Here is a 54770-nt window from a genome sequence, read left to right as displayed (position 1 = left end):
GCGCTTGTTGATGACCTCTTGTGCCTTTTCCTCCACGTCGGCAAGAACGATACTGTTTCCCGCCATCTGTGCCGTAGACGGTCCCATGAACTCGCTGATAGGCAGGCGCTTTGAACCGTCGCGCTCGAACATACCTGTATGTCCGCTTTGCATTCGTGCAATGAACGCGTCTTGAAACGGCGTGCGCCCGTTTCCGGCAAGCACCGCCGCCGACACGGTAGCCCGTTGGATAGGAATTGTCGGCGATACGTTGAAGCGGTATAGCGGTATCTTGTGGCCCGCAAACAGGACAGTTCCAACAATTCCGCCGTCGCTGGACTGTGTGCGGACCTTGATTGTCGTTTCCGCCCGGACGTTCTGCCGCGTGATTGCATAAACGGTCGTGATGCCCTTTAGGGTTTCAGAACGAACGGTATTGTTCGCCCGGCGGATAGTGCTTGACAGCGCCTTTTCTATTCCGCCGGGAACACCTGACAAAATCAGGTTGACCCGCTCGATCTGTTCGGCTGTAATAGTAATCATTCGGTCAGCATCTCCAAATAAAGAACGATTTCCCCGGCTTCCGGGTGAACCTTTGTGATTTGGTAAATGTGGTCGCCGATTTCCATGTTCAGGCCCTTTTGCGGAATGGTCTTCAACAGGGATAGCGGGACATATACAACAAGGTCAACAAGAACCAAGCCGTCTACATGGTCCGTAGACGGCTTTTTCCTGTCCTGTGCGCCGCCGTCATCAATGATGACAGGGCCTTTGTAGCGCACCCCGTCAATCCAGAATTCCATAACGTCGGCGTGTTCGCGGGCGTTATGGAATATTGCTGTAAGGTCCCGTTCAACCTGCGCTTTGAAGTTCATTACAGGACCTTTGCAACGTACCAGCTATTGACCTCATGGGGAACGGTCAGCGGCTTACTGTTGACTTGCAGGAAGCGGCGGTCCGGGCGGCGCTCAACCCACGTCTGCGGCACGCGGTCGCCCTCCACGGTAACAAACGTCTTGCCCTCTTCGGGAATCATGGTGATTGCGCCGTAGTAGATGGAATACTCCGCTTCGGTAGACAGCAGGGCAAGCGTGCCGTCAGGAACAAGCGGCTTCTGCGTCGGGGCGTTGGGGTTGGTCCAGTTGTCCAGATACCACTCGTTGTACTGGTAGAGGTCAAGGCCCAGCTTGTGAATAGTGCCGATGTAGGTAAGGCCGTTCGGCAGTTCGCGGGGCTTGATAACTGCCAAATCGTAGGCGCGAACGTCCAAAACGGACTTGACCTTTGCATTGTTTACAAAGGCGTTCGCAACGTCCTTTGCCATGATGCAGATATTGCAGTTCACAAAGCCCTCTTTCTGGACGGCTTCGCGCCAGCGCTCCAAATCGCCCAGCGGGTCGGAAGTATCGGCGTTCCACTTCTTTTCGGTGCTGACGATGGTTTCCTTGTTGGTGAAGTCAAAGTCGATAACTTCGTTCAGGCCCTCGCCGATAATGGGAATCTGCCCGGTGAAAATGGCGGTAGCCGCCATCCACTCTTCGCGGCGCACGATCATTTCGTTCAGTTCGCGCAGGTCGTCCGCCAGCTTCTCAACGGCACGCTCCGCGGGTGTTCTGCCGCTGTACGGGTTTTCACCCGCAGAACGGTTCAGCAGGTCGTCAACGGTGGTGATTTTGTCAGGGGCCAGCAGAACAGGGGTGTAAGTCTTCGTCTGGTAGCCGCTGTTCGGAACCACCTTGCCGCCGACTTTCGGGTGAACGAACGGTGCGAGGGCGCGGCTTCCTTTCTTGAAGTCAACGTCAACGCTCTTCGTGGGGAAAGTGCGGCGGTTCTTGAACAGGGTATCGCGGAAAAAGGTATGCACAGGGGGCATTCTGGTAATCAGCTTACCCAGCGTGCGCGGGGTGTAAATAGTTGTTTCGATAGCCATTTTCTCTTCGCTCCTTTACTTCAAAAAGATTCCGATATTGCGGAACGCCTTTGCCAGCGTATCGGCGGTCACGCCCTCCGGCAAGGTGATAGCGTCCGCGAAAAATTCGCCCGTCAGATAGACGACGATTTCTTCCGTGGCTTCTGCGGCGGTCGCGGCGATGCCGTAAATGCCCGCCGTGGTGTTCTCATACTCGGACTTTGCCGGGGTGCTTGTGCCGCTCACGGCTTCGCTTGCGGCGACTTTTACAACGGGTTCAATGCCGTTGTCTGTCAGCTTGACGGGTTCGTACTGCTTGACGCTCTTCCCGGCGGCAACAGCCTTGACCGCCGTAACAACGGGGTATTCTCCGGCGAAAAACTTCACGGGTACGCTCTGGTCTTTCTGGATTTCGTACATATGGTGCTTCCTCCTTTACTTCGTCGCGGGGAACAGCTTGTCAATGGCCTTGTCAACGTCATTGTCTCCGCCGCCATCGCCCGCGCCCTCATGTGCGCCCGCTCCAACGTCGCCCGCACCGCTCTTCTGCGCGTCGTCGTCGCGGTTCTTGATGTAAGTTCCGCCCTGCTTCTTCTGCGCGGCAACGATAGCTTTTGCCACGTCGCCCGCCGCAATGGGGTTGTTGAACTTCGCGTCGTTTACGATGCTCTCATAGCCCGCAAGCGCCACGTCTTCAATGTCCTGAATGCGCTTGCGCTCCGCGGTGGTCGCCGCGTCCTCGATCTGACGCGTCAGGTCGGGGAAAGCCGCTTTCAGGCCGTCAACCGTAGTGATTTTTTCGATTCCGTCCATTGTGTTTCGCTCCTTTTCGGTATTTTTATGGTTGGTTTTATTTGAAAAACCGCCGGGCGTGCGGGCCGTCATGCGGTTTAACAACGATACAGGCATATTCGGAAAGCGCGTCAGGTCGAGGGAAACGCTGTTCACAACGACTTTCGCCGCATTTTCCACGGTCGTTTCCGCGTCCTCAAACATAAGTTTGTCGCAGAAACCCGCGTCAACGGCCTGTTTGCCGTCGTACCACGTTTCAGCCGCCATGATTGCGGCAACGTCCGCCGCGTCCTTTCCCGTTTTCAGGGTATAGGCGTTCACGATAGACTGCTTGATAACCTTTAGTTCATCGGTCATTTTCGCAAGTTCCGTTTCGTTGAAGTAGCCCAACAGCCCCAACGCCGGGTCATGCACCATGAAAACGCCGTTTCCGGGAATTTCGATGCTGTCGCCCGCCATTGCAATAATCGTCGCCGCAGATGCGGCCCAACCGTCGATTTTCACGGTGATTTTCGCCGCGTTGTCTTTCAGGCGGGTGTAAATGGCATTTGCGGCGAACACGTCACCGCCGCCGCTGTTGATTCGTACCACGATTTCAGGTACAGCGCCCAGCGCGTCCAGTTCCTCCGTGAACTGCCGCGGGGTCACTTCATCGCCCCACCATGTTTCGGAAGCAATATCGCCGTAAAGAATGAGTTCCGGGGGATTGTCCCCGCTTGCTGGTTGGAAGTTCCAAAAGTGTTTATTCTTCGGTTTTGCCTGCGGCGTTGCCGTTTTCTCCATTTTCTTTTACCTCCCTTAACATTTTTTCTTCGCGCTTCAACTGCGCGGCGTTTCGGTAGAAGTCTGAACCGTTCATTTCCATAGCTTCGCGGTCGCGGGTGGAGAAACCATTCTGCACGCGCTTTTCCGCCGCGGTGACTTCCTGTACCGGGTTCAAAAGGCCCTGTGCCGGTCCGTTCCACTCTGCGCCCGTGTACGCCTTGCGTATCAGCGGGTCAGAGAAAAAGCCGGGCGCTGGAATGCGGCCCTTTGCCACAGCTTCGGCGAACCATTCTTCATAGACTGGTTGGCAAAAATCATTTGCAAGCCACGTCCGATACATACGGAACATTTTCCATGCTTCCAGAAGCGCCCCGCGGGACGCGCTGTAAGACGCGTTGAAGTTCTTTACCAACAGTTCATAGGGGATTTCAAGGGCCGCGCCGATCTGACGGCAGATAGCCACAACGAACCCGTCAAAAGCCGTGTTCGGTCTGCCGGGGTTCATGTCGTGTGCTTTTTCGCCCTCGTTCAAATCCACGATTGCGCCGGGGGCAAGTTCAATCGTGCTGTCGTCGCCTGCGTCTACTTGTGCGTCCTCTGGAATGATTTCACCGAACCCGCCGTCGCTGGACGCGGATTCTTTTTCGATAAACACCGTGAACATACCAGAAACCACGGCGGCGACAAGTTCCGCGTCTGTATATCGCCCAAGCTGTTTCAGCGCTTCAATGACCGGGGCAAGAAACGGCACGCCGCGGCGCTGTCCGATGCGCTCCCGGTTCATAATGTGAAGCACATTTCGCCGCCCGGTCTTTGCGCCCCACGCTTCAACGCGTGTCCACCCGGTTTCCGTCATGTCATACGAAAGCGGATGGTGCTTGCTGATATGGTAGGCCACGACTTCGCCCGCGTCGTTGGTTTCAACGCCGCCGATGATATGCGGGTCAACAATCCCGTTCGGATTGCTCAACCTGTCCGCTTCGATCAGACAAATTCGCAGGTCGTAAGGCATATTCGCCCGCTTTGTCACGGGTAATGTTGCGATAACGTCACCGCTCATAAGCCAGTTCAGAAACGCGAGTTGTTGCAGTTCGTAGAAATTGTCAAGCCGTTCAAGGTCGCAGGCGGTTGAATCAGCCCACAGTGAAAATTCCCGCTCGATTTTGCGTTCAAGGTCGCGGGCGGCTTCTTCGTCCATTCCCAACGCTTCATAGTCGATTTGACTTTTCAGCCGCAGGCCGGACCCGATGACGTTTGTTCGGCAGGTTTTCAGCGCACCCGTCGCCAACGGAACACCCATGTAGAGGTCGCGGCAACGTTGCCGCAGGGTCGATAAATTGTCCTGAATATCTTCCTTTGCGGACCCGCCGCCATACAGCCAGCCCGCAAGCGATTTCTTCGTGTGTGATGCGCCGTAGTTTCCATACCCGCTATCCAGAATATCCAGCTTCCGGCGGGCGGCGGCGCGTTTTACCGCCGTTTGCGGGGACACGGCGGCAATCACCCGGTCTAATGCGTTCAAACCGCTTCACCGTCCTTTCTCACAGGTCCCGCGGCACTACCCGGAACACGCGGTTTCTTCCGCCGCGGGCTTCGATGTTTTCCAGCCGGGAAACCTCATTCGTCCAATACTTGATGCGTTCGCCGATTTCGGAAAGGTCGGCTTTCGTCAGGCTCCGCGAACCGATGGTATAGCTTTGATGCGTTGTTACCTCCAATTCGGCGGCAAGCCATGCTTCAAGGTGTTTTCGCGCGATTTCAAGCCGCGCTTTCTGTGATGTAGCCATTTATAGAATTCCTCCGTTCGTCCGTGAACGCCTGCCGCGCCGCCGCGGGGCGGGTGCGGTGGTGTCATGCTCCGGCGGCTTCAAAATCGGGTTTGCGATTTCCAGCGCGACGGTCGCATAGTTCCGAATGTCCAACGGCTCGTTTCGCTTGTAGCCGCCGTCTTTCAGGGTCCAGACGTATTGTGCTTTGCCCCGCTTGTAGCTGATAACCATTTTTTCGGCGGTTAGGCCCTTGAAGTATTCCTGCGTATATCCCCGGTCTTTCTCCCGCGGGAAGTGGCAGTAATTCGGCCCCTCTTCCTGCACCGCCAAACGCTGATATAAAAGCGCCTTGCCTGTATCAACGCCCACGGTGAAAAGCGGGGTTTTGATGTTGTTTGCCGTGGATGGTCGGTTGAAGTACGGGACTTCCGCGCCGCCCTTGCCCTTGATTGCAAACACGCGACGGGCTGTCCGCTCCTTGCAGAAGCGGTAAACCTGCGTCGTGAAGTGTCCGCCGGAATCGACGCAGGCGCAAATGATTTTCAGGTGTCTTCCGTCTGCCGTCGTGAACGTCTGTGAAAGAAAGCGGTCCAGTTCGTCCCATACGGGCTTTAGCTTCAAATCTCCGTAAATGACTTGATACTTGATGCCCCAACTTTCCTTGTCCACGCCCCAGCCGACGACTTCCGCTTCAAAGCGGTCGTCCTGAACGTCAACGCCCGCCGTCAGTACAAGAACTTCTTCCGGCACTTCGCAATTATACTTTTCGCGGCGCTTGTAGAGGTCGTCCGTTTCGATCTGTTCTCCGTCCTCTTCCCACGTTTCGCCCATTTCGGTATTTGTCCAGACTTTCAGAAGTTCGATGTTGCCTTTTTTCTTCTCTTCGTTCGCAGTCAGGAATTTTTCAACGATTTCCCGCCAATCCACGAACAGGGAAGCAAGGGCGTTTAGGTGGAAGCCCCGGACCTTTCGTTCCGGGTGGGCCGCAACGAATTTTCCGTTGATGTACTGTTCTTTCCACTCCGTTTCGCTGGAAACCACGCCGCAGGCCGGGCAGGTACAGCCGATTTCGTCCAGCTTGTCCCGGTCAAATACGATGTTCGCCCACAGTAGGGGCGTGAATGCTCCGCAGGCCGGACAAGGTACGTTCCATTCTTCTTGCGTGCTGTGTTCAAATTCAACAGCGATGCGGGACGTTTCCTTGTTGGTAGGGGTCGAAACGCAGACTTCTTTTTTATTCCAAAACGTCGCAAGACGTTTTCCGGCAAGTAACAGGGGGTCGCCCTCGTTGCCCGCCGTCGCCGGGTATCGGTCGATTTCGTCCGCAAGCAGAATGCGGATAGGGCGTGACGCAAGGGACGACGGCGAATTTGCGCCTACCATCGTTACATGACCGCCCGGAAAGATTTTTTGCAAAATGGTGTTGCCGCTGTTCCGGCTTTTGTCGTTCACCTTGTCGCGCAGAACCGGGGTATCGCGCAACATAGGTGAAAGACGGTCTTTGCTGAATGTTTCCGCCATCTGAATAGTTGGTTGCATAACCATAATCGGTGACGGGTCGTAGTGCATATAGTAGCCGATAGGATTTAATATAAGCGCGTCTGTTTTACCAATCTGCGCCGCGGACATGATAACGACTTTCTGAACCCTCATGTCGCATACTGCGTCCATGATTTCGCGTTGATACGGGGCCTTTGACGTGCGCCATCGCCCCGGCTCTGCCGATGATTCGGAGGACAAGCGGCGGTATTTGTCCGCCCATTGTGAAACGGTCATGTTGGGGGGCGGGGCCAGAACGGAGAAGATGCGGGTGAACAGGTCAACCGTCGCTTTTTTCATCTTCTTTCACCCTTTCCCCGAATGTCGTTTTGAAGTCCGAAAGTTCCATCAACGCTTCGTCGATGTGGTCTTTCAGCAGGGCGAAAATTTCCGCCTTGTCCGTCTTTTTACAAAGGACCGGGGCCAGCTTCGAGGGAATCGCCATAAGCCGGGATTTGAAGTTTACCAGCATATCAGTCATAACGGCTTCGATGTCCTCCGCCGCGTGAAGCTGATTTTCTTTCAACTGCAATTCGTACTCTTCGTTTTTGCGCTTCGCCCGAACCAGCTTTGCCCGCTCCGTGTTGTAATCTATGGTTTCGTCGCCCTCCGGGTTTCGCTTTCGGAGGTAGTTAATATAGCGGTGGTTCGTGTCGATCAGGTCATACAGGCCGGGGCGAACCTCCGCTATCACTTTTTCGTCGCGCAACTGCCGGACGCGCCGTTCTGACACGTCCAGAAACCGGGCAACCGCCCGCACGTCGTAAAGTTTCACGGTTTTTCACCCCTCCCAAGCCCTTATTTCTCGAAAAAACACCCCCATACTGAAAAAATCGGCACGGCCCGGAAGCGTTCAAAAAAAATTCGTGGCTAAAAAAACGCCGGGCGTCGCGGACCCGCAGGCCGTAGGCTCCGCCGAAAGAACCTATTTCAAATTTCCGGGTCGCCGCACGGGTCGTCCACTTCGTCGATGATTTCGCCCGTTTCAGGGTCAACGTCGAACGCTCCTGATAGTTTTTGCTTCGCAAGATTATATTTGCGCTCTTCAAGGCGCAGGCGGCGGCTTTCCATCTCATAACCCTTGATAGAATCAAGTAGCTTGATGATACGCCCGTGTATCTTGTTCAGTTCGGCTTCCAGTTTCATAGCGCGATCAAACGCGCTTGCCTTGATGACTGTTTGCATATTGACTTTGTAACTGGATTTCTCCAACTCCATTTGACGGTCTGCCGTGGTATCTTCCAGCGCGGCTATTTCGCGTTGTAATGCGTCCAGTTGCTTTTGCTTTGCCTTTGACGGCGGCTTACCATCCGGGCCGCTGTCAATCTCCCACGTCAGGTCATCACGCTTACGGCGCAGGGTTTCCAATTTCTCTTGCTGTTGCTCCAACCGCTCCGTACTCTTTGGCGCACGCATTTCAACAACGCGGTCAATATACAGCGCGTCCGGGTCGCCGTTCTCTATCTTTGCAATCTTGCTTTGCAGGTCGGCTTCCTTTGCAATCAGAAGTTGCAATTCAGAAAGCATATTCGTTCCCGTGTCAAGCGTGATACTTTCGATGTATTCGCGCTGTTCGTCCGGGAGGTCCGCAAGGCGAACCGTTGAATATGCGCCGTGGGTTTCCGCGTTTCGGTTCCCGTGTGGAGCGCCCGCACCTGCGGCGTTCTTATTGCCGGGTTGTCCGCCGCGCTTCCGCGGTGGTTTCTGCGCTTCAAGTTCCGCCGCCCAGCTATCAAGGCTTTTCCATTTGCGGACCTGTTCAGGCTTTACGCCGACTTGCTCCGCAACCTGTCGGGCCGTCAGCGTTCCGCCAGAATCAAGCCATATCCGCCGGGCTTTGTCACGTTCCGGGTTTCGCTCTCTTGCCATGCGTCCGCCGCGCCCCCTTTCGTTTGTTTTTCATTTTTCGTTCCGGGCGTTGCCGCGGAAGTGCGTAAAAAACGGGCCATGTTCAAAACATGGTCCGTTTTCAGGCTCCCGGCGGCGTGGAGGAATGCGCCGCCCGTATCGTTGTGTTCACTTTTCACAATGTCAATTATAGCAGGAAAAACGGGCAATAGGTGGCAATCTTATTTTTCCGGGAAAACGTAGTGGGAAATCCGCTTGTTCTGCTCAAAGCGCTTTGCCAATCTTTCCAACGCAATGTTTCGGATATTCCGGCATTGCCGCGGGCTGTAATTTACGCGTTGCGAAAGACGTTCCCATTGAAGCCCGTCTATGTAGAAGCCGTAAATCACCGCTTTTTCGCGGTAGTTCAGGGCGTTCAACTCCGAAAGAATTTCACCCTTTATTGCGGTCAGCTTTTCGTTTTCCCGGCGCATATTTGCGATAGTGTCGGAAACGGATTGCGGGATATTCAGCACGACGCGTTCGACAGGGTTTGAAACCCCGCCTTTCCCGTGTGGCATACCGTCGGAATTCACCGCGCCCAACGTGGAATAGTATTGATCTTCAAGGTTCCGAATAACCCGCTCGTTCATGGTGACTGTTTTATCTATATCCCGGTAAAAATCCAGAATAGCAATAACTCTTTCTTGCTTCATTGCTCCGTTTCCTCCTGTTCCTGCTCTATCAAGGCGGCTTATATACCCTGCGGAAAGGGTGCGCCCGCTCGTAATGCCTGATTTGTACCATGTACCGCCGTTCAATCAGCGCGGCCCGCTCTCTCTGCCGTTTTCTGCGGCGGTGCTTCGGCTCTGCCTGCGCTACGGCTTCTTCAACTTGCGTGATGAATTTTTCAACCGCGCTTGTCAGCGCGTCCGCAATGGACGTGATTTCGTCCCGTATGACCTGCACAGCTTTTTGAATGCGGTATATGGCTTCTTCCGCTGATATGCCCGCCCGCTCCGCAAGTATCATCGCGGCTTCACGGAAACGCTCTGCTTCCTCCGCCGCGGCTTCCAGATAATCGGTCTTGTATTCGTCCATCTGCGCCCCTCACTCTTCCGCCGGGGAACAGAAATAAGAAACCGAACAAAAGATTTTCACCCGCTGTCCGCAATGTTGGCAGGTGTGCGGCTTTCCCTCCGCCGCGCCGCGAATGCTGTATTCGATAACTTTTGCCGCGTCAAACTTCGCCCCGCAATACGGGCAAATCCCGCATTCGCTACTTCTGGTAGCCTGCGGGCGGCGTGGTGCGCTCTGCTGGGTGCTTTCGGTCGGCTTCGTGTCCTGCGTCCCGTCTGCGGTGTCCCGCTCCATAGCGGCGCTATACGGCGCCGTGTCCTGCGTGTCCGGCACTTTGTCCCGCTCGACTACGGGTTCCCGCTCTTTCTGCGGGCGTTCTGCCTGCGTAGGTGTGGCGGTGTTCTCTGCGGGCGGTGCAGGCGGTGCAGGCGGGGCAGGACGTTTCCATTCCCGCGCGGCCTTGATGGAAATTGCCCCGGTCAGGTGATATTCCTTAAAGGCGGCGTTCTGGTTCTCCACAGGCAGGCCCGCCAATTCGTAGGCGGTCGAAAGGTTGATGCGGTCCGCTTTCAGTTCCTCCGTGAATTCCGGGGACAAATGGCGAATGATGGTGTCATATCGTCCGATTTGCGTTGTGCTGGTATGAAGCACCTTTGCGATAAAATCGCGGGTCCCGTCCGTCTGTAACTCTCCGTCTTCAAACGTCTTTTCGACGATGCGGCGCAACAGTTCGACGAACCGGGGCTTTGTCTTCGCTTTCTCCAAAACCTCCCGCAGATAGCGGACCTCTTCGATTTTGTCCCATGCGGTCTTTTCTCTCTGCGAGTTGGTAACGATCAGGTCCAGCCCGTCGCGTATTTCCTGTTCGTCCGCCGCTTCCTCTGTCGGTTCGATGACGCAGGGTACGAATTCGTATTCCGGCTTCCCATCGTTCACAAGTTCGATAGAAGCAAGGCGGCGGCGATGCCCGGCAATGACCTTGTACTTGCCGTCGCCCAGCGGAACGACGACAAGGTTTTGAAGAACTTTCCCTGCAATTTCGATTGCCGCTTTCAGTTCCCCGATTTCCCGCATGGAATAGAAATTGTCTTCCGACGGCACAAGGTCAAAGACGCTCAATTTCTCATAGCGGCTTTCAGAGGGGCGGGGCTTTGCGCTCCCGCCGCCCGCCGCCGCCTTTGACGTGTCACTCAAAATCTGGTTCAAATTAAATCTTCCCATAGATAGCCCCTTTCCCGTCCGATTCGGACAAACTTTCATTTTCGCATTCCCGGCAAGGGTAAATCATTTCGTGATACCCCCGTTCGGTCGATCTGTGAAAAACCCGTTTCCCGTACTTCAAGCAAATATGCGGCTTGACTGTTCCGGCTTTGTGTTGCTGTTCCTCTGTCAAGTTCAGGTGTTCACAGTAATTGCAGTTTTTCACTTTTTGCCCCTCCGCAAATACTCCCGTACAAACGCGATATAGTCCATCGCGGTTCCGCTCCGTCGGCTATACTCCACGATAGGGATTTCCGAAAAGGTGCTTTCGGTGACTTTATCCGAATAGCGAATGCGAGTGTCAAAGACGGGGTATTCCGGGCGGGACCGCAACCACGCTTCGCCCTGCTTCTCTGCGTCGGCGCGGATAAAGCAGGTAATCAAGCACCCGGCAAGGCGCAAGCGCGGGTTCAGGTCGTCCCGTGTGTCCTCAATCTGTTCTTTCAGTTCTTCCAGCCCGTCAAAGGCGTACTTGTCAATCTTTATGGGAATAATCACGTCGTCGGACGCGACAAGGGCATTTATCGTTGAAATGTTGATGTCCGGGGCGTTGTCGATGATGCAGAAATCATAGAAGTTCTCTGCCGCAATCGTGTTCAGGGCGGACCGCAGGCGCGTTTGTTGGGGGCGGGTGCTGTCCATCAGGACTTCCATGTTCGCCCGAATCAAGGTCATATTTGCGGGCATTACGTCGATATTCTCGAACCGGGTCTTCTTGATGACTTCCCGCGGGTCCAGTCGCCGGGCGGTCAGCACGTCCGAAATGCTCTTGTCATCGTAGGAATGGACCCCGAATGCCTTTGACGTGTTGCCTTGCTTGTCATTGTCTACAAGCAAAACCCGCTTGTTGTGGAGCGTTGCGAGAACGTGGGCCATGCTGTCAGCGGTCAGCGTCTTTGCAACGCCGCCTTTTAGGTTGATAATTGATATGGTTTTCACCGTCTAAACCTCCTTTTGTGGTTCTCCCGCTCGAAAGCGGGTCAACGAACGATTTCTACCAAACGCCCGTCGTTGTCCAGTTCGTACAGGAACTTCACCGTTCCGGCTTTGACGGAGTGCATACACACAATGTCGGTGATAGTCCGTTCAACGATAACGTCAAGCGTTCTGCCGCCCACCGCGCAGGCGTTCTTCCTCATGCCGATTTTGTCGCCGATCTCAAAGGGGCAAACGGCGTTGAATGCCGCAAGTTTCATTTTCTTTTACCTCCGTTTCGTTTGTCAGCGGCTCCCGGTCTTACTTCCGCCGCCGCTTATGCTTTTTCCGCTTTGGAGCGGGAGGGGCGGGCGGTTCCGGCTCCGTCGCTTCCTCGCAGAGAACTTCCAGTTCCTCCACGTCCGCCGGGGCGAACGTCAGGGACGCGCCGCCGGGGTCGTATGCCTGCGCCGCCCAATCCGCCTTGAATTTCGCAAGGTCGTTTTTGTAGCGTGGGAACGGGTGTACCTGTTCGGCGTAGTAAATCGCCATCATCATTCTTTCGTCGTCCGCCGGGTCCCAATTATGCAGGTGATAGCTTGCGTGGTTGTCGTAGGCCCACAGGGAAAGCAGAACAACCAGCCCGTCGAACTCTTCGTTCGATCTCTGGATATTCTCAAAGTCCCGGTAGGTCAAGCCTTGCCCTCTGCATTCCTCCCGGATTTGTGGAATGCTCTTTCCGCCCGTTTTCAAGCGGCAACGAACAACTTTCGGTCGATAGTTCATGTATTTTCACCTTTCTTTCTCAACGGACAGTAGCGTGGGGCCGTCTTCCCGTAGAACAGTAGTGGACCCGGCGGCGGGCATTTCGGGTGATTGCAGTAAGACGCTTCCTGCCCGAAATGCCCGACGTGGGCGCTGTTGCTGTTTCCATTGCGCGGGTATGTGTGGACCGATGCAAATTCGCATTCGCGGCACTTCATGTCGGTTCCTCCCAATTCCACCACCCTTGTTTCCCGTGGGCGGGAATGGGCGTTTTGAACATGACCGGGTTTTGAAGCACCCACGCGAACCGCCCCGGCGAATAATCACCTAACAGGCGTTCCCGGTTATCCAAACTGTCCACAAGTTCTTCCACAGGCACGCAATCGACGATTTCAACGGTTCCGATGACTGCGCCCCGCGGCAGGTTTCCGCCGCCTGCGGCTTCCAGTACGGCCCAAAACTCACCGTTCGTCAGATGCTTTGTCGCTTGCACTTCGTCCAGCCGCCCGGCGTGGACAGCGACGCGGCCCCGAATATGCGTCCGCCGTGGTCGGGTTTCATAATGCTTGACCCCCGCTACGATTGCGTGTGCGTATGGCTGATACACGGTAAAGGCTTTCATTCCTGAACCTCCTTGTTTCCATTGTAGATGACCACCATAGACGGGAACGGGGCCGCGGCGTATGCTTTGCCCTCTTCATCGGTGAAGCGTAACCGCCCGCGCACAAAGCGGATTTCCGCCCGCCCATATATGTAGTCGTGAAAGTATGTCGTGTCAGTCCGGGCCGGAATCAGAAGAACGACGGTTGCGCCGCGCTGGGCTTCCTCGTAGGCTTTGCGAACCCATTTCCCAACCTCGCGCCCGTATGGAGGGTTGCAGAATACAGCCCCCCCCCCGCAAGATTCCACGGGCTTTTCAGTCCGTCGGTTTCCGGGGTGTAGTACGCCGGGCATTTTGTGCTTTTGTCGGTCGCCGCCGCGTCAAGCGTAAAATGAAACTCTTCGTTCAGGCGGTCGAAAAAGTCTTGCGGGGTGCAATAGTCCATCTTTTTACTGCTCAAAAGCGCCGCGTTCATTCTTGAACCTCCGCCGTTTCCGCGTCAAATGCGGTCGTCTGGTTTTCGTCCGGATCTTCTTCGTCCTCCGCCGCCGGGGTGGTGAATGCGCTCCGGGTGTTCAGGAAGTGGCGGCATTGATAGGACAGTTCTTCCAGTTCGTCGGCGAATTTCTTACTAATGACATAAGGCATGATGACCGCCGCCGTCAGGAACCCGGCCTTTGCGACGATGTACGAACCGCCCTGCGGCGTGGTCCGCTCGTAGAATTGCACCATGTCGATAACGTCTTCCAGCGGCGAAAGGTACAGGCTCCGAATGAACATAACGCCGTTGTTCGTTTTCAGCGGCTTCAAGCGCAACCCGCCATTGATAAAGGTCGTTTCGTACTCCCGAACCAGTTTGTCGCCCGCCGCCACGTCCTCGACGTTCAGGTGTTCCGGCAAGCGCTCATGCCGGAAAAGAATTTTTTCGCGTTGCTTCCCGGTAATATCGAACACGGCGCAGAAACTTTCTTCGTCCAGAATAGGCAGGCCGTCCAGAGGATAGAGGGCGTAGCCGTCGCCCAGCCATTGTGTGATTTCTCCCGATCTGTCGATGCGGTCATACAGGTAATAAAGCCCGTTCGTCTTGCAGATAGAAAGAACCTTTTTCAGCTTCATTCGTCTACCTCCGCCGCCTGCTCGTTCAACGCCTTTACCGCCGCCGGAATGTCGGCGCGGCCCGCGTTCTCCACTTCAACCCGCGTCACGTCGCCGACGTGGTACACGGAAACTTTGCGCTTCTGACGGAAACCCGCCGCCGCGGTCGCCACAGCTTCACCCGCCGCGACAATCAGGACCACACAGCCCAGCCAAACCCAAAAACTTGAAAACACGAATTGCAGAAGTTCCATTTTATTTCCCTCTTTCCAGCCTTTCGGCGATATTCAAAATTCCGACGATTGCTTCACGAATGTTCGCGTCCGTGTCCGCCGTGATGGACAGGACCCGCGCAATGTCCCGCAGTTCCTCTGCCGCGGCGATTTGGTCCGCCGCCGCGCCCGTTGCTCTCATGCAGTCAGGGCAAAGGGGCAGGCCCTCCGCCGTCGGTCCGCCGCATTGCTCACACTTCGTCAGTTTCATAGATAACGCTCCTTTATACCGGGTAGCCAAATACAATGACGGTTCCTGTCAGAACTGCGCCCAGCAGGAAAGCAACCCACAGGATAACCACGCCCAACAGGACGTTTTCAGCCCAGCCGCAGACACGCAAGGCCCACTTTGCCACGGTCCAACATTGCAGGCGGCGGGTGTGTTCCAGCTTTTCAAGGCCCGATGCCCGCTTCATGTCATAGGTCGCCGCTTTGACCTCCGCCGCGACTTTCGGTTGCAAACCCGCTCGAATGGTAAACAGCGCCCAATAAAGAACGATCAGCAGAATTCCGGCACGCATTGTCAGTCCTCCGTTTCTCGTTCATGCGCCCACACACATTCGGCGCAGTTTTCCAGTTCGCCCGTGTCGAGCGGGCAAGGCTCATTGTCGGCCCATTCAGGCTTCATGCAGTCATACTTCATTTCGTTTCCTCCGTTTCGATGTTTCGGCCCCGCAGGGCAAGCATTTTTTCACGAACCAGTTTATCGACGACGCGGCCCGGCGTTTTCTGCCCGCTCATAAGCATAAGACGTTCGAGGTTGTAGGCCGTCTGTGCCGTGACGCGGACCGTCATTTTCTGTGTGTGCTGTTTTTTCATGGTGTCCCGCTCCTTTCGTGGTGGACGTAATCGAGGAATAGCACCGCCCCATTGAAGCGAACCCGCCATTGTTCGAGGTCCGCCGCGGTAACGTACTTCCTGCCGAAATGCTCTTTCATGTCCCGCCATACCGCCCACGGGACAAAGAAGAAGTCGTTTCCAATCCCGCCGCAGACTGCGGCAAGCGCACCCCGCCGGGCGTGGCGTTCCAGCGTGTCCCGCTGTTCCTGTGTCAGAACGTCCCACTTCAAACGATCTGTCGTTGTGTACTTCGCTTCAAAGACTATGGAGCGCCCGCCGTCGAGCGTTCCTTGAAAGTCCGGCTGTGCGCGGGCGGTAAAGCGGCCCTTGAACTTTCCGTCGCGGCTCTTTTCCAGAACGCGGAACGGTTCAGGGGTTTTGTCTACGTCGGCCCGCTCCCGGTCAGAATAGAGGGCGCAGGCGGCTTTTATGGCACTCTCGAAAAAGTGGCCCTGTGCGTTGTTGACCTTGTTTTGATACCGCAGGGCGGCGCGTTGGTTGTCTATCACGGTTCCACCCCGCTTCCCAACACAGGGCGGCGCGTGTGGTCGCCCATGCCCGCCATAAGCGCTTGAAGTTTAAGTGCTTCGCTTCGGCTGATTTCCGCCGCCGGGATTTCTTCGGCCTTTTTGGAAGCAGGCGGGAAGATGTCGTTCTTCATCAGGAACGCCGAATAGAACCGTTCCATTTCCTCTTCCAGCGCGGCTTTATAAAACTCATAGCTGAATTCGATTTCCAGCCGTTCCGCCGCGGTGCAGTCAATTCCGACTTGCTTTCGTGCGCGGCCTGAATAGGACCCGACGCACTTAAAGGGAATTTTCCCGGTCACGGTATAAATCACCTGAACCAGCAGTTTTCTTTCATACGGGGTCTTGTAACGGAAGAAGCACTTTTCCAAACGCTCTTCCGCTATTTCGGCTTCGTCGATGCCGTATTGCTTCATCAGCTTGTCAAGCAGGGCGGCGGCTGACTGCTTTTCACCGTCTGCGCCGCGGTTTGCAAGGGCTTGAACCTTGCGTATCTTCTCTAACAGGCGTTCCCGCTCCGTCATTGTCATACCTCCCATGTGTAAGGTTCCGTGCGGCACATATCGTAGAACGGGCAGAACGAACAAGCGTCGTCCGCCGTCCTGCGGTCGCAAATTTTCTTGATGACCCGCGCGGCCTGCTTCATTTCTTCGACTTCCTGTTCTTCCGGGGTCGGCTCATTTCTTCTCATATCTCGCAGATACCCCCGATATTGTCCAAATCGGCCCGGCTCACCGTTCGGCGTTTCAGGATACCCGCCATGACTTCGCCGTAACGGTCCCAACGTGCCGTCGTGGTCGTGAAGTAGCGCAATTCCGGGTTGAACTGCGCCCGCATTTTCAGGCCCGTAAGGATTTCACTTGTAATTTCGAGGTCAAGCGGGTAAACGCTGACGCGCCCGCTTTCCTTGTCTACCTCCCGGCAGACGGCAAGCAGTTTCAACCGCTCCCGCGGCTTCGGCGGCTCCCGCTCGATTGCGTCCTTGCAGTCGCAGGGTTCGGAAGCGTCGAGGTGTGCGCCGCAGTCCGGGCAGATTTTGAACGGCCTTGCCATATTGAACAACCCCTTTCTTTATTCTTTCTTTCGCAATTTCAGATAGACCGCCCAACCCGTGAAGTCGTTGTATTCGTACTGAACGCCGTAGTCATCGTCTGTCAGGGTCCAACCGGGATATTTCTTTTCCCAAAACTCACGGGGCGGGTGTTCTTTCGCCCACTTCTCAATCTGACGGCGATTGTACTTGCCGTCGTTCGTCCGGCTGTACGGCCTTTCGAGGTTATGCGAGGAATTCCACCGCTTTTTCCCGCACCCCTGCTTCACAAGGTAGGTGCAAAGGGCGGCTATGCCGTTTTCATCGGCTTGCAGGCGGTCAGCATTACAAAAACCGATTTTGTCGCCCTTTTTCTGTCCTTTGCGCCTGCGTTTTCTCCACAGGTCTTCCACAACGTCACGGTCAAGCCCGCCGTTCATAATGATGTGGTGATGAATACGAACGGGGGTTTCGCTGTTTCGCTTCGTGGTGTAGGCGGTAACGATCATGTACTTTAGCGGCGGCAAGCCCTCTTTCTTCCGGCGGTACTGGACCCGGCGTAGGAAGTTTGTTGCTTCCTGTTCGGCCTGTTCCACCGTGTCAGGCAGATATTTTCCGCTGTATGTAGCTGTAACGTGCAGGGCTTCCGGGTCAGAACCGAAATTCAGGTTCGCCGTCTGCGTGAAGTAGCGGCGGGCGTTCTTGTCATTCAGGTTCTTTTGCTTCGGCTCCGTTTCCTTGATTTTCTTTGACCTCTTCCCGCGCGTAGATGCTGTCAGTTGCGCGGCGGTATAGGGGTATATATCTACCTCCCGATAATGCTTTCCGCAGTAGATTTTCTTTTCTCTCATAAAACTTCGCACTTGCTTCACTCCTTTTGCGGGTAGAGGAAGCGGGCGGGGCTTTACTTCCGGCGTGTGTAGTTGTCTATGCAGGCAGGAAGAACACCAGATAGGACGTGTCTTTCTTCCCGGTCCTGTTGTCATGCGTGACAAGGCTAATCGCAGGAACGTTAATACCCATTACAAGCCCGCCACGCCGCGCAAAAACGGCGTTATTTGTTGACTTTTTCCGCCGTTTTTGATATACTAACGGTAGGTTGATAGCTGATATATTTTCATCGGCGGAACCCGCTTCGCGTCTGCTCTCCCAAGCAAACGCGGGGCGGTTTTTCTTTATCCAGTTTTCACGACGGCGGGGGTTCAGACCTCCGCCGCTTTGTCTTTGTCTTCCTGCGCGATCTGCGCCGCGTCCTGCTTCGACGTGAACAGAGAAGCCACAGTCGCGCCCAGCGCTTCGCCCCAAACTTCCACGGGGTATTCATTCAGGGCATTCAAAATTCTGTCGCTTGCGATAAGAACAAGCTGTGCGCGGTCCTCTTCGGCGACTTCAACGTTTTTCTCTTCGTCGTCCTCTCCGGGGACAGATACCAAGATTTCGGATTTCAGATAGCAAAGCGGGCGAACGCCGTTGTTGCCGTAGTAAGCGTGGTTCCAGAGCATCGCGCCAGAGGAATAGACGGCGCGGACGTCGTAAGAGTAGGGCGCTTCACAGGTCCACGGGGTCAGGTTCCAGCACCACGCGTCCACGCGCGGGATAATGCCGCGGAACATTCGATACAGCTTGTCCGACAGCAAAGCGATTTTGTCGGTGGCGGTCCCGTAGTCGGTCATGCCGTCATCGGCGGTCAGGTCGCTTTCCCAATCGAGGAACGCCGCCCGGTCCGCGCCCTCTGCAACCAGCGCGTCGAGGAACGCGCCGTTCAGTTCGCGGCGCAGGGAAGAAGAACGCCAATCGTTCTTGTTGTCTTCGTCGAAAGCGCGTTCAAAGACGGGTTCGGCGGAAATCGCAACGGTCCCGTCGCCTGCGTACAGTTTGACCCACTCAACACCGCCGTACAGGAAGCGCCCGCCCGTTTCGATCTGCGAAATTTTCTTCATGGTTTAGTCCTCCTCATATTCCGGCTTGAAGCCGTTCTTAATGTCCGTGATAAGGTCCCGGACCGTCCGGGAAAGGCAGTAATAGAAAATCGGGAGCAAGAGGGTGAAAACCTCTCCGCCGACGGCGAAATAGCCACGGTAGGCCAGCGCACGGGCCGCGCCCTCACGGAACAGCATAATTCCGGCAATCGTCAGGGCCGCATACTTCACGATAGCCCACACGGGGACCGGGCGGCGCTGGGCGATTTTCCGGGACTTCCGCCGGGCGGTCATTTGCCCGGCTTCAACGGTGATTGTGATAATCTCTTGTGTCATTTCGGTTCCTCCACTTCGATTCGCTCCGCCGCCGCGATCATAACGGCACGTCCGTTCTTGTCCAGCAGTTCACCTTGTACCAGCAACCCGGTTTTGTCCGGGGTCTTGCGGTAAATCACCGCCGTTACTCGCTGGTAGGTGATGCCGTTGTATCGTACCGGGCATTCGTCTATGAACGCCCGCTTCAAATCAGCCGTTGTCACGGGGCGCACCGCCTTTCCGGGAAATCTCATATTCGGCCCCGAAACGGCGGCGCTTGCACCGCCAACAGGTGATTTTCATATTCACGCCGCCGCGAACGCGTTCAATATCGTGTTTCCCAGCTTTCTTGATTTCGAGGAAGCAGGGCAAGCAGAATTGACGTTTCATGCTGTCACCGCCTTTATGACCCGCAAATAGAACGCTTCCGGTGTTTCATCGGGCGGAACCGTCAGGCTGATTTTATGGAACTGCTTTCGGCACTTCGTACACTCCCTGCGTTCAATCGCGCCAACCGTCCAAATGTTCACGCTTCCGCCGCTTCCAAAATGGTTGTTCATTTCGCCGCAGAACGGGCAAATCTCCAACAGCCCATTGTGTACGATCTGTCCGGCGCTGTCGTAAATAATGCCGTTTGTTGCTTCTTTTGCGATGCGCTTCCCGTTTCTCTCCACGTTTTCAACCTCCTTGTTTCCAAATCGCTTCAACCTGCTTCCGGCAGTATTCCGGGCCGTTCAGGTTGACCCAATCACTGATAATGGCGCGGTCTTCGTCTTCACGGTGTTTGTCGATAGCCTTGAAGTTCTCTTGCAGGGTGTCCGGGTCAAAGTATTTCACGCTGGAACCCGTACCGTGGGCCAGAACCACGCGAACAGCAATACAAGCCGCGTCCGCGCAAATTTCGATACGCAGGTTTCCAAACTCCATGAAGTACGCGCCGACGAATGACGTACTTTTCGTCAGACCGCGGGCGGTCCCGAACTCCTGCATTGCGAGGGTGCGGGCCGTCTTCGCCGTCAGCTTGACCCCGCCGGGGTGCTGTTCCTTTTTCGTCATGTTGTTTCCTCCCGCTCGAACCTGATTTTCATTTGTGCGGGGCAAAGGTCCACTTCCGGGCGGCGGGTCCCTGTCCAGCGCAGGCCCCCGGCTTGTCCAACGCATTTCCACCCAGCGGCCCGCAGGCTTGCGCCGTTTTCTGTGTCCAGAATATAGGTGACTACCCGTTTATAGCCCATCGCCCGCGCCGCTCTCCATGCCGCGGCGTAAAGCATTGAACAGGCGTTGCGGGTTCCGTCTGTGCAAAGTCGGTTGACCTCCAATGTCCAACCGTCGTCAAGGTGGCGCGATACAGGGCGGCCCACAATGGCAACCCCTACGATTTTTTCACCGTCAGATAGCCCAATGGAAAACTTATGCCCCACGGTTGCCCCGTGGTGTCGGTGGTTTTGCTCGACAAACGCGTTTGCTTCTCTAAGCGTCATCGGTACGATTTCAAGCACGTTGCGTTCCCTCGCTCTCCTGCGACAGCCACCAAAGCGGATTGTTCCGCTTGTCCTCATACGGACAAGGGCTACCATCGTCACAACTGACTTTCCCACACCCGGCGCAATACTTCCGCTGGAATGCTTCGTCCCACGGCGCTTCAATGACGGGCAGGCCCCGCAAGAAAGCGCCCAGCGTTTCCGGGTTCTTCGTGATTTCTTCAAAATTGTTCACCGTGGAACCTCCTTTACGAATTGACCGCGGTTTTGCCGCGGCGTTTGAAGTTCTCTTGCACGCGCTGTTGTGCAAGAACGGGGTTGTATGCTCTCCGCTGGTTGCGGTCAAGCCCGCCCGTTTCGCCGCGTTTCAACTCCCGGTAGACGGTAGCCGTTGCCATACCCAGCCCATCGGCGATGTCTGCCACCCGGTCGCCGTTCAGGTATCGTGTGGAAATCTCCTTGCGGTCCTGAAAATCTATGTATCTGTACTGCCGCACCATTTCACCCCGTTTCTATTGTGTTTTAGCTCTGTTGATGGTAAAAAAATAAATGCGATAGAACGCGTACCCGTCATTCGACGTGGTATTTGTTCTTTCGCATTTAATATTACAAGCCGCCGACAGAAAAATTAACCAATCCACAAAAAAGAGGGAGACTACACGTCTCCCTCTTTTTAATTCCATATATTTTACTGCTCCCGGAAGTGCACCTTACCGGTCTCAGCGTCCATGCCGTCCACGATAGCGAGCGACTCGAGCTGATAGCCCAGATTGCGGATAATACGGCCGCCCTGCTGGAAACCCTTCTCCACGGCAATGCCGATGCCCTCGACCGTACCGCCGGCCTGTGCCACGATGGAGATCAGGCCCTGCAGCGCACAGCCGTTTGCCAGAAAATCATCGATAACAAGCACATGGTCGTCCGGACCGAGGAACTTCTTAGAAACGATAACCTGATTCTTACACTTATGTGTAAAGGATTCAACCTCGGCAACATAAACCTCGCCGTCGATGTTGACACTCTGGGTCTTCTTCGCAAACACGACCGGAACGCCGAAATGACGAGCCACGATGCAGGCAATGCCAATGCCGGATGCCTCAATGGTAACGATCTTGTTGATCGGCTTGTCCGCGAAACGGCGCTTGAACTCCTCACCCATCTGATCAAACAGGTTAATATCCATCTGATGGTTCAGAAAGCTGTCTACCTTCAGAATGTTGCCTTCCTTAACAACGCCATCCTTGACAATTCGTTCCTCTAAAAAGTTCATGCTGCCACTCCCTGTTTTTTGCTTTATTTTCATCAGCTCTGCAATAGCTGCACTTGGTATTTTACCATTGTACTATACTTCGACAGGTTTTTCAATCATTCGTGCGGAAATTATTCCTCAATTTTCTCCGCATACTGCTGAATGATTTCCGCAACCTGCTCATGCGTGCCAACGGCGTTGATAAACTCCAGCAGCGCATTTGCCGTCATGTGCGCAGGCAAATCCAGCGCGTGCAGAACGGCAGCGCGGCGCGCCGTGCTGTCCGATCTGCCGGACAGTCCCCACTCGTAAAAATCCGCCTTGGTGATGACCGGATGCACAGGTGTTTCGATTTCGTCCTGCTGTGCAAAGGTTGCACCCGCTCGGCGGAGCGCGTCCAGAATCACCTGCGGACGCATGCCCTCCACGCCCAGCTTGCCCTCCTTGGAGCCATGCCGCTTGCGGCGTTCCTTGCCCGCGATATCGGGCACATACGCCTGCTTGACACAGCCCTTCGGCAGCGCACCCTTGAGGTAATTGCGGATGACAAAGCCCGCACCGTCACTGTCGGTCAGCACGATGAGACCGCGCGTTTCCGCGATACGGCGCAGCAGCTTGAGCTGGTCTTTATTGTTAAAAATGCGGAATCCGCCGCTTTCGAGCACCACGGTGTCCACCACCTGCCGGACGGTGTTCACATCATACCGGCCCTCTACCAGAATCGCTTCCCTGATACGCGTCATTTCTTTTCCCCCTTCAGCTCTGCCGCCATGGTGAGCAGCGTCAGCTCGATCTGCTTCTGCCGGTCTGCTGCGCCACCCTTGAGTGCGGCATCGGTCTCCGCGCACAGCGACGCCGCCTTTCGCAGCCAGCTGAGCGGCACACGCCGTGCTGCATTCTGAATCTGCCTTGCGTAGTACGGCGATTTCGAGCCAATCATCTCCATCAGCTGTTTTTCGCCGCCGCGATTCTCTGCGCACAGCTTGGCGGCATACAGACGCTGAATATGACGCGTGATGGCAGTGAAGATCATGACCTCGTTGTTCTTCTGCGCGAGCAGCTCCCCGACGAGTGCGACCGCCCGATCAAACCTGCCTGCGGTTACCGCGTCGGTCAGGTCGAACACGACGGCATCCAGCACCGGCGAGCATACCGCGTCGATGTTATAGCGCTTGATAACGCCGGTCGTGGTGTGCGCGGCTGCCTTTTCCATCTCACCGGCGAGGTTGGTCATGGAATTGCCGCACAGGAAGATCATGTACGACGCATCTCCCGGTTCGATCATGCAGCCGAGCGCCTTGGCACGCCGCTCGAGCCACGCCACCAGTTCCTGCTCCTCCGCGTGTGCGAACTCGGCAAAGCAGGCGCGCTTCTCGAGTGTCTTGTACAGCTTGGTTCGCTTGTCCGGCTTGCCGTCCAGCACGTCGTAGTAGAACACGAGGCAGACGTACTCCGGCAGGTCACCGAGCACGCCCGGCAGCACGTCTGCGAAGCCGGCAGGCGGCTTGAACAGGTCGAAGTCCTTGACGATGATCAGCTTTTTATCCGCCATCGCGGGATAGCTGTCAATGGCTTCGGTCAGCATTTCCGGTGTCAGGCCCTTACCTTCGAACTCAATAAGATTGAAATCCGCAAAGGTCTCGTCCACCACCTTCTGCCGCAGCTGCCGCAGATAGTATTCCTTCATGTAGCTTTCCTCGCCCGAAATGATGTACAGCGTGGCAAATTCGCCGTTTTTCAGGTCGCGGATCAGCTGTGATTTTCCGTTTGGTTTGGTTTCTCTTGCCGCCATGTGTTACTCCTTTTTGAACTGCCGTGCAATCTCACCTTCCTTATAGGTGCTCTGCACGTCCAGTCCCTTGTGCGACCGCAGTCCCTTCTCCGAACTCGCCGCAATGATGATATGCTGTGCGCCTGCCGCTTCGGCGTACTGTGCCATGCTTTCGCCGCTGCTCAGATGGTTCGCGCTGAGCACCAGCTCCGCTGCGGCAGGCAGCGTGTTTTTCTCTAAATAGGCCGATAGCTGTTTCTCGGTCGGACTGTGCAGGATGAGCACCTCGTTTGCTATGCTTACGGCCAGTTTTCCCTCGGTGACCGGGAAAATCTCCACCGGTGCGATCGGGTTCGCAAGCGTCACCGGCTCGCTTATCTCCCGCGCCTCACGCTCGTGCACGAAGGAAAGCAAATCGGCGTTGGTCTTGCGCTCCTGACAGCCTGCGGGCATGAGCAGTTCCCCAACCTCGACCGTTTCCATCAGCTCCGGCAGGTTGCGCGCATGTCCCTGATCGACCGCGGTCAGCACGACCGTATCCAGCCGCTTCAGACCATTCCAGCGCAGCCACTCGCGCACCTGACGCGCAGCATTCCGGTAGCTGCCGCAGTCGATGAGCATCGCATGTTCGGTGTCGCTCAGCAGAACGGCCTGACCGCTGCCGCATGGCAGATACGTCACCATATACCGGCCGTTCTGGTACTGCACCTCGGCGATACACAGGCCGGTCAGCACCACAGCGAGACACGGCAGCACGGCTTTCCATTTGACGTGCTTTCCGGCAGTCAGCCACACGAGCAGCACCGCGAACACGATGCCGAGCGCCGCCAGACCGAAGGTGTTGTTCGGGTGCAGCGTGCCGAAGCCGAGGTCCGCGATGGTATTCGCTGACCAGAGCAGATAGCTTATGAGCGGACGAACCAGTCCGGCGAGCATCGGCACAAGCGTCGGACAGACGGCTGCTGCAACACACAGCACGAACCCGCCCACAAAGCAGAGTGAGGTCACGCCGACCGTCATCAGGTTGCTGATGGGCGACAGCACGGACACCGCGCCGAACGAGGTCAGCAGAATCGGTACTGTAAATATCGTAGCGCAAACCGTGCAGCTGAGTGCGCTCATGATGACCGCAAGCACCCTGCGCACGAGTTTCGGCGCACCGGCAAACGGCTTTTCGAGTGCATGCTGCAGCTTCCCTGCGAATAGGATAAGACCGAGCGTAGACGCGAATGAAAGCTGCAGTCCCACACTTGCAATCGAGTACGGATTGACAAGCAGCAGAACAGCCAATGCCATCAGCAGCGCGTTCAATCCGCCCGACCGGCGCCGGAGCAGAAATCCGCCTGCAGCCGTCAGGTACATCAGCGCCGCACGCAGCACGGACGGCGTGGCTCCCGCGACCGGCACAAACAGCAGCACCAGTGGGATGGACACAACCGTTCCCCACCGTTTGCCGAACAACAGCGTGCAGAACCCGACGAGAAAGCCGATGTGCAGTCCGGAAACGGCCACCAGATGGCTGAGACCCGCAATGCGGAACGCGGTCTGGTCGGTGTCGCTCAGATTTTTGCTTCCGCCGACCAGCAGTCCGGTCAGCAGTCCGGCTTCGCGTTTCGGAAGGGCACGCTGCACCGCATTTCGGCAGAACCGTGCGATCCTCTGCGGCGCAAAGCGCAGACTGTCCCGCTTGGAATCTAAGACCTCAAATTTTACCGGATTGTGCTCCTCATCGGTCGCATACGCGCCTGCGATGTAGCAGCCCTCGGACGCCTGATATGCCGCACGGTCAAAGCCGCCGAGCGTGTCCGGCACATAAAGCGCGACCGCGGCACGCACCCTGTCTCCTGCCAGCAATGGCGGTTCGGTTTCCGGTAAGTAGCACCGCAGGCGAAACCGCCTGCCGTCCGTAGTCTCCGCCGAGAGCAGCACGCGCTGGTCGGTGTCGTACACCTCGGCATCCCGCAAGGCGGTTGCGGTGATCTCCTGCGTTTCGCCGGCTAAAGCACGAATGGGCGCGACCCGCAAATCCCGGAACACGGCAAAGCCGGTCAGCGCAAGAGCGGCAGCCGCCAGCACAGCAAACACATTCAGCAGACACTTGCGGCGGCGCAGGAACACAGCCGCAAGCACCAGCAGAAGCGCAATCGGCGCAATGATATGCAGCTGCACCGGCAGCTCCAGACAGACTGCCGCGTACAGCGCGGCAGCCATCGGCGGCACCAGATAAACCAGAGGGCGTTCTCGCATACGGGTCACTCCCTTGCCTTTTCTACTATTATAGCAAAGACCGGAACGCGCCGCAACCGCAGACCGCCTTACAGCGTACTTCTGCGGAACTGGGTCGGTGTTGCGCCGGTTTTCTCGGTGAAGGCTGTAATAAAGTTGACCTCACTGCGGTAGCCGACGTGGAACGCAATTTCCTTGACCGAAAGCGACGTGGACTGCAGCAGGGCCTTGGCCTCGTCGATCCGGTGCAGCATGATGTACTCGTGCGGGGAAAATCCGGTCGTGCTGCGGAACAGCCGCGAGAAATGCGACGGACTCAGGCTGACCGCGTCCGCCACCTTCTCCACGGACAACGATTCAAACAGGTGTTCTCCGATATACTTGACCGCCTGCGCAATGGCATCGTTTTTCCGGTCGGGTCCCGCCTGCGCCGGAAACAGCAGCGCGCACAGGATTCGGTAGATACGCTGCGAGCGGTCAAGCTCGGTCATGTCGCCGGTGCGCAGGCCGGAAATGATCTGTGCCAGCTCCTGCTCGATGCGTAAATCCGCCGGCGGCGTAAGCACCTGCCTGCCGCCGCGGAACGCGAGTATCTGCTCGAAAAATGCCGCCGCGTTTGCGCCGTCAAAGTGAATCCAGAGCGCTTCTGCGTCGCCCTTGGTATAAAAATGATGCGGTCTGCGGCAGTCCACCAGTCCGATCTGTCCGCGCTCGACGCAGTAGAGCTGGTCGGTCTCAAAGTACATCGTACCCGAGCGAACGTAGGTCAGAAAGAGATTCTTGTGGCTCTCCAGATGGGCGATGTCGCAGCTGTCGAGAAAATTATACCGCGCATCGTAGTAATAATGTCCCACGCGGGTAACGTAGTAAAACAGCCGCCGAGCGGTCGCGGACGGCGTTGAGAAAAATCGTTCCGAGCGCGACAGCACACCCGGCTCACTGAAAACCTTCACGGCATTTCCTCCTCCGCCTTCTATGATAGCACAAAATATGAATAGATTGCAGTATTTTGTTATTGCCAAATCAAAGAAAATTCGGTATGCTGTTAGCAGAAGTAAAAAAGCTGAACCGGAACGATAGATATTGCGGTTCGTTCCGTCCGATCAGCTTTAAAGGCAGGGGGTTGTTGTAATGATAAAGGAAAAGACGTTTTATAAATCCTTTATGGTGCTGGCACTGTCGCTGGCGCTGCAGAACCTGCTCACCTACGGCGTAAACCTGATGGACACCATGATGCTCGGCCGGTACAGTCAGGATGCCATGGGCGGCGTAAGCCTGTGCAATCAGGTGCAGTTTCTGCTGCAGATGCTGGTCGTCGGTGCAGGCGAGGGCGCGGTCGTTATGGGCTCGCAGTACTGGGGCAAAAACAAACTGGAGCCGATCCCGCACATCATCGGTGTGGCTTTGCGCTTCGGCGGTTCTCTGGCGGTGCTGATGTTCGGCATTGTGCTGTTCTTCCCGCACCAGCTGCTGTCGCTGCTGTCCAACTCGCCAACGGTCATCGCGGAAGGTGAAAAGTATTTCCAGATCATCTGCTTTACCTATATTATCTTTACAATAACCAATATTCTGGTCGCATCCCTCCGCTCGATCGGTGTAGTAAAGATTGGTTACATGATCTCGGGTTCGACGCTCATCATCAACGTGTGCCTGAACTACTGCCTGATCTACGGCCACTTCGGCTGTCCGGAGCTGGGCGTGCGCGGTGCGGCTATCGCAACGCTGGTTTCCCGCTGTGTGGAGCTGCTCATCGTTATCTACTACCTGAAGTTTAAGGAGCACAAGCTGAACCTGAGCCTGCGCAAGCTGGTTCACATCGACACCAGCTATGTGCAGGATTACATGCACGTTTCCCTGCCGGTGCTCATCAATCAGGCGCTCTGGGGCATCGCGCAGATGGTACAGACCGGTATCCTCGGTCATCTCGGCGGCGATGCCACGGCTGCCAACGCGATCGCGGTGCAGGTATATCAGGTTCTGTCGGTTGTCTGCTATGGCGCCGCGTCCGCATCCGGCATTGTGGTCGGCCGCACCATCGGCGAGGGCAACCAGCAGCGGCTGCGTCCGCTTGTACATACGCTGCAGGTCCTGTTCGTCTCCATCGGACTGTGCTCGGGTCTTTTGATCTTCCTTCTGCGCGTACCGATCCTTGCGCTGCTCGGCGGTACGCTCACCGAAACGGCGTACAAGTATTCCCTGCAGTTCATGCTGGTGCTCGCCATCACGACGGTCGGCACCTCGTACCAGATGGCGTGCGATAACGGCATCATCCGCGGCGGCGGCGACACCAAGTTCAGCGCCAAGATGAATATCATCAGCATGTGGCTTATCGTTGTGCCGTTCTCGGCAATGGCGGCTTTCTGGTGGAAGTTCCCGCCGGTTGTCGTGTTCTTCCTGCTCAAGTGGGATCAGCTGTATAAGATCATTCCCGTGGCTATCCGCCTGCACAGCTGGAAGTGGGTCAAGAAGGTTACGCGTCCGGATACCGCAGAAGGTTAAAATCGAATTTATCCTACCTCTCTCTTTGGAGCTCGCTGTAAGGCGGGCTCCTTTTTTCTGCACCGGGTTTCCAGGGGATACGAACCGCACAGGCGGTTCGCCCTATCCGGGCGGGGGATTTTCGCTTGCGAAGCGAACGGAACTGCGCTGACGCCGCGCGGGCGCACAAGAGGGTAGACACCTGCGGTTTCCACCCTCTTGTGAAACTCCCCTTTCCCTATTAGCATGGCGAAAATCGGAGAGCGGCGACCGCTGCGAAATAAGGGAACGGCAGTCGGGTTACCGCAGCGTGTCTTTCGCAACCTATTCGCAGTTCACAGATAGCGTACTGCTACACAGACGGTTTACTTCCAGCAGAGCGCGGCATACCCGTGCCGCGCAACTCGTTAGCGCGTTGTTATAGACAGAGCCTACGAGGATAAATTGCACCGAACGCCTAATCCGTAGGTGCTGTCCGTAACCTCCAGACTAACGAATTGCGCAACACGGGTATGTTGCGCCTGCGGAGACAAAACCGCCTGTGTAGCAGTACGCTATCTGACACTGCGAACAGGTTGCTCAAGAGGACGGACAACGAAGGCAGTCCGTCCGTAGTAGAGGAAAAATCCTCTGCCGTTCCCTATTTTCGGAGCGGTTGCCGGTCTCTGGTCTGCGCCAGACTATCTAACAAGGGAAAGGCAGGAGTTCAAAGAGGAAGGGAAAACGCAGGTGTCCCTTCCTTTTTGCCCCTGCCGTGGGTACGGCGTTCCCCCGCCGCGGGTACGGCGTTACCCCGCAGAGCGCAACTTTCCGCGATTTCAGTTGACAACTGCCCGCAAAAGTGGCATAATAGATACGCAATACAGAAAATGCGATGAGGGAACGAGTTTTCCATCCGCCGTTCTTCAGAGAGAGGACATTCGCTGTAAGTCCTTGTCCGGTGCGGAAAACAGCCACTTCCGAGCAGTCTGCAACTGAAACAGACCGTCCGATCCCCGATACCGGATTACCGAGATGGATATGGCATACCCATATTCAAATCAAGGTGGTACCGTGGAAGCATGCTTTCGCCCTTGAAGTCCGGGCGGAGGCTTTTTTTCATTTTCTGTTTTATTTCCGTAAATTCTTTTTTGGAGGAATCAATTTATATGCAGTACAGAGGACTCAACGAGCTGCGCGAGATGTACCTCAGTTTCTTTGAAACCAAGGGTCATCTCCGCCTGCCGAGCTTTTCGCTCATTCCGCAGAACGACCCGTCGCTTCTGCTCATCAACTCCGGCATGGCGCCGATGAAGCCGTTCTTCACCGGCGAGCAGGAGCCGCCGCGCCACCGCGTTACCACCTGCCAGAAGTGCATCCGCACCGGCGATATCGAGAACGTTGGCAAGACCGCCCGTCACGGCACCTTCTTCGAGATGCTGGGCAACTTCTCCTTCGGCGACTACTTCAAGCGCGAGGCCATTCACTGGAGCTGGGAATTCCTGACCAGTCCGGAGTGGGTCGGCATTGACCCGGATCGCCTGTATCCGTCCATCTACGTTGACGATGACGAGGCATTCGAGATCTGGAACAAGGAGATCGGCATTGCACCGGAGCGTATCTTCCGCTTCGGCAAGGAGGACAACTTCTGGGAGCATGGCTCCGGTCCGTGCGGCCCGTGCTCTGAGATCTACTACGACCGCGGCCCCGAGTACGGCTGCGGCAAGCCCGGCTGCACCGTCGGCTGCGACTGTGACCGCTACATGGAGGTATGGAACAACGTATTCTCCCAGTTCGACAACGACGGCCACGGCAACTACTCTGAGCTGAAGCAGAAGAACATCGACACCGGCATGGGTCTGGAGCGTCTGGCGTGCGTGGTACAGGGCGTTGGCTCCCTGTTCGACGTTGACACCGTGCGCAACATCACCAACAAGGTTTCCGAGATCGCCGGCAAGCACTACGGCGACAGCGACAAGACCGATGTTTCCCTGCGCGTTATCACCGACCACATCCGCTCCACCGTTATGATGATCTGCGACGGCGTTATCCCGTCCAACGAGGGCCGCGGCTACGTTCTGCGCCGTCTGCTGCGCCGCGCTGTTCGTCACGGCAAGCTGCTCGGCATTGACAAGCCGTTTATGTCCGACGTTGCTTCCACCGTTATCAACGAGTCCGGCGGCGCATATCCGGAGCTGGTTGAGAAGCAGAAATATATCCACAAGGTTATCGAGAACGAGGAAGCCAGCTTCAACAAGACCATCGACAGCGGTCTGGCTATCCTGAATGACAAGATCGCGGCTTCCGACGGCAAGGAGCTGTCCGCTGCGGACGCATTCCAGCTGTATGACACCTACGGCTTCCCGATCGACCTGACCCTTGAGGTACTCGAGGAGCAGGGCATGACCACCAGCCGTGAGGAGTTCGACCGCCTGATGAACGAGCAGCGCAAGCGTGCCCGTGAGGATCGCAAGAAGATGGGCGACCTCGGCTGGCAGAGCGAGGATCTGGGTCTGGACAAGTCCATCAAGACCGCATTTGATGGCTACACCACCCTCGAGGAGTCTGCAAAGATCCTTGCTATCGTAAACGAGGGCGAGGTTTCCGGCGCAGCTGCCAAGGGTGAGAAGATCACCGTTGTACTCGACCGCACCCCGTTTTACGCGGAGATGGGCGGTCAGATCGGTGACCACGGCGTTATCACCGGCAAGAACGGCGCAATGACCGTTTCCGATGTTCAGAAGACCAAGGACGGCAAGTATATGCACATCGGCGTTGTCACCGAGGGCGAGCTGTCGGTTGAAGATGAGGTCACCGCTTCCGTTGATGCGGCTTACCGCCAGGCCATCTGCCGTGCACACACCTCCACCCACCTGCTCCAGAAGGCGCTCCGCGCCGTACTGGGCGACCACGTTGAGCAGGCAGGCTCCTACACCGCAAACGATCATATCCGCTTCGACTTCACCCACTTTGCAGCGCTGACCGCCGAGGAACTGGCCAAGGTCGAGGATATGGTAAATGATGCGATTCTGGCTGGCAGCCCGGTTATCACCGAGGAAATGAGCATTGATGATGCCAAGAAGAAGGGCGCTATGGCGCTGTTCGGCGAGAAGTACGGCCAGACCGTCCGCGTGGTACAGGCCGGTGACTCCATCGAGCTTTGCGGCGGTACTCACCTCGACAACACTGCCAAGGCAGGTTCGCTCAAGATCATCGGCGAGGCTTCTGTTGCAGCAGGCGTGCGCCGTATCGAGGCCGTTACCGGCAAGGCTGTTCTCAAGCTGATGAACGACCGTCAGGCGGTTCTCAACGAGGCTGCTGCCGTACTCAAGACCAACCCGAACGAGCTGTCTGCCAAGATTGAGCAGCAGGTAAACGATATGCGTGCCCTCAACAAGAAGCTCGAGAAGATGGGCGCAAAGGTCGCTGCAATGCAGATGGTTGACCTGTTCAACGTATCCCGCAACATCAAGGGCGTGGACGTTGTTGCCACCAAGCTGGATGACGCATCTGCCGACATGCTCCGCACCATGGGCGATGACATCAAGAGCAAGAAGGATAACATGGTTGCTGTTCTCTCCGCAGTCAACGGCGACAAGGTAAGCCTGCTTTGTGTCTGCGGCGCTGAAGCTGTTAAGAAGGGCGCACACGCCGGCAAGATCATCAAGGAAGTTGCCAAGATCGTTGGCGGCGGCGGCGGCGGCCGTCCGGACAGCGCAACCGCAGGCGGCAAGAATCCGGCAAAGCTGGAGGAAGCACTCGAGGCTGTCAACAACATCGTTGAAGCAATGCTGTAATAAACTTTAGGGGAAAGCCGCGGGAACACTCTCGCGGCACTCCCCTTTCAGAAAGGAGCGATCATTCCATGGAAGATTGTCTGTTCTGTAAAATCATCGCGGGCGATATCCCGTCAAGCAAGGTGTACGAGGATGACCTCTGCTACGCCTTCAACGACATTGACCCGCAGGCTCCCACGCATTTTCTCGTGATCCCGAAGCAGCACATCAAGTCTGTGGCCGCCGTTGATGCGTCCAACAGCGCGGTTGTGGCGCACTGCTTTGAGGTTATCGCGAAGATTGCCAAGGAGCGCGGCATGGACAGCTTCCGCGTGGTCTCCAACATCGGAGAGCAGGCGGGTCAGAGCGTGTTCCATCTGCATTTCCACGTTCTTTCCGGACGGGATATGACCTGGCCGCCGGGCTGATGCCCTTGCGGACTCTAAGGGGGACTCCGTCCCCCTTAGATACCCCGGAAGTTCTGGAGAAACTTCCGGGGATATCCCCCTCTCGTCTGCACGGCAGACGAGACCGTGCAACGGAGCACGGGCAGTGGAGAAAAAGTCCGGCAGAGCCGGACTTTTTCAGGGAATTTGATCGGCGTACTGCGGTACGCCGCTGCCTGCGCGTTGCGGACGGCAGAAAGGCACACCCATCGGGTGTGCCTTTCTGTATGTAATGGGTGGCTTGGGTGAGTTCCTCTTTTGCCTATTCCCTTTTCCTTAGATGATAATGCCCTCGCAATGGTCGATCTCATGCTGAATAATCTGTGCGGTCCAGCCGGTGAAGGTTTTCAGTCTCGTCTGGAACTTTTCGTTCTGGTACTGCACCTTGATGGATTGCCAGCGGCGCGTTTTGCGCGTGCCGGTCAGCGACAGACAGCCCTCCTCGGCCTCATAGCCGCCGGACTGCTTGACGATTTGCGGGTTGAACATCACCATGTACGTTCCCTCGTTATCGAACGCGATGATGCGCTTGTTCACGCCGATCATGTTCGCCGCCATGCCGACACAGCCGTCCTTATGCGCTTCGAGCGTTTCCAGCAGGTCGGTTGCGGTTTGGATATCGTCCGGCGTGGCCTGCTCGGCCTTCTGCGCTAAAAATTTCTCGTCTTTGCAGATTTCCTGAATCATACTGTGCTCCTTATTTATGTTTGCGTTCCCAGTCGGCCATGACGGCCAGCTGCTCCGGTGTGTGGAACCAGTGCTCGCCTTGCGGCACGATGATCAGCTCCGCACCGGATTTTGCCGTGTAAGTGCGGATAGTCGCCAAGTCGGTCATGCTGTCATTTTCGCCGTAGAGAATGTACTGCGGGCAGTGCCAGTCCTTTGCCGGATGCGCACGCACCCAGCAAAGGCAGTCCCACGAGAGCATATCCCCTTCCCTTGCGGGATACATGCCGCGCTCGCGCAGGATTTGCTCGGTAATGCCTGCCGCGCATATTCTGTCGCAGATCAAGCGCTCCATATCCACGATGGGCGACACGAACAGCGCTTTTTCCGGTGCGGCAAACGCCAGCCGCGCAAAATACGCCCCGATGCTGGTCGCGCGCACGTTTGTCGCGCGCCAGTGTGCTCTTGCGTAAGCCATCACGCGGGTGAGTTCGGGTGCGGCTGTCCATGGTGCAAATTCCTCATTCCGGTTTTGGCGTGTGCCGTGATTCGGCAGGTCGATGGACAAAACCTGTGCGTCCGGAGCCACGATTTCGGCAAACGGCAGGGCTTCTTCCTTGCAGCCAAATTGTCCGTGAACGAACAGCCACAGCGTGTCCGACGGCTCTCCGTACAACACCGCCGGTGTGTTTTCGATGAAGAATTGTTCGGTTTTCATGCGTTATCCTCGTCTGCCAGCCAGTTCAGCGCGCACCAGGTATGCAGTGCTGCGCCGCGCGGCAGGATATCCTCGTTGAACACGACTCTTTCGTTGTGCATCGGCTCACCGAACGCAGGATTTTCCTGTCTGGTGCCTGCGCCGATGAGCAGGTATGCGCACGGTAAATCGTAGGTGTAGGACGCGAAATCCTCCGAGCCCATGCCGCCCTCGTCCAGCCGATAGACCAGCTTTTCACCGAACAGCGCCCCGGCAAGGTCTGCCATACGATTGGTCAGCGCAGCGTCATTCCTGAGCGGCGGCGCGGACACAATCTCTTCCGTAACGGCTGTGCCGCGGAACGCCTGTGCGGTGCACCGGGCGATTTCCCCGATACGAGTGAAGATCTGCGCGGACAGGTCGCGATCAAAGCTGCGGATAGTGCCCTCGAGCACCGCGGTCTGCGGGATGATATTGGGCGCCTCACCGCCGGTCATGCGGCCGATAGTCACGACAGCAGGCGTTTTTGCGCCGATCTCGCGGCTGATGATCTCCTGCAGCGACAGGTAAATGTGGCTTGCGATATTGAGCGGGTCCACGCCCTTTTCCGGCATTGCGCCGTGGCATCCAACGCCGTTTACCGTGATGCGGAACAGCGTGCAGCCCGCCATGAACGTACCGCGTCCGCACAGAACCAGTCCGGACGGCGTACCCGAATTGACGTGCAGCGCAAAGCCTGCCTGCGGTGCCGGGTCTTTCAGCACGCCCGCCGAGAGCATGGCCTTCGCGCCGGTAAAGCCTTCCTCGTCCGGCTGGAACACCAGCTTGACCGTGCCGTTCAGCTCACCTTGGTACTCGCGCAGCAGCTTTGCCGCACCGAGCAGCATCGCCGCGTGCATGTCGTGGCCGCAGGCGTGCATGCAGCCGTTCACGGATGCAAAATCCAGTCCGGTCTGCTCGGTCACACGCAGCGCGTCCATGTCGGCGCGCAAGAGCAGACAGCGGCCGGTCTCGGTGCCGGTTATCTCCGCGACGACACCGCCTGCCAGCTCGCGCGGCTGATAGCCCATCTCCAGCAGGCGTTTTTTGACGCAGGCTACGGTGTTCGGCAGATCGGTGCCGACCTCAGGTGCAGCGTGCAGCGTCCGCCGGTCGCGGACAATATCCTCGCGGATGCGCTCTGCCGACGCAAGCACCTGCTCCGCCGTTATGGTTAAGGTTTGTGACATGGTTTTTCCTCCCTTGTCGGTGTTTCTATGGCAATACCGCATAATTGAACAGAAGCGATTGTGGTATGCCTTAAGTATACCATAAATTGCAGGAAAAAACCGCTCTGTTTTTATTTGGCGCAGCCATTTCCCGTATTTGCCTTGACGAAACGCGCTGTAAATTGTATCATATAGGTATATCATTGTGTCCACATGGCAACTTGGCGGCAGCGTGACAGGCTGAGGAGAAATCCGCCGATGTCATCCAGATGCAACGCAAACAAAGGGAGTATGTAGGTATGAAAAAAATTCTAAACAGCCTGCCGTTCAAGCTGCTGCTTGGCGTTGCGGTGGGCATCGTGCTCGGTCTGGTGGCGAACGAGGCCGTGATGAACGTGGTCGTGACGATCAAGCAGGTGCTCGGTCAGATCATCACGTTCTGTGTGCCGCTGATCGTTATCGGCTTTATTGCGCCGTCCATCACCAAACTGGGCCACAACGCATCCCGGATGCTGGGCATTGCGCTCATTATCGCGTATGTGTCGTCGGTCGGCGCGGCGCTGATGAGCACGGCAGCCGGTTACGCACTCATTCCGCACCTGTCGATCGTATCGCAGGTTGACGGCCTGCGTGAACTGCCCGAGGTACTGTTCCAGCTGGAGATTCCGGCGATCATGAACGTGATGAGCGCACTGGCGCTGTCGCTGATGGTCGGTCTGGCTATCACCTGGACCAAATCCAAGATGATGGAGTCCCTGCTTGACGAGGTGCAGAACATTGTCCTCGCCATCGTCACCAAGATCATCATCCCGATTCTGCCGTTCTTTATCGCGTCCACCTTCTGCGGTCTGGCGTATGAGGGCACGATCACCAAGCAGTTTCCGGTGTTCATCAAGGTCATCATCATCGTTATGATCGGTCATTATATCTGGATGGCGCTGCTCTATGGAGTTGCGGGTGCATACTCGGGCAAGAACCCGATCGAAGTAGTGAAGCACTACGGTCCGGCGTATATCACCGCAGTCGGCACGATGTCCTCCGCGGCGACTTTGGCAGTTGCTCTGCGCTGCGCAAAGAAATCCACAGTGCTGCGCAAGGACATGGTTAATTTCGGTATTCCGCTGTTCGCCAACATCCATCTGTGCGGCTCGGTGCTGACTGAGGTTTTCTTCGTCATGACAATCTCGCAGATTCTGTATGGCAAGATTCCGTCTGTCGGAACCATGATCCTGTTCTGCGTGCTGCTCGGCATTTTCGCCATCGGCGCACCCGGCGTGCCGGGCGGTACGGTTATGGCTTCGCTCGGTCTGATCACCGGCATCCTGCTGTTTGACGGCACCGGCACCGCGCTTATGCTGACCATCTTTGCCCTGCAGGACAGCTTCGGCACCGCCTGCAACGTCACCGGTGACGGCGCGCTGACGCTTATTCTGACCGGCTACGCGAATAAGCATCATATCGCGGAGGAAAAGCGTGAGGTCGAGGCAGCGGAAGTTCAGTAATCAAATGAAAAAAGGAGTCCGCTTCTGCGGGCTTCTTTTTGTACCGAGAGAAATCAGGTGCTATGATGGGAAAAGTGCGGTGTATCGCATACGGTGCAGCGTATGCGATGGTTGTTTCGACTGCACCGAAAGCAAGCGCTGCAAAGCAAATTTTCTGCAGGAATTTTCACAAAACACTTGACTTTTCCCTCCGGATTTGGTATCCTATTTAGGCAAGGTTTGATAGACCGTTGCAAATCCGGGTGTAGCGCAGCTGGTAGCGTGCTTGACTGGGGGTCAAGAGGCCGCAGGTTCAAGTCCTGTCACTCGGACCATGCAAAGCCGTTCTTTTGTTGGAAAGAGCGGCTTTTTTTGTAACTTATTTGGCGTTTTCAAAATCCTGAAAACTGCATTAAAATCCAAGCCGAAACAAAACGGATGCCTCTCCAAGCACAGAGAAGCATCCGTTTTGCAATTTCAATTATTTAACGAAAAACTATAGCCGCAGCACACAGCAAATCACGAAGCGACAATCACACGGATTTTTCCGCCGTTTTCCGCTGTTTTATTGGCGTATACGCGGAAGCTCGTGTAGTTGGATTTCGCCGTCTGCAGCGAAACAAACCGGTTCTGCTCCGAGACGTAAACGCCGATGTTCTCTGCCAGCTCGTAATAGCCGTCCTTGGTGCGGACACCGGAGGAACCGTCAAATGCCGACGGCTTTACCGTGTCGATCAATGTCAGCTTGAGCGTATCCAGCGAGGTATTGACGATGCTTTCATCGGTTGAGTACCCTCTGGGAATGCCAATCGGATTGCCGTTTAAGCCGCTCGGCAGGGACGGTACACGATACTCTTTATCATCTACCATTTTCCCATCTTGCCAGTATTTCGGAACAACAGCATATGTATACGAATAATACTCTGGATGCTTACGCTGATATTCTTCCTGCTCTTCCGGCTGCATATCTGAATATCCCGAATCAGCCGGAGGATAAAAGTTACCTTTTATCTTCTTGCCATAGCCAATACCATAAATCCAGCTTTCTCCGGTCACATCGCCCAGAACAATATTCGTAACCGTTCCTGCATTATCCTGCACGGTATACTTAATCTGCGAAGCCGGAACCGAGGTCAGGTCAATATCGCTGACGTTGATCGCGTTCAGCGGTGCGCCGGAGAGCACCTCCTCATACACGCGCACCTTGGAGGAAACAGCGTTACTGCCCAGTTTGCCCTCCGCAACAGACCAGTTTCCGGCGGTCTTTCCGGAGAGCGTGCGGCGAATCAGGTCTGCCCCATCACCGGACTGGCTGACCGTAACAAGACGACCCATCACATCGGTTTTTACGTCCTTGGCGATCGGAATATCCCGCAGTGTCAGACCGTTTGTCAGCGTGACCGTAGCCTTTTTCCCGTCAATTTTGGTGACAATGCCCTGCATCTCCGCGCTGACATCCTTTTTCGGATACGCAGCCGCAACATTGCCGTCCGCGTCAAACAGCAGCGTGATGTAATCGTTCAGCTTCATATCCTTGAACGTTGCCGCCGCCTCGGAGGAAACCTCAAACTCCTTTCCCAGAATCTTCACCTGAGAGGGATGGCTGTACGTTGTCGAGTCAGTCTGATATTTGCCGCTCAGCTTAGTATCCGAAACGATCGCCTGACGGTTTGCGGCATCGAGCGTCACAACATCGTATTTTTTCAGCTTGCTCGCGTCGATCTTCGCACCGTTTTTGATGATCGTATACTCCGCCGGAATCCGGCGCGAGGTCGCCAGACCGTAAACGAACGAGTGCGCGGTGCCTGCTGTCGTTTTCGGCAGGACTGCCATCAGCTGCAGCACGCCGTACTCGTTGTAGTACAGGGTCAGCGTGTCGCCGGACTGCAGGTTCGCCCATGCATTTTCATACTCGCCCATGGCATAATCGCGGCTGATATACAGCTTGGTCTTGCGGTCCGGACGCAGTGTTCCGTTCGTGGTAACAATACGATCTGCTGTCGCATTGACAACCTCATAGGCTTCGGTCTTGTTGCCATTCGGAATCACACCGACCGCAACCTTGCTGCTGCCCTTGCCGATAACGATCGTGCCGTACACGCCGATCATGCTGCTGTCCAGCGTACCGGCGGTCTTACGGGGAGATTCCGTATCCACAACACCGTCCTCATAGAACAATGCCGCATCCGCAGCAAGGGCGCTGTATGTTTTTCCGGTCTCAAGCAGAATGCAGTCCTTGACCGTCGAGGACGCAACCTTGTCAAGCAGTGTGCCGCCCTCTTCTCCCTTTTTATCCGTATTCAGAGCGTTCAGCAGAAGCACCGCCGCATCTCCGCGCTTAACTGCGGCACGCGCATCCGCAATCGTGACACCGTCCGTCAGACCGATGGCCTGTGCCTGCGCGATATAGTCTGCAGGCCAGAACGGACCGACATCCTCCTCTTTATACCCCAGCATACGCAGCAGCATGGTGCAGACCTCGCCGTAGCTGACAATCTTATCCGGGCCAAAGCTGCCGTCCGCATAGCCGCGGATGATGGACTTTTCCTTCAGTTCCGGATGGCGTACTGCCGCGTTGATATACGGCGCTGCCCAGTGCGAATGCTTAACATCCGGAAAAATCGTGTAGCTGGCATACGGACTCACATCCGTCACACCCATGGCGGTAACCGCCAGCTTGCAGAACTGCGCCCGCGTCAGCGCCTTACCCGGCGCGAAGCTGCCGCCGCCTACGCCCTGCATGATACCCAGTGCATCCAGAACGGCGGCCGTCTGCGATACCCTGCTGTCTGAAATATCGGTAAACACCGCCGAAGCCGGTGCAACCATGATCAAGCCTGCCAGACACAGGCTGACAAATCTTTTTTTCATTTTCCTACCTGTCCTTTCCTTTTACTGCGTCCGCAGCGCATCTACCGGCTGCAGGTTCGAGGCTTTATTGGCGGGATACAGTCCGAAGATGATACCCAGCAGCGCAGAAAACAGAAATGCGCCGATGACCAGTCCCGCAGAGGGCAGTACGGTGAACTGCTCCACGGTCGGCATGTAGCTGTTCTGCGTTTTCGCGAGCAGCAGATTGCCCAGCACCGCCGAAAGAAAGCAGCCGAGTACAATACCGATCACACCGCCGCAGCACGAGACCACCGAGGCTTCTACCAGAAACTGCCCGATAATATCCCGCTTGCGGGCGCCGATTGCCATACGGATACCGATCTCGCGGGTGCGCTCGGTAACAGACACCAGCATGATATTCATAATTCCTATACCGCCGACGAGCAGCGAGATTCCGGCGACACCGCCGCCGAGCAGCGCAAGCATGTTGTTGGAGGACTCGCTCTGCTCCTGCCACTGGCTGTCCGACGAAGCAGAAAAGTATCCGTTTCCCGCCTCGCAGCGTCCCTGCATAAAGTCCGGCAGAAGCTCGTCTGTCAGCTCGGTAATCGCTTCCTTGTCCGCCGCCTTCACGACATACTGGCGGTCTGCCATGCCGGATACACTCATCATTGTGCTCTGCAGCGTGTACGGCATCACAATCATCTGATCGTCTGTATTCAGCTTACCGTCATACTTGCCGGCATACACGCCGATGACCTCAAAGCCCTTGCCGCCAATCTGCAGCTTCTGCCCGATCGGACTCATCGCCCCGAAGAAATACTTGCGCAGTGTTTCTCCGATCACACAGACGCGGGCGCGCGTGCGGCAGTCCGTAGCGGAAATATCCCGTCCGGCGGAAATCGCATGACTTGTCACCTCGCCGTAATGCTCGTTGCCGAAGTACATATAGGTGTAGCCGCTGTTGCTGTCGTTGTTATCCAGCCTTTTGGCCCGGTACTGGATGCCGCTGTTCTGCCAGTCGTAATACTGGCTCTGCGGCGACCATGCAGCGATTTTGTCGGACAGATCATTCGTCATATAGTCCTCAAACTCCTGCCAGTCGCGGTTTTTGGCACCGTATCCGTAGATGTCGATGCGGTTGACGCCCATCGCCTCATACTGCAGGCGCTGCAGCTTGCTCGTGCCCTGAATCGACGCCACGATAGCGATAACCGATGCCACACCGATGATGATGCCCAGCATGGTCAGAATCGAGCGAACCTTGTTGTTCAGGATGGACTTGAACGCCATACGAACCGTCTGCATCCAATTCATACGGCCCCTCCTTTCGTGTCCGAAATGATCCTGCCGTCCTGTATCGTCACGATGCGTTTTGCCATCTGTGCAAGATGGTTGTCATGCGTGATGAGGATGATGGAGGTTCCCTGCTCATTGAGTGCAGTCAGCTTGCGCATAATATCCAGACCGGAGGCAGAATCCAGGTTGCCGGTCGGCTCGTCCGCCATGATGATCGGCGGCTTTGCCGCCACTGCCCGCGCGATCGCAACACGCTGCTGCTGTCCGCCGGACATCTCACCCGGACGGTGATCCATGCGCTTTTCCAGCCCGACCGAGACTAACGCCTCCTGTGCCAGACGGCGGCGCTCCTCCCGCGGCATACCGCGGTAGATGAGCGGCAGCTCGACGTTTTCGAGCGCCGTCAGCGCCGGAATCAGATTAAAGCCCTGAAAGATAAACCCGATCTCCCGGTTGCGGATACCGGACAGCACGGACGGCTTCATATCGCTGACCAGCTGCCCGTTTAGATGATAAGAGCCGTAGGTCGGAATATCCAGACAGCCGAGAATGTTCATCAGCGTGGACTTGCCCGAGCCGGACTGTCCGAGAATGCACAGGAACTCTCCCCAGGATACCTGCAGCGAGATATCATCCAGTGCACGCACTTCGTTTTCTCTTCCTTCGTTGTAAATCTTGCTCATGCGCTGAACGTCAATTAACAATTCAGCGCGGCGCTCCGTGTCAGGAGTCTGCGCGTTTCTTTCCCACATAAGCGCGCCCTCCTCAACCGACTGACATACTGACTGACATGCCGTTATCCGACATATCGGCATACAGGTCGCTCGGTCCGGCGAGGAATACCTCGGTGCCCTCTTCCAGACCGCCGAGGATTTCCGTGTTGGTCGAATCGGCAATGCCGGTCTCGACCGGTACAAGCTGATAGTCTTCCGGAATGCCTTCGGTACCCTCGGGGATCGGCAGGGTTTCCTCAAACGGAATCTCGTTTCCGTTCTCGTCCGTCAGCGGCTTGGCGAATACAGCTGTGCCGCTGTCCGTGTTGACGATAGCCGACGACGGTACCATCAGGCAGCCGTAGGACGAGGCCGTCGTGATTTTATATTCGATCGACATACCGCTGTAAATTTTCTGTCCCTCCAGCGGGTCCACCGAAATGACCGCCTTGAAGGTCGGCATGCTGCCCTGCCCGTTACTGGAGTTCTGTGTCGGCTCCAGCGCAACCGACTGCACCTCGCCGGTCAGCGAAATCTCGGAGCCGTCCGACGCGTACATCGTCATAGTCGCCTGCTGTCCCTGCTGCACCGAGCCGATATCCATCGAAGAGACCTCGGCGTTGACGGCAATATCATTCAAATCAGCAACCACAACGAGCGTCTCCGAGCCGGTCGCCTCCTGTCCTTCAACGGCGTTCAGGCTGACAACAACGCCGTCTATCGGAGAGGTAACGGTCGAGTTCTGAATCTTCTGCTGCAGTTCGGCAATGTGTGCCCGCTTTTCGTCTGCAGCCGTCTTTGCGCTGGCAACCGTGCGGTTTGCCGCCGCAATACCATTCTGCGCGGCTGAAATCTCATCCTGAGAAGCGTCACTCGACAGGGACATGATAAGCGCACCGCCGTTGTAGGTGCTGTAGCTTGTGCCGTTCAGCTTGATGATCTCGCCGCTTATCTGTGCGGTGACGGCTTCCTCGCGGCTGTATTCCAGTGTGCCCGCATTCGCCGGATAGATCGCACCGAGGCGTCCGGCATTGATTGTCGCTGTGGCTGTCATGCCCTTTGTCAGCGAACCGGGGTTATTCACCGTAATGCCAACGCGGATAACGCGCACACCCTCACTCGAAATCTGCTGCGCTGTCTCGACCGACGATACCGTACCGCTCACCTCGCTCATCGCAGAAGCGATGGATACCGTGGCCGCCTGTCCGGTGCGAATACTGCGGGCATATTCTGCGCTGAACGCCAGCGTCAGCTTCATCTGACGGTCATTTACCATGTAGCCGATGACCTGTCCCTCGCTCACCTGCTCACCGACACGGAAGGACACATCCTTGTTGTCCGAATCCTTCGTCGGAATCAGTTTGCCGGTAAACGGCGCCGTGATGTGCAGACGGCTCAGTTTTCTCTGCGCCGCGCTCAAGTCGGACTGTGCCTTGGAGACCTCCAGCTGCGCGTCCGAGACACCGCGTTCCGCCTCGGTCAGCTCCTTCTGTGCATCCGCAAGCTCCTTGCGGGTTTCGGTCGGGTCGATCACCAGCAGTGGATCGCCGGTGTGCACCTCGTCGCCCTCGGCAACCAGCACCTGTGTTACCTTGCCCTTAACCTCCCGGCCAAGCTCCTCACGTTTTTTTGCAGCAGTAACGCCGCTTCCCTCTATGTAGGTCTCCAGATCGCCGCAGCTGACCGCAGCCGTGGTTTGCGTCACATTCTCCGTGCCCGCATCGCGGGATTTCACCACAGCCCAGATACCGCCGCCAAGCAGCAGCGCAACTGCCGCCGCCGTAATGCCGATACGCGCACCCTTGCTCAGTCTGCGCTTTTTGCGATTCATTTTGTCTGCGTATTTGTTGCGCTTGGGCGACGCCTCGGCTGCAGGCTCTGCCGCGATTTCATCCTGTACCGCAGGCACCGCCTGCGTCTGCTCTAAAGGCGATTCTTCCTGTTTTTTGTGTCTGCCGAATACCTTCTTTTCGTTTTGACTCATACTATGATGTCCTTTCTGTTCTCTATCCATTATTGATAAAGCGGCATAGCCGCCCTATTTCCACGTAAATCTGTGCTTGTAAAAGGTTAAGCATCCTAATCTGAGTGAATATGACTTTTTCAGCGGCACCTCCACTGCCGCTTCCGATCGCTGTCAGACTTTCTCGGGATTCGTTCCCGTGCTCGCATATTGTACATTTGTGCATCGGACATGTATCACCATCATATTAGCATATTGCACAAATCCTTGCAAGACGTGTTTGCTTACAATTTAGTGAAAAACACATCCGGACGGTTGGGTGACAGACGGAAACGATAAGTTAGAATAAGCTAACCCATCTGCAGTATATACCATAACTAATAAGGCTGTATATGTCTGTGCTTTCCTTTATTATATGAACAGAGCAGGTTTTATGCGCTGTCCAAAAGCAAATTTTCAACGCTTGTTTTCCTGCGCTGGCAAAACGCGTTTGCTTATCATATTTTCTGGCTTCCGTCACAGCATTTGCATCTCATATTTCGACCTTTGGTGCGCAACCTACTATCAGCAAAACCCAACACACCAAACCGAATCGAAAAGGAGCGAACAAACATGACTAACACGAAAAATGGTTCTAATCAGGGCATGGTACCGGAAGCACGCGCGGCAATGGATCGCTTCAAAATGGAGGCAGCTGCCGAGGTCGGCGTAAACCTCAAGCAGGGCTATAACGGCGATCTGACCAGCCGTCAGGCCGGCTCCGTAGGCGGTCAGATGGTGAAGAAGATGATCGAATCCTACGAGCAGAATATGGCAAACCAGGGCTAAACGCTTCTCTTTCCTGCGTAAAAAGGGACACAGAATCATTCCGTGTCCCTTTACTTATGCTTTCTCTGCCTGTCTGCGGAACAGCTCATCAAGTGTTCTGCCGCACTTGTCTTTCCACTCCGCCCAGCCGTTTGCGCTTACGCCCAAAACGAAACAGGCGTCGCACCGGGCGAGGAAAACGACATGGATTTGCTCAGATAATGCTTGTTATCCTGATAAACAATATCGTTTTCCGATACAAGTCAATTTCTATCCATCCGAACAGTGCAAAGCCGCCGCTTCACAGGGAAACGGCGGCTTTTTACTCTTACTCAGGACTCTCTCCAGTCCGCGAAAATACGCTCTGCGTCAGACGCGCTTGCGCACGCGAGCAGCTTGTCAGCCAGTTCCCTGCATTCGTCGTAGGAGTGCTTTGCAAGGTCTGCCTTTGCTGCCAGCATTGCGGATGCCGACATGGACAGATTGGTCACGCCGAGACCGCACAGCACCGGCGCCATGCCGGCCGTGCCTGCCATCTCGCCGCATACGCCGACTTCGATACCGTTCTCATTCGCTGCTTTGGCCGTCATGGCGATCAGGCGCAGCACGCCCGGATGCAGCGGACGGTACAGGTAGGAAATCTTCTCGTTGATGCGGTCCACCGCGCAGGAATACTGAATCAGGTCGTTCGTGCCGATTGAGAAGAAGTCAACCTCCTTCGCCAGCACATCCGCGCAGACAGCCGCCACCGGAATCTCGACCATAATGCCGACCTTGACGTTCGGGTTGAAAGGTACGCCTTCCGCGGTCAGCATGTCCTTCGCCTGCTCGAGCACCTGCTTTGCATCACGCACCTCATCCACCGACGAAATCATCGGGAACATAATGCGCAGATCGCCGTACTGCGCGGCACGCAGCAGCGCGCGAAGCTGAATCAGGAACAGCTCCGGCTGATTCAAGCAAATGCGGATCGCGCGGTAGCCGAGGAACGGATTCTGTTCCTGCTCTAGCGCCAGTGCGGGCACTTCCTTGTCGCCGCCGATGTCCAGCGTGCGGATGATAACCGGCTTGCCCTGCATGATCTCACACGCCTTCTTGTAGGCGGCGAACTGCTCTTCCTCGCTCGGCAGGTCGGTACGATCCATGAACAGGAACTCCGAGCGGAACAGACCGACGCCTTCACCGCCAAGTTCCGCTACGCGGACTGCGTCATCCGGCGTACCAATGTTGCCCTCGATAATGACACGGCGACCATCCGAGGTCGCGCCCTCCTTATCCTTGTACTGCGCGAGCATGGCACGATGCGCCGCATCTGCCTTCTGACGCTCGGCAAAGTCGGCAAGCGTCTGCTCATCCGGCTGCGCCACGACTTCGCCTGCCGCGCCGTCGATCAGCAGCAGGTCGCCGTCCGCGATCTCATCCGCCTTCTCGCCGGCACCGACAATCGCCGGAATGCCCATCGAACGCGCCATGATCGCCGAATGGCTCGTGCGGCCGCCGATCTTCGTGATAAAACCGGCAACCGGCTTGCCGCCGATCTTCGCCGTGTCGGACGGTGTAAGGTCGTTCGCCACAATAATGCACGGCTCAGTGATCGTGTCAATCGCGTTGTCCGCAATGCCCTTCAGATTCTTAATGACCCGCTGAGAAATATCACCGATGTCTGCTGCACGCGCCTGCATATATTCGTCGTCAAGCGCGCGGAACATCGCCTGAAAGTTCTCGCAGTTGACAAAGCACGCGTACTCCGCGCAAACCTTCTCATCCGTTACAATGTTTGTCATACCCTCGACAAAATCAGGGTCGTCGAGCATCATCAGATGCGCGTCAAAAATTTCCGCCTCAGCCGCACCGATATTCTTTTCCGCATCGTCACGCAGCACTTCGATCTGCTGCTTGGCTTTTTCCACTGCGTCAAGAACGCGCTTGCATTCGGCTTCCGCATCGGCAACGGTCTCCTTAACCACCGAAAGATCTTCTTCCTTGATCACGAGAGCCTTTGCCTTCGCCAGACCCTCCGAAACGCCGATAGCCTTGAATTTAACCATGGGGTTTTCCTCCGTTTTTACGATTGTATTTTTATACAAATTTCGCAACCAAACCTATATTATATTGTACAACATCCCCATACTTTCGTCAAGCAAATAAAGTTTTTTCTGCAAACCGACATTTATTTTTGAAAAACGAGTGCCGTACTTGAGATTTGTCTGCTATAATAGAGGCATTCCACACTACTTCTACTGGAGGAAGGATAATTATGGCTAATCGCTGCACTCGTATTCCCGAGATCATGTTTCCGCGTGAAGGCGTGGACCTGTCCAAGTGGGCAGTCATCGCCTGCGACCAGTACACCTCTCAGCCGGACTACTGGGCCGAGACTGACAAGACCGTCGGTGACGCACCCTCTACTCTGCGTCTGACCCTGCCGGAGGTTTATCTGGAGGACGCGGACGTTGCTGCCCGCACGGAGAAAATCCATCAGACCATGCAGCAGTATGTGCAGGACGGCACGCTGCGCACCCTGCCCGCCGGCGTCGTGCTGACCGAGCGCTGGTCCGGCGGCTCGTGCCCGCGCCGCGGCATCGTGCTGTCGGTCGATCTGGAAGCGTATGAATACACGCCCGGTTCCGCATCCCTCATCCGCCCGACCGAAAAGACGGTTGTCGAGCGTATTCCGCCCCGTCTCAAGGTTCGTCAGGGCGCATGCCTGGAGCTGCCGCACATCATGATCCTGATCGACGATCCCGACCGTCAGATCATCGAGCCGCTGTTCGAGCAGACCGCCTCTTATGACAAGCTGTACGATACCGACCTGATGCAGAACGGCGGCCATATCACCGGCTGGTTCCTGCCGAACGGTCCGGAGACCGAGGCCATCGAGGCCAAGCTCGAAGCACTCTGCGACCGCGAGACCTTCAACAAGAAGTACGGCTGCACGGACGCACAGGCGCTGCTGCCGTATGCAGTAGGCGACGGCAACCACTCCATGGCCACCGCAAAGGCGTACTGGGAAGAGGTCAAGAAGGGCCTGACTGCTGAGGAGCAGGAGAATCATCCGGCACGTTTTGCACTCGTTGAGGTTGTCAACATCCATGACGAAAGCCTGATCATCGAGCCGATCCACCGTGCCCTGTTCGGCGTAGACGCAGATGAGCTGCTCGGTGCTCTGACCGACTTCTACAACGGCGAGGGCTGCAAGGCTTACGTTGCCGACGAGGCTCCCAAGAGCGAAAACGCGCACTTCTTCCCGTTCTGCTCGGCGAACAAGTCGGGCGTGTTCATTGTCGAGAACCCGAAGTGGGCCATTCCGGTCGCTACCATCCAGACCGGTCTGGACGCTTATCTTGAAACCCACACCTCCGCGAAGATCGACTACATCCACGGCACGGACGTTGTTGTTTCGCTGGCGGAAAAGCCGGGCAACCTCGGCTTCATCCTGCCGGACATCGCCAAGAACGACCTGTTCCGCGGCGTTGTTTTCGACGGCGTTCTGCCGCGCAAGACCTTCTCCATGGGCGAGGCGCACGAGAAGCGCTACTACATGGAGGCCAAGACCATCGTAAAGTAAAGGCAACACCGCACAATTAAAGCGGCGGTGCTTTGCGGAAATTTTGTGTCCTGACTTTGTTGCAGTTTCACGGTAATACATCGAGTATTACCGCAAAACTGTGCCTCGCCAGTACGCAAAATTTACTCGCAAATCACTCTTGTTCAATTATGCGGTATTACCTAAAGTTACGCCTTTTCAGAGGACGCAGCCGCATCGGCTGCGTCCTTTTTCCATTCCAGAACTGCCGTGTTTCCTTCTGTGCGGCAAAGTACAAACGCCGGTGCCAGCGCGAACGGCTTTTTCGGATCGAACGGACATTGCAGACGCAGTCCGGTCTCGGTCGGCTGAATCTGCACGTTTTCGCTGGATAAAAGCGCGTCCAGGACCGTATCTCCGGTGACAAGCGGCGGCTTAGGCGGCGCATTGCTCTGCGGCAAAGGCTCCGGCGCAGACGCGAGATAGAACCGTTCGGGTTCGCCCTCACAGCCAGTCTCATGCAGCATTTGCCGCGAAAGATGCCGGCGCAAACGCAGACGGCCATGCTCCGGTGCAGGCAGACCGACCCGCAGGATGTTTCCGTTCACAACCGCATAGCAGCGCAGCAGTTCGTTCCCGCAGACGGCGCAGTCGAGATTGACCTGTACGCCGCAGGCATCCGGGGTCCAGTCGATCGTACCGATTGGGTTGTTGTTACAGAATACGTCTGCGCGCATGGGCGGTTCTCCTTTCTGTGCAAATTTGAATTTTACTACTTGCTAAAGCATATAGAATGGGAGCCAACCTTTGGCTGGGAGGTCCAAAAGGATAGACACCAAGGTTTGCCCGTAGGCCACTAAACCTTGTTCCCGCGCCGTGCGCGGATTAAATGAGTACTATCCTCTTGGGACTCCAGTTTCCTTTGCTTGTTAGTCTGGCGCCAATTTCCTATATGTGACCGCTGCGAAAAGGGGAACGGCAGTCGGGTTACCACAGCGTTTCTTTCGCAAAATATGCGCAGTTCACAGACAGCGTACTGCTACACATATCGGAAAGCCTACGCAGAGGGCGGCACGGCTATGCCGCCCAAAGATTACGCCTGCGATTGCAGTGTGGCACGCGCTGTCTGACGCAGAAGAGACCCTTGTCAGCGTGTAAGGGTAGGCCGACTGCCGTTCCCCTTTTCGAAGCGGTCGCCGGTCTCTGGTCTGCGTCAAGCTAAGAAACAAAGGGAAAAGGGAGTTAAGAGGGTAGTACTCATTTAATCCGCGCACGGCGCGGGAACAAGGTTTAGTGGCCTACGGGCAAACCTTGGTGTCTATCCTCTTGCCCCAGCCGCGGGCGCGTCACATTCCCCGTTTGTGAAACGGATCACAAATCAACATTTGTACATAAAAAGCGCATACCCCATAAAAGGATATGCGCTTTCTCCCGCCGTTATACGGCTTACCCCTGCACCGAGCCGAGTCCGAAGCTGACTGCCAGTGCTTCATCGACGTGCCGCATGGCTTTTTCGTCGAGCGAGCCCATTTTCTCGCGCAGGCGGCGTTTGTCCAGCGTGCGAATCTGCTCGGTCAGGATGATGGAATCCTTGGTCAGTCCGTAGTTCGGCGCACCGACCGTGATATGCGTCGGCATTTTCGCCTTGTTGATCTGCGATGTAATAGCGGCGGCGATCACGGTCGGACTGTACCGATTGCCGACGTTGTTCTGCACGATCAGCACCGGTCGGATGCCGCCCTGCTCACTGCCAACCACCGGACTGAGATCGGCATAGTAAATATCGCCTCGTTTGATGTTGCTATCCACTTTGGTTCACACTCCGATGAAATAGATTTACGGTGCTGCCTGATGGTTTTCCCGCAAACCTATTTTCCCCGTGTCACACAAAATTATAACTGTATAATGCAGAAAAGCGGAGAGAGAAAAATCTCCTCCGCTTCAAAGCTGTCGCGAAACTACAGTTTCGCCGACAAGCAGGAACGGACCGCAGGCCGTTCCAAAGTCGTCCGAAAGTTCCTGTTCAGAAACTTTCTCCCTCCAGAAGTAAGAAAACCGTGATACATGCTCCCGGTTTTCTTGCATTTGCAACGCAAATGCTGTTTTAATAGCGCTGCCGCGCGATACTATCAAACTAACAGGATACCGACTTTGAGAGACAAATGAAGCGAGGGAAAATCCCTCGCTTCATCTTATGCACGCAATGTCAGTAAATTACCGATAGAAGCGCGGCACGCGCCGGCTGATGGCGCACAGCACCTCGTACGAGATGGTGCCTGCCGCGTCTGCTGCGTCCTCTGCCGTCCAGCCCTCCGGACCGAACACGGTCACCTCATCGCCGCGATGTACGTCTACGCCCTCCGGAATACGCACCATGCACATATCCATGCAGATACGGCCGAGCACGGGCGCTTTCACGCCGCCGAGCAGCACCTGCGCCTTGCCCGAGCCGGTACGCAGATAGCCGTCCGCGTATCCCATCGAGATAACCGCCATACGGGTCGGCTCTGCCGTCTCGAAGGTGCGGCCATAGCTGATGGTCGTATTCTCCGGAATATCGCGCACCTGCACCACACGCGCCTTGACGGTCATGGCGGGTCTCAGATCGAGCACCGGCGGCACAGAGGCATCCGGGCGATAGCCGTACAGGATAATGCCCGCGCGGGTCATCGTGCAGTGCATCTTCTCGTAGGTCTGGATGGCGCCGCTGTTCGCACAGTGGCGCAGCGGCAGGTCAAGACCGGCCGCTTGCAGACCCTCGCACACATCCGAGAAGCGCTTGTACTGCAATTCCGTGTACGCCTCGCCGGAGGGCACGTCGGCAACCGCAAAATGCGTGAAAATGCCTTCGCTGATCAGGCCCGGCAGCTTGGAGCACGCAAGGATATCCTGCACGGTCTGCTCACACTCCCACGACGGGAAGCCGAGCCGCGTCATGCCGGTATCCAGCTTGTAGTGTACGGTGACCGGCTTGCCGGTGCGCTCTGCTGCCGCGCTGATGAGTTCTGCGGTCTCGCGGTCGTACACCGGCACGGTGATGCCGTACTGTGCCGCCGTGTCCATGTCCTTCTCGTCCACATAGCCAAGGATGAGGATGGGCGTTTCGATGCCTGCTTCTCGCAGCTCCACACCCTCCGGAATGGTCGCTACCGCAAAATACGGTGCGTCCATCTTCTCCAGCCGCTTAGCCACCTGTACGGCACCGTGACCGTATGCGTCCGCCTTAACGACACACAGGACCGGCGCCTGCGCCTGCTCGCAGATCACGCGATAATTATGCTCGATCGCACCGAGGTCGATCTCCGCCCAAGTGCGGTGTTGATTTACTTCCATTGTTTTCGTCACTCCAACAGAACCGTTTGGCTCCTGATTTACTGACAGGATTCCACCTGTATGGTCAGCACGCGCGCACCGTCCTCATACAGCTCGGCATAGACCGGCTGCAGATCGCTTTGCCGCAGCCACACCTGCTTTTCCACGCTGTCGTCTGCATTTTCATAGCGCAGCACGAGCAGGCTCTCGCCGTTCGTGCGCTCGCTCCACACCTGCGCAGGCACAGCATACCGCAGATCGTTCAGCAGGCAGAACCACGCGTCTGCCGGTGTCAGTCCGGTATGCCGAGGAGCAATATCATCCAGCTGCAAGTCGTTGTACTGCAGCGTGAACGCGCCGTTCTCCTCACCTGAGATGCGCCCGCCGATACCGGCGACCGACTCCGGTGCGGTCAGCGTGAAGGAATCGCTGTCCTCTCTATTATAGACATAGTCGCTTTCAAATTCCAGTACAGATTCGTCCAAATCCGAGATTATTTTCAAATGCGCCGTACAGCTGTCCAGCGATGCGAAATGCGCACGCACATCCTCGGCACTCTTTTCCGCCGAGCGGCCGCAGCCGCAGAGCAGAACAAGCGCCGCCAAACCACACAGCAGCCTGTTCAGATTACCACTCCTTTGACCGGTTTATCACCATGTTTTCGAGTTATATCGTTTCAGCAGAATCGGCAGCTGCGTCAGCATATCGCTCGGCGTCATACCGTATTCGCTCAGAGCGTTCGCCGCCAGATCTCCGGCTCTGCCGTGCAGCCACGCCGCCGTACAGGCCGCCCGAACCGCGTCAATGCCCTGTCCGCACAGCGAAACCAGCATGCCTGCCAGAACATCCCCGCTGCCGCCTTTCGCCATGCCGGGATTGCCCGAGGTATTGCGATAGCAGCCGCCGTCCGGCGTGAAAATGCGGGTGCGGTGTCCCTTATAGAGCACAATGCACCGATAGTCCTGCGCGAACTGTGCCGCGTCCGCAGCGGTCGCGGCCGGCTTGCCGCTGAGCCGTGCGAACTCGCCCGCGTGCGGCGTGAGCACGACCGGCTTTGCCGTTCGCCGCAATATATCCTTATGCCCGGTAATCGAATTTATGCCGTCCGCATCGAGTACAATCTGGCAGGCAGCTTTTTCGAGCAGAGTACACACGATTTCGGTCAGCGTATCCGAACGGCCGAGTCCGCACCCGATGAGCAGCGCGTCCGCCTTTTCGGCAAGCGCAAGCAGCTTCGGCAGTGCGTCCATGGAAAACAACCCGTTTTCATCCTGCGGCATGGGCCGCACGACCGGCTCATTCAGCTTGACCGCCAGCACCGGCCACGCACCCTGCGGAACTGCCAGCGTCACAACGCCGCTTCCCATGCGGACCGCGCCCTGTGCCGAAAAATATGCCGCACCTGTATATCCTGCCGAGCCGCACACGCACAGAATGCGGCCGTAGTCGTTTTTATTTGTCTCCGGATTGCGCGAATGCAGTACACCGTCCGCGAAGTCCTGGTTTATCTCAATCATATCGTTTCCTTTCAAGTCGAAGCCGCTGCCGCGTTCGCCTGCGCGTGCACTGCGTCGATTGCGAGGACGACCGCCAGTGCAAGTGTTTCGTCTGCGGAATCGGCAATGTCCAGCTGGTAGCAATCACCCCAGGTGAACCACTCCTTGGAGATGGACACGATCTCGCGTCCGTTCTGCGTGATGCGGTACTCATGCGCCCAGAAATCACCCTCGATCGTCCAGTCGAGACCCTCGATCTCGTATTTTTCGTAGAAAAATGTAAGCCGCTTGACGATTTCCGCGCGTTCCACGCCGTCGATGTACACAAAGAACCGCGGCATCATACTGAACACCTTCTGCTGGATGAAGGCAGTCTCGTGTCCGGTCAAGTCGGTGACATACAGCTTCTTGCCCCACGAGAAAAACTCACCCTCGACATGGTATTTGTCGGCGCCGGTTTCATCAAAAACAGTAAATCGATCCACCCAGGAGAATACCTTTTGTTTGATATATAATTTCATATTGATCCACCCCTCTTTTCTTACAGGATAACACGGCGTGTGCTGACCGTCAAGCACGGACGTTCTGCCGCGCTGCCGCATAGGCTGACACGAGGAGGTGATACTTTGGCGATCAAGATTTTTATCGATCAGGGACACAATCCGTCCGGTCCGAACACCGGCGCGGAAGGCGGCGGTCTGCTCGAACAGGATGTGACCTACGCTGTCGGCGTGTATCTGGCTGATCTTCTGCGGGCCGACCCGCGGTTTGAGGTGCGGCTGAGCCGCAACGCACCCGAGGAAATCCTCGGCACAAGCAACGCCACCAGTCTGGCCGAGCGCGTGCGGCTGGCGAATGAGTGGCCTGCGGATTACTTCATCAGCATCCACTGCAACGCGAACGTAAATCCTGCCATCAACGGCACTGAGGTGTATGTTTATCAGGAAAATACGCAGGCGTACTGGCTGGCGCAGCATGTGCTCGCCGGCATTGTTGCGCGTGTCGGCACACGCGATAACGGCGTGCGCATCCGTCCGAGCCTGTATGTCCTGCGGCGGACACAGATGCCTTCGATTCTGGTCGAGCTGGCATACCTGACCAATGCTTCCGATGCGATGAAGCTGGAAAACGATCCGTTCGGGTTTGCACAGGGCATTTATAACGGTCTGCTCAGCTACTTTGATTTTGAACCGTATTAACGAAAAAAAGCGAGAGGTTTTACCTCTCGCTTTGCGCTTATTTTATTAGAAACCGCCAGTCACACCGAGCACCTGTCCGGTAATGAAAGACGACTTATCCGAGCACAGATACAGAATACTGTCCGCGACCTCGGCTGCCGCGCCGACTCTTCCGAGCGGTGTCTGATCGGCAAGCTCCTGCATGGTATCCGCACTGTGCATGGCGTTCATGTCGGTGTCGATCACGCCCGGCGCAATGCAGTTGACCCGGATATTGCTCGGGCCAAGCTCCTGCGCGAGCGACTTGCTCAGGCCGATAATCGCAGCCTTGCTCGCGGAATAATGGCTCTCGCAGGACGCGCCGCACTCCCCCCACATGGACGACACCGTAACGATGCTTCCCTTGTGGTTGTGCAGCATTTCGGGCAGCACGGCGCGAATCGTGCGCACCGTACCCATGAGATTGACATCCAACATGTGCATCCAGTCCGCGTCCGTGATATTTTGGAACAGCTTCTGTTCGGCAATGCCTGCGTTGCAGACCACAGCATCTATCGTGCCGAACCGCGCCTTCACTTCCGCGACCGCGAGTTCCACTGCCGCGGTATCCTGCTGATCGGCTGAAAGTGCAAGTGCGCCGGTCTCCCCAGCGAGCCTGTCCGCCGCTTCCCTGCTTTTGCTGTAAGTAAACGCGGTATTCCATCCGTTTTCGGCAAACACGCGCACACAGGCGGCACCGATACCACGCGAGCCTCCGGTGATGAGAACAGTCTGCGCCATGTTAGATGGCAACCGTCTGCTGTGCCTCGAACAGACACTGGTTCAGATCCTTGCTCTGTGCCAGACCCTCCTCAATGTCGATATCGGTAACAATGTTGTTATCCGAAACAACAACGCGGTTGGTCTTGCCCTCCATCAGAGCACGAACTGCAGCATAACCCATGCGGGTCGCCATAACACGATCCATAGCAGACGGAGAGCCGCCGC

General features: G+C 56.3%; 66 protein-coding genes and 1 tRNA gene (2 of these 67 cut by a window edge). 8 read left to right on the top strand and 59 right to left on the bottom strand.

What is annotated here, in order from left to right; all coding sequences use genetic code 11:
* The 43 genes from DW724_RS02480 to DW724_RS02280 form a co-directional block, all read right to left on the bottom strand.
* Positions 1-522, bottom strand: partial view of a phage tail protein gene (locus tag DW724_RS02480; RefSeq protein ID WP_118648486.1) — the 5' portion only. Its footprint begins 45 nt before the window's first position; only the first 522 of its 567 coding nucleotides appear in the window; it begins with the start codon at positions 520-522; its stop codon lies off the left edge, out of view.
* Complete coding sequence (locus DW724_RS02475; protein ID WP_118760522.1) at positions 519-854, bottom strand: hypothetical protein; 336 nt, start codon at positions 852-854, stop codon at positions 519-521. The genes DW724_RS02480 and DW724_RS02475 overlap by 4 nt, the downstream gene beginning before the upstream one ends.
* Positions 854-1909: a major capsid protein gene (locus DW724_RS02470; protein ID WP_117490801.1), complete on the bottom strand. Its 1056-nt coding sequence runs from the start codon at positions 1907-1909 to the stop codon at positions 854-856. The genes DW724_RS02475 and DW724_RS02470 overlap by 1 nt, the downstream gene beginning before the upstream one ends.
* A 15-nt stretch (positions 1910-1924) precedes the next feature.
* On the bottom strand, positions 1925-2308 hold the full coding sequence (locus DW724_RS02465) for a hypothetical protein (protein WP_118760521.1): 384 nt from the start codon (positions 2306-2308) through the stop codon (positions 1925-1927).
* 15 nt (positions 2309-2323) lie between these two features.
* Positions 2324-3463, bottom strand: a complete 1140-nt coding sequence (locus DW724_RS02460; RefSeq protein ID WP_118760520.1) for a head maturation protease, ClpP-related — start codon at positions 3461-3463, stop codon at positions 2324-2326.
* On the bottom strand, positions 3423-4967 hold the full coding sequence (locus tag DW724_RS02455; RefSeq protein ID WP_117490809.1) for a phage portal protein: 1545 nt from the start codon (positions 4965-4967) through the stop codon (positions 3423-3425). Before DW724_RS02455 ends, DW724_RS02460 begins: the two co-directional genes overlap by 41 nt.
* A gap of 19 nt (positions 4968-4986) precedes the next feature.
* A complete protein-coding gene (locus DW724_RS02450) occupies positions 4987-5232 on the bottom strand; it encodes a DUF6148 family protein (RefSeq protein ID WP_117490811.1) in 246 nt (81 codons plus the stop codon).
* The gene (locus DW724_RS02445) at positions 5233-7053 is read right to left on the bottom strand and encodes a phage terminase large subunit family protein (protein WP_118648476.1); all 1821 of its coding nucleotides are present in this window, start codon (positions 7051-7053) and stop codon (positions 5233-5235) included.
* Positions 7034-7528: a hypothetical protein gene (locus DW724_RS02440; protein ID WP_118648474.1), complete on the bottom strand. Its 495-nt coding sequence runs from the start codon at positions 7526-7528 to the stop codon at positions 7034-7036. The genes DW724_RS02445 and DW724_RS02440 overlap by 20 nt, the downstream gene beginning before the upstream one ends.
* A 155-nt stretch (positions 7529-7683) precedes the next feature.
* Positions 7684-8622, bottom strand: coding sequence for a phage terminase small subunit (gene terS, locus DW724_RS02435; RefSeq protein ID WP_118760519.1), 939 nt, complete (start codon positions 8620-8622; stop codon positions 7684-7686).
* A 200-nt stretch (positions 8623-8822) separates the two neighbouring features.
* Positions 8823-9296, bottom strand: coding sequence for a hypothetical protein (locus DW724_RS02430; RefSeq protein WP_117490818.1), 474 nt, complete (start codon positions 9294-9296; stop codon positions 8823-8825).
* 28 nt (positions 9297-9324) lie between these two features.
* The gene (locus DW724_RS02425) at positions 9325-9681 is read right to left on the bottom strand and encodes a hypothetical protein (protein ID WP_118760518.1); all 357 of its coding nucleotides are present in this window, start codon (positions 9679-9681) and stop codon (positions 9325-9327) included.
* Positions 9682-9690: 9 nt separating this feature from the next.
* A complete protein-coding gene (locus DW724_RS02420; RefSeq protein ID WP_158580188.1) occupies positions 9691-10881 on the bottom strand; it encodes a ParB N-terminal domain-containing protein in 1191 nt (396 codons plus the stop codon).
* Between the two features lie 201 nt (positions 10882-11082).
* Complete coding sequence (locus DW724_RS02415) at positions 11083-11859, bottom strand: ParA family protein (RefSeq protein WP_118760516.1); 777 nt, start codon at positions 11857-11859, stop codon at positions 11083-11085.
* A gap of 41 nt (positions 11860-11900) precedes the next feature.
* A complete protein-coding gene (locus DW724_RS02410; RefSeq protein ID WP_118648462.1) occupies positions 11901-12116 on the bottom strand; it encodes a hypothetical protein in 216 nt (71 codons plus the stop codon).
* 40 nt (positions 12117-12156) lie between these two features.
* Complete coding sequence (locus DW724_RS02405) at positions 12157-12531, bottom strand: hypothetical protein (RefSeq protein ID WP_147358623.1); 375 nt, start codon at positions 12529-12531, stop codon at positions 12157-12159.
* Positions 12532-12814: 283 nt separating this feature from the next.
* Positions 12815-13222 (bottom strand): ASCH domain-containing protein, encoded by a 408-nt coding sequence (locus DW724_RS02400; RefSeq protein ID WP_118760514.1) that lies wholly within the window; start codon positions 13220-13222, stop codon positions 12815-12817.
* Positions 13219-13509, bottom strand: a complete 291-nt coding sequence (locus tag DW724_RS02395; protein ID WP_256372133.1) for a phage N-6-adenine-methyltransferase — start codon at positions 13507-13509, stop codon at positions 13219-13221. Before DW724_RS02395 ends, DW724_RS02400 begins: the two co-directional genes overlap by 4 nt.
* Positions 13392-13676 carry a phage N-6-adenine-methyltransferase gene (locus DW724_RS16215; protein ID WP_256372132.1) on the bottom strand — a complete coding sequence of 95 codons (285 nt, stop codon included), beginning with the start codon at positions 13674-13676 and terminating at the stop codon, positions 13392-13394. The genes DW724_RS02395 and DW724_RS16215 overlap by 118 nt, the downstream gene beginning before the upstream one ends.
* Complete coding sequence (locus DW724_RS02390; RefSeq protein WP_118760513.1) at positions 13673-14317, bottom strand: hypothetical protein; 645 nt, start codon at positions 14315-14317, stop codon at positions 13673-13675. Before DW724_RS02390 ends, DW724_RS16215 begins: the two co-directional genes overlap by 4 nt.
* Positions 14314-14550: a hypothetical protein gene (locus DW724_RS02385; RefSeq protein ID WP_117555125.1), complete on the bottom strand. Its 237-nt coding sequence runs from the start codon at positions 14548-14550 to the stop codon at positions 14314-14316. Before DW724_RS02385 ends, DW724_RS02390 begins: the two co-directional genes overlap by 4 nt.
* A gap of 1 nt (position 14551) precedes the next feature.
* Positions 14552-14779 carry a hypothetical protein gene (locus DW724_RS02380; RefSeq protein WP_117555124.1) on the bottom strand — a complete coding sequence of 76 codons (228 nt, stop codon included), beginning with the start codon at positions 14777-14779 and terminating at the stop codon, positions 14552-14554.
* Positions 14780-14792: 13 nt separating this feature from the next.
* Complete coding sequence (locus DW724_RS02375) at positions 14793-15089, bottom strand: hypothetical protein (RefSeq protein ID WP_118760512.1); 297 nt, start codon at positions 15087-15089, stop codon at positions 14793-14795.
* A 118-nt stretch (positions 15090-15207) separates the two neighbouring features.
* Complete coding sequence (locus tag DW724_RS02370; protein ID WP_118648452.1) at positions 15208-15387, bottom strand: hypothetical protein; 180 nt, start codon at positions 15385-15387, stop codon at positions 15208-15210.
* On the bottom strand, positions 15384-15917 hold the full coding sequence (locus DW724_RS02365) for a Holliday junction resolvase RecU (RefSeq protein WP_225123258.1): 534 nt from the start codon (positions 15915-15917) through the stop codon (positions 15384-15386). Before DW724_RS02365 ends, DW724_RS02370 begins: the two co-directional genes overlap by 4 nt.
* Entirely contained in the window at positions 15914-16459 is a 546-nt protein-coding gene (locus DW724_RS02360; protein ID WP_158580187.1) for a DUF2786 domain-containing protein, read from the bottom strand. Before DW724_RS02360 ends, DW724_RS02365 begins: the two co-directional genes overlap by 4 nt.
* A 2-nt stretch (positions 16460-16461) precedes the next feature.
* Positions 16462-16626, bottom strand: a complete 165-nt coding sequence (locus DW724_RS15520) for a hypothetical protein (RefSeq protein WP_158580186.1) — start codon at positions 16624-16626, stop codon at positions 16462-16464.
* A complete protein-coding gene (locus DW724_RS02355; RefSeq protein ID WP_117490847.1) occupies positions 16623-16988 on the bottom strand; it encodes a hypothetical protein in 366 nt (121 codons plus the stop codon). The genes DW724_RS15520 and DW724_RS02355 overlap by 4 nt, the downstream gene beginning before the upstream one ends.
* Before the next feature lie 18 nt (positions 16989-17006).
* Positions 17007-17816 (bottom strand): rolling circle replication-associated protein, encoded by an 810-nt coding sequence (locus DW724_RS02350; RefSeq protein ID WP_201309081.1) that lies wholly within the window; start codon positions 17814-17816, stop codon positions 17007-17009.
* Positions 17817-18167: 351 nt separating this feature from the next.
* Positions 18168-18905, bottom strand: a complete 738-nt coding sequence (locus DW724_RS02345) for a mucin-5AC (RefSeq protein ID WP_118760510.1) — start codon at positions 18903-18905, stop codon at positions 18168-18170.
* A gap of 3 nt (positions 18906-18908) precedes the next feature.
* Positions 18909-19220, bottom strand: coding sequence for a hypothetical protein (locus DW724_RS02340; RefSeq protein WP_118760509.1), 312 nt, complete (start codon positions 19218-19220; stop codon positions 18909-18911).
* Entirely contained in the window at positions 19217-19423 is a 207-nt protein-coding gene (locus DW724_RS02335; RefSeq protein ID WP_118760508.1) for a hypothetical protein, read from the bottom strand. The genes DW724_RS02340 and DW724_RS02335 overlap by 4 nt, the downstream gene beginning before the upstream one ends.
* Positions 19410-19589: a hypothetical protein gene (locus tag DW724_RS02330; RefSeq protein WP_118760507.1), complete on the bottom strand. Its 180-nt coding sequence runs from the start codon at positions 19587-19589 to the stop codon at positions 19410-19412. The genes DW724_RS02335 and DW724_RS02330 overlap by 14 nt, the downstream gene beginning before the upstream one ends.
* Positions 19586-19873, bottom strand: a complete 288-nt coding sequence (locus DW724_RS02325; protein ID WP_118760506.1) for a hypothetical protein — start codon at positions 19871-19873, stop codon at positions 19586-19588. Before DW724_RS02325 ends, DW724_RS02330 begins: the two co-directional genes overlap by 4 nt.
* A 4-nt stretch (positions 19874-19877) precedes the next feature.
* Complete coding sequence (locus tag DW724_RS02320) at positions 19878-20255, bottom strand: hypothetical protein (protein WP_118760505.1); 378 nt, start codon at positions 20253-20255, stop codon at positions 19878-19880.
* Complete coding sequence (locus DW724_RS02315) at positions 20252-20698, bottom strand: XF1762 family protein (RefSeq protein WP_117490861.1); 447 nt, start codon at positions 20696-20698, stop codon at positions 20252-20254. The genes DW724_RS02320 and DW724_RS02315 overlap by 4 nt, the downstream gene beginning before the upstream one ends.
* Positions 20691-20915 (bottom strand): hypothetical protein, encoded by a 225-nt coding sequence (locus tag DW724_RS02310; RefSeq protein ID WP_117490863.1) that lies wholly within the window; start codon positions 20913-20915, stop codon positions 20691-20693. Before DW724_RS02310 ends, DW724_RS02315 begins: the two co-directional genes overlap by 8 nt.
* A gap of 13 nt (positions 20916-20928) precedes the next feature.
* Positions 20929-21177 carry a helix-turn-helix domain-containing protein gene (locus DW724_RS02305; protein WP_442861247.1) on the bottom strand — a complete coding sequence of 83 codons (249 nt, stop codon included), beginning with the start codon at positions 21175-21177 and terminating at the stop codon, positions 20929-20931.
* A 191-nt stretch (positions 21178-21368) separates the two neighbouring features.
* Positions 21369-21950 carry a xanthine phosphoribosyltransferase gene (locus DW724_RS02300; RefSeq protein WP_118479573.1) on the bottom strand — a complete coding sequence of 194 codons (582 nt, stop codon included), beginning with the start codon at positions 21948-21950 and terminating at the stop codon, positions 21369-21371.
* Between the two features lie 110 nt (positions 21951-22060).
* The gene (locus DW724_RS02295) at positions 22061-22672 is read right to left on the bottom strand and encodes a toprim domain-containing protein (protein WP_118729598.1); all 612 of its coding nucleotides are present in this window, start codon (positions 22670-22672) and stop codon (positions 22061-22063) included.
* Positions 22669-23721 carry a DNA polymerase III subunit delta gene (holA, locus tag DW724_RS02290; protein WP_118760504.1) on the bottom strand — a complete coding sequence of 351 codons (1053 nt, stop codon included), beginning with the start codon at positions 23719-23721 and terminating at the stop codon, positions 22669-22671. The genes DW724_RS02295 and holA overlap by 4 nt, the downstream gene beginning before the upstream one ends.
* 3 nt (positions 23722-23724) lie before the next feature.
* Positions 23725-25947 carry a ComEC/Rec2 family competence protein gene (locus DW724_RS02285; protein ID WP_118760503.1) on the bottom strand — a complete coding sequence of 741 codons (2223 nt, stop codon included), beginning with the start codon at positions 25945-25947 and terminating at the stop codon, positions 23725-23727.
* A gap of 68 nt (positions 25948-26015) precedes the next feature.
* A complete protein-coding gene (locus DW724_RS02280) occupies positions 26016-26879 on the bottom strand; it encodes an AraC family transcriptional regulator (protein ID WP_118760502.1) in 864 nt (287 codons plus the stop codon).
* A 178-nt stretch (positions 26880-27057) separates the two neighbouring features.
* Here DW724_RS02280 and DW724_RS02275 point away from each other — a divergent pair, with 178 nt between their 5' ends.
* The 3 genes from DW724_RS02275 (at position 27058) to DW724_RS02265 (ending at position 32587) form a co-directional block, all read left to right on the top strand.
* Positions 27058-28425, top strand: coding sequence for an MATE family efflux transporter (locus tag DW724_RS02275; protein ID WP_118285242.1), 1368 nt, complete (start codon positions 27058-27060; stop codon positions 28423-28425).
* A 1127-nt stretch (positions 28426-29552) separates the two neighbouring features.
* Positions 29553-32180: an alanine--tRNA ligase gene (gene alaS, locus DW724_RS02270; RefSeq protein ID WP_118760501.1), complete on the top strand. Its 2628-nt coding sequence runs from the start codon at positions 29553-29555 to the stop codon at positions 32178-32180.
* Positions 32181-32248: 68 nt separating this feature from the next.
* On the top strand, positions 32249-32587 hold the full coding sequence (locus DW724_RS02265; RefSeq protein ID WP_118358512.1) for a histidine triad nucleotide-binding protein: 339 nt from the start codon (positions 32249-32251) through the stop codon (positions 32585-32587).
* Between the two features lie 294 nt (positions 32588-32881).
* Here the strand turns inward: DW724_RS02265 and DW724_RS02260 are convergent, their stop codons facing one another.
* Genes DW724_RS02260 through DW724_RS02250 form a run of 3 tightly spaced genes read right to left on the bottom strand, consistent with a single transcriptional unit; the run spans position 32882 to position 35197 of the window.
* Positions 32882-33292, bottom strand: a complete 411-nt coding sequence (locus tag DW724_RS02260; RefSeq protein WP_110436990.1) for a peptide deformylase — start codon at positions 33290-33292, stop codon at positions 32882-32884.
* 10 nt (positions 33293-33302) lie between these two features.
* Positions 33303-33989 (bottom strand): alpha/beta hydrolase, encoded by a 687-nt coding sequence (locus tag DW724_RS02255; RefSeq protein ID WP_118760500.1) that lies wholly within the window; start codon positions 33987-33989, stop codon positions 33303-33305.
* Entirely contained in the window at positions 33986-35197 is a 1212-nt protein-coding gene (locus DW724_RS02250) for a M20 metallopeptidase family protein (RefSeq protein WP_118760499.1), read from the bottom strand. Before DW724_RS02250 ends, DW724_RS02255 begins: the two co-directional genes overlap by 4 nt.
* Before the next feature lie 278 nt (positions 35198-35475).
* Here DW724_RS02250 and DW724_RS02245 point away from each other — a divergent pair, with 278 nt between their 5' ends.
* Positions 35476-36678 carry a dicarboxylate/amino acid:cation symporter gene (locus DW724_RS02245; RefSeq protein WP_117751173.1) on the top strand — a complete coding sequence of 401 codons (1203 nt, stop codon included), beginning with the start codon at positions 35476-35478 and terminating at the stop codon, positions 36676-36678.
* 238 nt (positions 36679-36916) lie between these two features.
* Positions 36917-36992: transfer RNA gene (locus tag DW724_RS02240), tRNA-Pro, on the top strand.
* A gap of 184 nt (positions 36993-37176) precedes the next feature.
* On the opposite strand, the gene DW724_RS02235 is transcribed toward DW724_RS02240, so the two are convergent.
* From DW724_RS02235 to DW724_RS02220, 4 genes are read right to left on the bottom strand one after another with little or no spacing between them, the layout of a single operon-like run.
* Positions 37177-39528 carry an S-layer homology domain-containing protein gene (locus DW724_RS02235; protein ID WP_118760498.1) on the bottom strand — a complete coding sequence of 784 codons (2352 nt, stop codon included), beginning with the start codon at positions 39526-39528 and terminating at the stop codon, positions 37177-37179.
* Positions 39529-39549: 21 nt separating this feature from the next.
* Positions 39550-40806: an ABC transporter permease gene (locus DW724_RS02230; RefSeq protein WP_118760497.1), complete on the bottom strand. Its 1257-nt coding sequence runs from the start codon at positions 40804-40806 to the stop codon at positions 39550-39552.
* The gene (locus DW724_RS02225; protein ID WP_118760496.1) at positions 40803-41540 is read right to left on the bottom strand and encodes an ABC transporter ATP-binding protein; all 738 of its coding nucleotides are present in this window, start codon (positions 41538-41540) and stop codon (positions 40803-40805) included. Before DW724_RS02225 ends, DW724_RS02230 begins: the two co-directional genes overlap by 4 nt.
* A 13-nt stretch (positions 41541-41553) precedes the next feature.
* On the bottom strand, positions 41554-43485 hold the full coding sequence (locus tag DW724_RS02220) for an HlyD family efflux transporter periplasmic adaptor subunit (RefSeq protein ID WP_158580185.1): 1932 nt from the start codon (positions 43483-43485) through the stop codon (positions 41554-41556).
* 591 nt (positions 43486-44076) lie between these two features.
* Between DW724_RS02220 and DW724_RS02215 the strand changes: the two genes are divergently transcribed.
* A complete protein-coding gene (locus DW724_RS02215; RefSeq protein WP_116705097.1) occupies positions 44077-44292 on the top strand; it encodes an alpha/beta-type small acid-soluble spore protein in 216 nt (71 codons plus the stop codon).
* A gap of 311 nt (positions 44293-44603) precedes the next feature.
* Here the strand turns inward: DW724_RS02215 and ptsP are convergent, their stop codons facing one another.
* Positions 44604-46319, bottom strand: coding sequence for a phosphoenolpyruvate--protein phosphotransferase (ptsP, locus tag DW724_RS02205; protein WP_118760494.1), 1716 nt, complete (start codon positions 46317-46319; stop codon positions 44604-44606).
* Between the two features lie 209 nt (positions 46320-46528).
* Here ptsP and DW724_RS02200 point away from each other — a divergent pair, with 209 nt between their 5' ends.
* Positions 46529-47839: a DUF1015 domain-containing protein gene (locus DW724_RS02200; RefSeq protein WP_110437049.1), complete on the top strand. Its 1311-nt coding sequence runs from the start codon at positions 46529-46531 to the stop codon at positions 47837-47839.
* Between the two features lie 167 nt (positions 47840-48006).
* Here the strand turns inward: DW724_RS02200 and DW724_RS02195 are convergent, their stop codons facing one another.
* The 6 genes from DW724_RS02195 to DW724_RS02170 all read right to left on the bottom strand — a co-directional run bounded on the left by DW724_RS02195 (position 48007) and on the right by DW724_RS02170 (position 53126).
* Entirely contained in the window at positions 48007-48534 is a 528-nt protein-coding gene (locus DW724_RS02195) for a hypothetical protein (RefSeq protein WP_117487829.1), read from the bottom strand.
* A 709-nt stretch (positions 48535-49243) separates the two neighbouring features.
* Positions 49244-49606: a type II toxin-antitoxin system PemK/MazF family toxin gene (locus tag DW724_RS02190; RefSeq protein ID WP_110437051.1), complete on the bottom strand. Its 363-nt coding sequence runs from the start codon at positions 49604-49606 to the stop codon at positions 49244-49246.
* Between the two features lie 405 nt (positions 49607-50011).
* On the bottom strand, positions 50012-51130 hold the full coding sequence (gene alr, locus DW724_RS02185) for an alanine racemase (protein WP_118760493.1): 1119 nt from the start codon (positions 51128-51130) through the stop codon (positions 50012-50014).
* Positions 51131-51168: 38 nt separating this feature from the next.
* Positions 51169-51714: a hypothetical protein gene (locus DW724_RS02180; protein ID WP_118760492.1), complete on the bottom strand. Its 546-nt coding sequence runs from the start codon at positions 51712-51714 to the stop codon at positions 51169-51171.
* 45 nt (positions 51715-51759) lie between these two features.
* Positions 51760-52626: an NAD(P)H-hydrate dehydratase gene (locus DW724_RS02175; RefSeq protein WP_118760491.1), complete on the bottom strand. Its 867-nt coding sequence runs from the start codon at positions 52624-52626 to the stop codon at positions 51760-51762.
* Positions 52627-52637: 11 nt separating this feature from the next.
* Positions 52638-53126: an LURP-one-related/scramblase family protein gene (locus tag DW724_RS02170; RefSeq protein WP_117487840.1), complete on the bottom strand. Its 489-nt coding sequence runs from the start codon at positions 53124-53126 to the stop codon at positions 52638-52640.
* A gap of 105 nt (positions 53127-53231) precedes the next feature.
* On the opposite strand from DW724_RS02170, the gene DW724_RS02165 reads away from it, so the two are divergent.
* Entirely contained in the window at positions 53232-53804 is a 573-nt protein-coding gene (locus DW724_RS02165; protein ID WP_118760489.1) for an N-acetylmuramoyl-L-alanine amidase family protein, read from the top strand.
* A 45-nt stretch (positions 53805-53849) separates the two neighbouring features.
* Here DW724_RS02165 and DW724_RS02160 read toward each other — a convergent pair whose 3' ends face one another.
* Both DW724_RS02160 and pfkA read right to left on the bottom strand, forming a co-directional pair.
* A complete protein-coding gene (locus DW724_RS02160) occupies positions 53850-54563 on the bottom strand; it encodes an SDR family NAD(P)-dependent oxidoreductase (RefSeq protein WP_118479474.1) in 714 nt (237 codons plus the stop codon).
* A 1-nt stretch (position 54564) separates the two neighbouring features.
* Positions 54565-54770, bottom strand: the 3' end of a protein-coding gene (gene pfkA, locus DW724_RS02155; RefSeq protein ID WP_117751128.1) for a 6-phosphofructokinase. Its footprint extends 769 nt past the window's final position; the window shows 206 of its 975 coding nt (coding positions 770-975); its start codon lies beyond the right edge, outside the window; it ends in the stop codon at positions 54565-54567.

This window comes from Butyricicoccus sp. AM27-36, assembly GCF_003480945.1.
In the GTDB taxonomy this organism is placed as follows: Bacteria; Bacillota; Clostridia; order Oscillospirales; family Butyricicoccaceae; genus Agathobaculum; species Agathobaculum butyriciproducens.
The sequence above is the reverse complement of the archived record's forward strand: the minus strand, read 5'-3'. Positions and strand labels throughout refer to the sequence as shown.

Excerpts from the sequence above, each read along its gene's own strand:
- DW724_RS02385 (WP_117555125.1), bottom strand. The coding sequence starts at position 14,550 with ATGGAACTTCTGCAATTCGTGTTTTCAAGTTTTTGGGTTTGGCTGGGC.
- DW724_RS02460 (WP_118760520.1), bottom strand. The coding sequence starts at position 3,463 with ATGGAGAAAACGGCAACGCCGCAGGCAAAACCGAAGAATAAACACTTT.
- DW724_RS02245 (WP_117751173.1), top strand. The coding sequence starts at position 35,476 with ATGAAAAAAATTCTAAACAGCCTGCCGTTCAAGCTGCTGCTTGGCGTT.
- DW724_RS02345 (WP_118760510.1), bottom strand. The coding sequence starts at position 18,905 with ATGAAGAAAATTTCGCAGATCGAAACGGGCGGGCGCTTCCTGTACGGC.
- DW724_RS02250 (WP_118760499.1), bottom strand. The coding sequence starts at position 35,197 with ATGTCACAAACCTTAACCATAACGGCGGAGCAGGTGCTTGCGTCGGCA.
- DW724_RS02400 (WP_118760514.1), bottom strand. The coding sequence starts at position 13,222 with ATGAAAGCCTTTACCGTGTATCAGCCATACGCACACGCAATCGTAGCG.
- DW724_RS02175 (WP_118760491.1), bottom strand. The coding sequence starts at position 52,626 with ATGATTGAGATAAACCAGGACTTCGCGGACGGTGTACTGCATTCGCGC.
- DW724_RS02370 (WP_118648452.1), bottom strand. The coding sequence starts at position 15,387 with ATGAAAAAACAGCACACACAGAAAATGACGGTCCGCGTCACGGCACAG.
- DW724_RS02360 (WP_158580187.1), bottom strand. The coding sequence starts at position 16,459 with ATGACGGAGCGGGAACGCCTGTTAGAGAAGATACGCAAGGTTCAAGCC.
- DW724_RS02170 (WP_117487840.1), bottom strand. The coding sequence starts at position 53,126 with ATGAAATTATATATCAAACAAAAGGTATTCTCCTGGGTGGATCGATTT.
- DW724_RS02260 (WP_110436990.1), bottom strand. The coding sequence starts at position 33,292 with ATGATTCAGGAAATCTGCAAAGACGAGAAATTTTTAGCGCAGAAGGCC.
- DW724_RS02420 (WP_158580188.1), bottom strand. The coding sequence starts at position 10,881 with ATGGGAAGATTTAATTTGAACCAGATTTTGAGTGACACGTCAAAGGCG.
- DW724_RS02330 (WP_118760507.1), bottom strand. The coding sequence starts at position 19,589 with ATGAAACGTCAATTCTGCTTGCCCTGCTTCCTCGAAATCAAGAAAGCT.
- DW724_RS02375 (WP_118760512.1), bottom strand. The coding sequence starts at position 15,089 with ATGCGTGCCGGAATTCTGCTGATCGTTCTTTATTGGGCGCTGTTTACC.
- DW724_RS02265 (WP_118358512.1), top strand. The coding sequence starts at position 32,249 with ATGGAAGATTGTCTGTTCTGTAAAATCATCGCGGGCGATATCCCGTCA.
- DW724_RS02275 (WP_118285242.1), top strand. The coding sequence starts at position 27,058 with ATGATAAAGGAAAAGACGTTTTATAAATCCTTTATGGTGCTGGCACTG.
- DW724_RS02450 (WP_117490811.1), bottom strand. The coding sequence starts at position 5,232 with ATGGCTACATCACAGAAAGCGCGGCTTGAAATCGCGCGAAAACACCTT.
- alr (WP_118760493.1), bottom strand. The coding sequence starts at position 51,130 with ATGGAAGTAAATCAACACCGCACTTGGGCGGAGATCGACCTCGGTGCG.
- ptsP (WP_118760494.1), bottom strand. The coding sequence starts at position 46,319 with ATGGTTAAATTCAAGGCTATCGGCGTTTCGGAGGGTCTGGCGAAGGCA.
- DW724_RS02235 (WP_118760498.1), bottom strand. The coding sequence starts at position 39,528 with ATGAAAAAAAGATTTGTCAGCCTGTGTCTGGCAGGCTTGATCATGGTT.
- DW724_RS02230 (WP_118760497.1), bottom strand. The coding sequence starts at position 40,806 with ATGAATTGGATGCAGACGGTTCGTATGGCGTTCAAGTCCATCCTGAAC.
- DW724_RS02425 (WP_118760518.1), bottom strand. The coding sequence starts at position 9,681 with ATGGACGAATACAAGACCGATTATCTGGAAGCCGCGGCGGAGGAAGCA.
- DW724_RS02410 (WP_118648462.1), bottom strand. The coding sequence starts at position 12,116 with ATGAAACTTGCGGCATTCAACGCCGTTTGCCCCTTTGAGATCGGCGAC.
- DW724_RS15520 (WP_158580186.1), bottom strand. The coding sequence starts at position 16,626 with ATGAGAAGAAATGAGCCGACCCCGGAAGAACAGGAAGTCGAAGAAATG.
- DW724_RS02295 (WP_118729598.1), bottom strand. The coding sequence starts at position 22,672 with ATGACGCGTATCAGGGAAGCGATTCTGGTAGAGGGCCGGTATGATGTG.
- holA (WP_118760504.1), bottom strand. The coding sequence starts at position 23,721 with ATGGCGGCAAGAGAAACCAAACCAAACGGAAAATCACAGCTGATCCGC.
- DW724_RS02465 (WP_118760521.1), bottom strand. The coding sequence starts at position 2,308 with ATGTACGAAATCCAGAAAGACCAGAGCGTACCCGTGAAGTTTTTCGCC.
- DW724_RS02475 (WP_118760522.1), bottom strand. The coding sequence starts at position 854 with ATGAACTTCAAAGCGCAGGTTGAACGGGACCTTACAGCAATATTCCAT.
- DW724_RS02350 (WP_201309081.1), bottom strand. The coding sequence starts at position 17,816 with ATGAGAGAAAAGAAAATCTACTGCGGAAAGCATTATCGGGAGGTAGAT.
- DW724_RS02380 (WP_117555124.1), bottom strand. The coding sequence starts at position 14,779 with ATGAAACTGACGAAGTGTGAGCAATGCGGCGGACCGACGGCGGAGGGC.
- DW724_RS02255 (WP_118760500.1), bottom strand. The coding sequence starts at position 33,989 with ATGAAAACCGAACAATTCTTCATCGAAAACACACCGGCGGTGTTGTAC.
- DW724_RS02300 (WP_118479573.1), bottom strand. The coding sequence starts at position 21,950 with ATGAACTTTTTAGAGGAACGAATTGTCAAGGATGGCGTTGTTAAGGAA.
- DW724_RS02220 (WP_158580185.1), bottom strand. The coding sequence starts at position 43,485 with ATGAGTCAAAACGAAAAGAAGGTATTCGGCAGACACAAAAAACAGGAA.
- alaS (WP_118760501.1), top strand. The coding sequence starts at position 29,553 with ATGCAGTACAGAGGACTCAACGAGCTGCGCGAGATGTACCTCAGTTTC.
- DW724_RS02200 (WP_110437049.1), top strand. The coding sequence starts at position 46,529 with ATGGCTAATCGCTGCACTCGTATTCCCGAGATCATGTTTCCGCGTGAA.
- DW724_RS16215 (WP_256372132.1), bottom strand. The coding sequence starts at position 13,676 with ATGAACGCGGCGCTTTTGAGCAGTAAAAAGATGGACTATTGCACCCCG.
- DW724_RS02320 (WP_118760505.1), bottom strand. The coding sequence starts at position 20,255 with ATGACGAAAAAGGAACAGCACCCCGGCGGGGTCAAGCTGACGGCGAAG.
- DW724_RS02430 (WP_117490818.1), bottom strand. The coding sequence starts at position 9,296 with ATGAAGCAAGAAAGAGTTATTGCTATTCTGGATTTTTACCGGGATATA.
- DW724_RS02470 (WP_117490801.1), bottom strand. The coding sequence starts at position 1,909 with ATGGCTATCGAAACAACTATTTACACCCCGCGCACGCTGGGTAAGCTG.
- DW724_RS02355 (WP_117490847.1), bottom strand. The coding sequence starts at position 16,988 with ATGGCAAGGCCGTTCAAAATCTGCCCGGACTGCGGCGCACACCTCGAC.
- DW724_RS02390 (WP_118760513.1), bottom strand. The coding sequence starts at position 14,317 with ATGAAGCTGAAAAAGGTTCTTTCTATCTGCAAGACGAACGGGCTTTAT.
- DW724_RS02225 (WP_118760496.1), bottom strand. The coding sequence starts at position 41,540 with ATGTGGGAAAGAAACGCGCAGACTCCTGACACGGAGCGCCGCGCTGAA.
- DW724_RS02215 (WP_116705097.1), top strand. The coding sequence starts at position 44,077 with ATGACTAACACGAAAAATGGTTCTAATCAGGGCATGGTACCGGAAGCA.
- DW724_RS02445 (WP_118648476.1), bottom strand. The coding sequence starts at position 7,053 with ATGAAAAAAGCGACGGTTGACCTGTTCACCCGCATCTTCTCCGTTCTG.
- DW724_RS02285 (WP_118760503.1), bottom strand. The coding sequence starts at position 25,947 with ATGCGAGAACGCCCTCTGGTTTATCTGGTGCCGCCGATGGCTGCCGCG.
- DW724_RS02195 (WP_117487829.1), bottom strand. The coding sequence starts at position 48,534 with ATGCGCGCAGACGTATTCTGTAACAACAACCCAATCGGTACGATCGAC.
- terS (WP_118760519.1), bottom strand. The coding sequence starts at position 8,622 with ATGGCAAGAGAGCGAAACCCGGAACGTGACAAAGCCCGGCGGATATGG.
- DW724_RS02160 (WP_118479474.1), bottom strand. The coding sequence starts at position 54,563 with ATGGCGCAGACTGTTCTCATCACCGGAGGCTCGCGTGGTATCGGTGCC.
- DW724_RS02340 (WP_118760509.1), bottom strand. The coding sequence starts at position 19,220 with ATGACACAAGAGATTATCACAATCACCGTTGAAGCCGGGCAAATGACC.